This is a genomic window from Sphaerisporangium sp. NPDC088356 (assembly GCF_040685555.1).
Lineage (GTDB): Bacteria > Actinomycetota > Actinomycetes > Streptosporangiales > Streptosporangiaceae > Sphaerisporangium.
Genome location: NZ_JBFBIK010000020.1, coordinates 6,526 through 63,776 on the forward strand (window position 1 = coordinate 6,526; position 57,251 = coordinate 63,776).

Consider the following 57,251-nt stretch of genomic DNA (forward strand, 5'->3'; position numbering starts at 1 on the left):
GTCGGCTGCGCCGCCAGCTTCACGGCGTAGGTCGCCGTGCTACCCGCCGCGACGGACACCGAGGTCGGGCTGACCACCAGAGACTGCGTCGTGCCGCTACCGCCGTTGCAGGTCACGCCGTTGATCGCAAAGCTGGTGGGGTTGGTGTTGGTGCCACTGAAGGTGCCGTTGAACCCGATGGTCCACGAGGCTCCGGTCGCCTGGCTCCCGTTGTACGAGAGGCTCTTCGCGGTGACGTTCGCACCGGACTGCGTCCAGTCGGCGGTCCAGCCCTGGGTCACCTGCTGGCTGCCCGGGAAGGTGAAGGTCAGCGTCCAGTTGGTCAGCGGGTCGCCCAGGTTCTTGATCGTGATGTTCCCGCCGAACCCGTTGCCGCCTTCCCATGCCTTCGTATACGTGACATCGCAGGCCACCGCGGCGCTGGCCGAAGTCGGGCTGATGACGAGCCCGATGGCGGTGAGCAGCAATGCCGCCACCGCCGTCACGGCTCTGCGCCAGGAACTCTTGTGGGGTCCCATTGTCTGTTGTCTCCCTTATGAAACTTGATGGGTCCGCCGCCTTCTTGAGACGGCCAAGCAGCGCCCAGCTCGACATGCGGCGGTGGGAGCGCTCCCATGGTGTGGTTGTTTCGGGAGGATGTACAGCAGATTGCGTGCGACCATGGCCGCACGGCAAGCCCTCGCCCGCCGTGCGGCACCCGGCCCCCCGTTGGCCTTGGCAAACGCGCCGGGCCGACCTGTGGATCGCCGCGCAGTCCAATGAAACATTCATCTGGAGGCCCCGGGCGCGATCCGGCGGGCGTCGCGCCCGGGCCGGGCAGGGACGAGACTGGTCGTCCCGCGCATGGCGGCACCGACCACAGGCTGAGGCGGAGGCTGCATGACGACGGCCGGCGTTGAACCGCCGAGGACGGCCGGCCCGGCACGGCGGCCCAAGCAGGACGCGATCCGCGCCCTGGTGGTGAGTCGCGGTCGCGTACGGCGTCGTCGGATGGCACGCGCCGATCGGAATCAAGTACGCCGTGATCGTGCTCGGCACGCTCGTCCTGACGGTCGCCGCGTACGACCTGCTGGTGCGCCGCACGCGGGTGACCCGGTTCCTGTTCGGAATGCGCGCGTAAACCTCTCAGGAATGCGCGCGTAAACCTGTCCGGAACGCGCCCGTAAACCTCTCAGGAACGCGCGCGTAGACGTCTTTGGAATGCGCGCCCAGGTGCCGGACGTGCCCGCCCCCGCTTCGCCGCGCGGGCGGGCACGCCGGTGGCACGCGTGTTACGGGGTGAGGTTGTTCAGGCGTACACGGACGAGTGTGGTCACGGCCGGGCCGGCCTCCCAGCTGCCGTCGAGCGCGGTGATGGTGACGTTGCCCGCGTCGAGCAGGGTGCGGTCGGCGTCGGTCACGGGGTCCGGGGCGGTCGCCGGCAGGGGCAGGATCCGGTAGCACGTGGCGCAGGCGTCGGGCGCGGGCGCGTAGGCGGTCGAGACGGGCAGCGACGTGCCGAGCTTGGCGAACTTGACCTGGCCGTTCGGCGTGACCGGGTAGTTCACGTTCAGCGCGGTGTGGTCGGGGAGGATCTTGCCGTTGTACGCGGAGGTCGCGGCGAGCTTGTTCACGACCTTGACCGCGAAGTCGATGGACTGCGGGGCGCTCGGGAACGTGTTCGAGGGGCCCCTGGCGGTGCTGAAGGCGATGGCGGGGACGCCGCCGGCGAGGGCGGTGATGGCCGCGCCGACCGTGCCCGAGTGGTTGGCGAGCGCGGCGACGTTCTCACCCGCGTTGGGCCCGGAGACGACCAGGTCGGGCGGGTTGCTCGCGAACAGCACGCGCACCCCGAAGGCGACCGCGTCGCCCGGGCTGCCCGTGACGGACCAGACCCCGGGGGACCTCTCCACCGCTTCGAGGGTGGTGCCGAACTTGATGTTGAGCCCGGTGCCGAGCCCGCTGGAGTCGGTGAGCGGGGCGACGATCGTCACCTGGTGCCCCGCGGCGATCAGGGCCTGGCGGAGGCTAAGGGTGGACGAGGAGCTGTAGCCGTCGTCGTTGGTGAGCAGGATCCGCAGCGAGGGCTGGGACTTAGCCTGCGCGGGAGCGGCGGCCCCCACCAGGGAGGCGAGTAAGAGAAAGGGGATGAGGAAACGCTTGAACACGATGGGTCTCATTTGGTGGCTCGCACCTTTGCCTGGATACATCCATTACGTGACAGCTTGGAATGTATATGGACGTGAATGTCAAGGGAAGACCGCGTGACCCCCAGGTGAATGTTCGGGTATCGCGGGCGGTGCCTGAATTGTTGCGCGAGGTCGGTTACCAGCAGATGACCGTCGAGGCGATCGCGCGCAGGGCCGGGGTGAGCAGGCCCGCCATCTACCGCCGCTGGCGGTCCAAGGCCGACATCGTGCTCCATGTGCTCTTCGAACACGCCGAGTCCGGCGGCTTCCCCCCTCCCACCGGCGATCTCCGGGCGGACCTGCACGCCTGGGTGCGGGCGCTGCTGGCCCGGTTGCGACGTCCCGAGATGGCCGCCGCCTACGTCGGCCTGATGGCGGACCTGCGGGACAGAAGGGGGTTCTCCGTCGAGCTGGTGTGGCCGGGGCGCGAGCACCTCGCCGGAACGCTCGCCCGGGGCGGGGCCAGGCCCGAGGCCGACACCGAGGTGTTCTTCGAGCTGCTCGTCGGCTCCGTCTTCCTGCGGCTGGCGGGCGGTGGTCCGGTGGACGATCCGGCGTACCAAGAACGGCTCACCGATCTGCTCTTCCACGCGGTGGCGGAGACCACCTAGGAGCGTGTGAGTCACAGCGGCCCCACCTGCACCGATCGATCGCAAGCCATTCGACCCTCTGTCGCTTTGGCCTGTTCACATCTGGTTCAGCCGCTCTTGCCAACCTGCCTGCGTAGCCGGAGCCAAGATCTCTCCGGCGGGATGGAAAGGCAAGACATGGGCCACGGGCACGATCACCCTCACGATCACTCTCATGCTCACCCGCACGACCACTCTCACGGCGACGAGCACGCCCATGACCAGGGCGAGATGTCGCCGGTCGTGGACATGTCGGTACCCGATGCCGAGCTCTCCCCCGGGCAGCTCTCGCGGCGCACGATGTTCCGGCGCGCGGGCCTGCTGGGCGCCGGCCTGACCGCCGCGGGCGTCCTCGGCACGCAGGGCGAGGCCGCCGCCGCGACCCCGCAGCGTGTGCAGCACAACTCCGAGCCGCGCGACGGCTACCTGTGGCTCGCGGGCGACCACCACATCCACACCCAGTACAGCTCCGACGGCATGTACAAGGTGAGCAACCACGTCAGGCACGCCAACGCGTACGGGCTCGACTGGATGGTCATCACCGACCACGGCAGCGTCGCCCACGCCAAGATCGGCGTCGACAAGGTCAACCCCGACATCGTCGCCGCTCGCGAGATCGTCAAGGACACCCTGGTCTTCCAGGGGCTGGAGTGGAACATCCCGGCCGCCGAGCACGGCACGGTCTTCGTGGCCCCCGGCCGCAACGAGCTCGCCACCCTCAAGGAGTTCGAGAACTCCTTCGACGGCTCGGTCAAGAACGCGACGTCCAGCACCCCGCAGAACGAGGCCCTGGCCATCGCCGGGCTCAACTTCCTGGCCGACGCCGTGAAGAGGCGCCGTGTCGAGGCCGCGCTGTTCCTCGCCAACCACCCCGCCCGCAAGGGCCTGGACACCCCGCACGAGATCCGGGCGTGGCGGGACGCCGCCCCGGGCATCGCGGTGGGCATGGAAGGCGCGCCCGGCCACCAGGCCGCGGGCATCGCCAAGCCGAACGGCGGAGGCTCCGGGCGCGGGTTCTACGACAACAGCCCGGGCGCCGACTCGTGGGCCTCGTACCCGCCCGAGAGCTACAAGACCTTCGGCGGCTTCGACTGGATGACCGCGACCGTCGGCGGCCTGTGGGACAGCCTGCTCGCCGAGGGCAAGAGCTGGTGGATCACCGCCAACTCCGACTCGCACACGGTCTACGGTGACGCCAGCGCCTACGGTCCCGGTGACGCCTTCGACGCCAACGGCCAGCACAGCGACCCGATCTACAAGGGCACCCCGAGCCTGTCGAACGGCGACTTCTGGCCGGGCTTCTACAGCCGGACCCACGTCGGCGCCAAGGACTTCTCGTACACGGCCGTCATGGACGGCATCCGCGAGGGTCGCGTCTGGGTGGACCACGGCGGCCTGATCAGCGCCCTGGTCGTGCGTGCCCGGCAGACCGGCACGGGACAGCGCGGTGTGTCCCTCGGTGACACCCTGCACGTCCGCAAGGGCGCGAGGGTCGAGGTCTCCATCGAGATCACGCTCGCGAACCAGCCGAACTGGGCGCAGTTCATCCCGACGCTGGCCCGCGTGGACGTCATCCAGGGCGACGTCACCGGACCTGCCGCCAACAAGGACGTCTTCACGACCCCGGCCACCAAGGTCGTCAAGTCGTTCGAGGTCGGCAAGAACTCCGGCACGGTGAAGCTCACCTACCAGGTCGGCGCCGTGGACCGCCCTGTCTACGTACGCCTGCGCGGCACCGACGGCAACCGCGGCGCCGCCGGACTGCTCGGCGCGTCGGTCGACCCGGCGGGTCCCCGGATCGACGTCTTCGGCGACGCCGACCCCTGGAAGGACCTGTGGTTCTACAGCAACCCCATCTGGATCGTGCCGCGCGGATGATCCTTGGACTGGACGCGGGCTCGCGGACGGTCACAGAAGCCGAGCATCTTCTCCATGACATGGTGAAGGTGCTCGGCCTTCCGGCCGGCACCGTGGGCTGCACGCACTTCGTACGAACCGCGACGGGCGCCCCGCACGTCGCCTGCTCGCTGGCCCTTCAGGCACTTCCTTCGGGAATTCCCGAGAACGTGGGCTCCGCGCTGGGCGACAGCCGTACCGGACCAAAGGACCTCGCGGAGGGCGCCGCGCTCGCGGCGGCCGAGCACGTCGCCGGAGCCGGCGGGCGGCTGGTCCTGTTCCCCGGCCACACCGAGCTGACCGGCACGCTCAGCGTCGCCGAGTTGCTGGCCGGTTCCTCGATCGACCAGGTCGTCGTGCTGGCACAGGCCGAGGAGCCGTCGCGGGACACGCTCGTCGTGACCAACGACCACGTACGGCCGCAGTGGCGCGACGGGCGTGTCACGCTGCTCACCATGCCCTCCCTGGGTGGCCGCCTCATGCCGGCCGAGGTGCCGAACCCCACGCCGTGCTGCGGCGACCACGGCTGAAGGACCTGACCCCTCTCAGACCCGGCCTCCGGCGAGGTCCATGAGGCGGGACAGGACGCGGTCGCCCGAGGCGCGGACGCCGTCGTGCTCCCACTCGTTGGTGACCCAGTAGCGCAGGTTGCCCACCGAGCGGGCCGTGCGCAGGGACAGCTCCGCGTCGACGTACATGTCGTCGTGGTAGATGATCGCGGCCACCGGCACCTCGTTGGCCGCGAGGCGCTCGGGGTCGTAGAGCGGCGGCCAGTCGTCCATCTTCGCCAGGGCCTCGGCGGCCTCGCGGAAGGGACGCAGGCTGCCGATCTCGTCGAACATCCAGGGGTAGAACATCTCCCCGGTGAACAGCAGCGGGCCGGCGTCGGGCGCGAACTCGGGGAAGTCCCGCAGGGCGCGCTCGGCCGCCCACGCCGTCGCGACGTCCCCCTGGGCGTAGATGGCCTCCTGGAACACGCCGTACAGCGGGTTGTCCGCGAAGCAGGTGAGCGCCATCACCTCGCGCAGGAACGCGTCGGCGAGCGCGGGGCCGTCCCACGCCTCCTCGAACAGCCAGTGCAGCCGCTCGGCGCCGTCGCCCATGCCGAGCGGCATGCCGAGGGTCTGCAGCCGTCGCACGGTCAGCCGGTCACCGTCGGGCAGGCGCACGTCGTTCGCCGCCAGGTGGTCGGCGACCGCGCGCACCGCGGCGACGTCCTCGGGATACCGGGCGTAGTAGCGCGCGACCTTGTCCTTCACCCGGGGGTACGTGCGCGCGTACACCTCGTCGGCGGTCGCGGTGAGCCCGGCGAGGCCGCCGGTCACGTAGCAGGCGCGCAGGCCTTCGGGTGCCCGAGAGAGGTACGTCAGGGTCAGGAAGCCGCCGTAGCTCTGCCCGAGCGTGTCCCACGGGCGGTCCTTCGACAGCCGCCGGCGGATCAGCTCGGCGTCGGCCACGATGGAGTCGGCGCGGAAGTGCCGCAGGTACGGAGCCAGCCCCTCACCCAGACGCGCGGCCGTCGCGGCCGTGACGGGGGTGCTGCGGCCGGTTCCCCGCTGGTCGAGCAGCAGGACGCGATGCGTGCGCAGCGCGTGGGCCAGCCATCCGTCCGCCCGCACCGGACGGGGTGACTTGCCGCCGGGGCCGCCCTGCAGGAAGAGCAGCCAGGGCAGGTCGTCGCCGACCCGGCCAGGGTCCACGACCTCGCGGGCGAACACCGTGATCTCCGGACCGCCCTCCGGGGCGCCGTGGTCCAGCGGAACGCTGAAGTGGTGATCGGTGACCGCCATCCCCGGCAGGTGGATCATGCGCTTCCTTCCCTCGGCCGTCCAGAACTGCCCAGCTTGTCACAGCCCCGCCCGCGCGCCGTGGACAAGGTGTAGCGGCCGGCGCCCGGGAAGCACACGCTCGTACGCGAGTGACGGTCAGCGTGGCGCCAGGGTAACGCTGGTGAAGGCCGCGACGATGCCTTCGAGCTGGACGCGCGGTTCGGCGGGGGTGATCTCGGGGTCGAGCAGCGCGCTGACGCATCGACGGCGCAGGGCGCGGTCGAGCACTCTCAGGTGCGACGTGATCCCGGTAGATTGCCGCGCGATTGCGAAGCCAGACCGGTAGTCACGCCGGAATATGCGAAGGTATGGTGATTGCTTGTGACGACGTTTCGGATCAGCGAGGCGGCCGCTCTGCTCGGGGTCAGCCCCGACACGGTCCGGCGGTGGGTCGACGCCGGACGGCTCACAGCCCAGCGGGACGAGCACGGCCACCGCATGGTTGACGGCACCGATCTGGCCGCGTTCGCGCGCTCCCAGGTCGAGGTCGTGAACGGCTCCGGCCAGTCCTCGGCGCGCAACCGTTTCCGCGGGATCGTGACCGAGGTGATCAAGGACGCGGTGATGGCCCAGGTGGAGATCGCCGCCGGGCCGTACCGCGTGGTCTCGCTGATGAGCCGTCAGGCCGTGGACGAGCTGGGTCTGGAGCCGGGAGTGGTGGCGGTCGCCGTGATCAAGTCCACCAACGTCGTCGTGGAGATCCCCGACCACGCTCGCACAGCGAGTCAGTAAGGAGCACTTGTTGTTCAGGCGTGTTTCCCTGCGGGCCGCCGCGCTCCCCCTCGCCCTCGCACTCGCCGCCGGCCTCGCCGGATGCGGCTCCAGCGACCCGGCCACCCCCGCGACCGCTTCCTCCTCCGGCTCCAGTGGGGCCACGACGCTGACGGTGTTCGCCGCCGCCTCGCTGACCGGGACCTTCACCGAGCTGGGCAAGACGTTCGAGGCCGCCCACCCGGGCACGTCGGTGAAGTTCAACTTCGGATCCAGCGCCACCCTGGCCCAGCAGATCACCCAGGGCGCCCCGGCGGACGTGTTCGCCGCCGCCAGCCCCGCCACGATGAAGACCGTCACCGACGCGTCGGCGGCCACCGCTCCGACGACGTTCGTGCGCAACAAGCTCCAGATCGCCGTCCCGCCCGACAATCCGGCCAAGGTGGACGAGCTGAAGGACCTGTCCGACGCCAAGGTCAAGGTCGCCCTGTGCGCCGAGCAGGTGCCCTGCGGCGCCGCAGCGGTCAAGGCCCTGGACGCGGCGGGGCTGAAGGTCACCCCGGTCACCTACGAGCAGGACGTCAAGGCCACCCTGACCAAGGTCGAACTCGGCGAGGTCGACGCCGCGCTGGTCTACAAGACCGACGTGCTGGCGGCCGGGGGCAAGGTCACCGGCATCGCCTTCCCCGAGGCCGACAAGGCGATCAACGACTATCCGATCGCCGCCCTGTCCAAGGCCCCCGCGCCCGACCTGGCCAAGCAGTTCGTCGACCTGATCCTGTCGTCCCCGGGCAGGGACGTGCTGACCAAGGCCGGCTTCGAGGGCCCCTGACCGGCATGACACCGTCCGCGTCGTCGACCGGCCGGGGCGGCGCGCGGCGCGGCCCCGGCCCGGCGGGCGTCGTGGCGGGCCGCATCCCCTGGGCGCTGGTCGCGCCCGCCGCGCTCGGCATGGTCTTCCTGGTGCTCCCCCTGGCCGGGTTGCTCATCCGCGCTCCCTGGTCCACGCTGGCCGAGCGGCTGGCCGAGCCGCAGGTGCTGGAGGCGCTGCGCCTGTCACTGGTGACCGCGACCCTCGCCACCCTGATCTGCCTGCTCCTCGGTGTGCCGCTGGCCTGGCTGCTGGCGCGCGTCACCTTCCCCGCCCGGCGCCTGGTACGGGCGCTGATCACCGTCCCGCTCGTGCTGCCCCCGGTGGTCGGAGGCGTCGCGCTGCTGCTGGTGCTCGGGCGGCGCGGTCTGGTGGGTCAGTGGCTGGAGGCGGCCTTCGGCATCAGCCTGCCCTTCACCACCGCCGGGGTCGTGCTCGCCGAGGCGTTCGTCGCGATGCCGTTCCTGGTCATCAGCGTCGAGGGCGCGCTGCGCGCCGCCGACCTGCGCCTGGAGGAGGCCGCGGCCACCCTGGGCGCGTCGCGCTGGATCACCTTCCGCCGCGTCACCCTGCCGCTGGTCGCCCCGGGCATCGTGGCCGGCGCCGTGCTGTGCTGGGCCCGGGCGCTCGGCGAGTTCGGCGCCACCATCACCTTCGCCGGCAACTTCCCCGGCCGCACCCAGACGATGCCGCTGGCGGTCTACCTGGCCCTGGAGACCGAGCCGGAGGCCGCGATCGTCCTCAGCCTCCTGCTGCTCGCCGTATCTGTGATCATCCTGGCCAGCCTGCGCGACAGGTGGGCGACCAGCCCATGACCCTGCACGCGCGCCTGGTCGTCGACCGTCCCGGCTTCCGCCTGGACATCGGCTTCACCGTCGCCGCCGGGCAGGTCGTGGCCCTGCTCGGGCCCAACGGCGCCGGCAAGTCCACCGCCCTGCGCGCCCTCGCCGGGCTCGTCGGCCTGTCCGACGGGCACATCATCCTGGATGACGGGCCCCTGCACACCCTGGCGGCCGAGCGCCGTCCGATCGGCATGGTCTTCCAGGACTACCTGCTGTTCCCGCACCTGTCGGCCCTGGACAACGTGGCCTTCGGCCTGCGATGCCACGGCGCGTCCAAGCCCGACGCGCGCCGCCGGGCGGCCGAGTGGCTGGAGCGCGTGGGCCTCGCCGAACACGCGCGCGCCAGGCCCCGGCAGCTGTCCGGCGGGCAGGCGCAGCGGGTGGCGCTGGCCCGCGCCCTGGCCGTCGAGCCGCGCCTGCTGCTCCTGGACGAGCCGCTGGCCGCCCTTGACGCCCGCACCCGGCTCGACATCCGCGCCCAGCTCCGCCACCACCTGGCCGACTTCGACGGCGCGACCGTGCTGGTCACCCACGACCCGCTGGAGGCGATGGTGCTCGCCGACCGGCTGATCGTCATCGAGAACGGCGCCATCGTGCAGGAGGGCACCCCGAGCGAGGTCGCCCGCCGCCCGCGCACCGACTACGTCGCCCGCCTGGTGGGCCTCAACCTGCATCGCGGTTTCGCCGCCGACCGGCAGGTCAAGGTGGGCGAGGTGCTGTTCAGCGTCGCCGAGCAAGCGTCCGGCCCGGTGTTCGTCGCGTTCTCTCCCGCCGCGGTGGCCCTGTACAGGACCCGCCCGGACGGTTCGCCGCGCAACCTGTGGCAGGCCCGCATCCAGGGCATCGAACGGCACGGCGACAACGTCCGCGTCCACCTGGACGGGCCGATCACCGCCTCCGCCGACATCACGCCCGCCGCCGTCGCCGAGCTGGACCTCACCCCCGGCCAGCGGATATGGGCCGCGGTCAAGGCCACGGAAACCCACGCCTACCCGGCATAGGCACAGGTCAGGATAAATGCAGATGTGCTCCGGGAGCCGGATCTCTAGGTTGGCCGCATGACTATTTCTCATGATGTGGCCGGGAGCGGCCCGGCGGTGGTCCTGCTGCACTCCACGGTGTGCGACCGGCGGATGTGGGATCCGCAAATGGCGGCCCTGGTCGACGCCGGCCATCGCGTGGTCCGCTGCGACCTGCGGGGCTTCGGCGAGACCCCCATGCCGGACCGGCCGTACAACGATGCCCAGGACGTCACAGACCTCATGGATCTGCTCGGCATCGAGCACGCGGCGCTGATCGGGGCGTCAGGTGGTGGCCGGGTCGCGCTGGAGATCGCGGCCCGATGGCCGAAGCGGGTGACCTCGCTGGCGCTGCTGTGCACCGCGCTTCGGGGGCACGAGCCCAGCGCCGAGCTCAGGGCGTTCGGCGAGCGCGAGGACACGCTGCTCGAAGCCGGTGACATCGCCGGGGCGACCGAGCTCAACGTGGAAACCTGCATCGGCCCCCACGCCGACGAGGCGACCCGGGAGAAGGTACGCCAGATGCAGAGCCACGCCTTCGAGGTGCAACTGGCCGCCGCCGAGGAATTCGGGCCGATCAGGGCCGAGACCGATCTTTCCGCCATCACCGCCCATACCCTGCTCATCTCCAGCAGCCACGACATCGCGGACTTCCGGCAGATCGCCGTCCGGCTGTCGGACGAGCTCGCCGACGCCCGTCACCTCGAACTCCCCTGGGCAGGCCACCTGCCCAGCATGGAACGCCCCGACGAGCTGAACCCGGTGCTGATCGACTTCCTGCGCGAGACACCCGCCGCAGGCTGAGCCGTTGGAAGCCCACAGGGCCTGGAGATGACTGTGGGCACCCCCCGTCAAGTGGAGGATGCCCAGGTCATCGGCCGGAGCCGTGGTGCGCCGCCAGGGACTCGAACCCCGGACCCGCTGATTAAGAGTCAGCTGCTCTAACCAACTGAGCTAGCGGCGCGGCATGGTCAAGATTAGCGCACCCTGTGGACCACTTCGCACCGATCAGGCAGGCTAGACTAGAACAACATTCGGGTTAAACACGGGAGCGCCGATGACGTCGTGGTTCACCTCGCCCGCCGACGCCGGGGAACGGCTCGCCGCCGTGGACTATCTCGCCGATGACGGCATCGCCACGTCGGTCTTCCTGGCCGCCGCGCTCGGCAAGCCGCTGCTGGCCGAGGGGCCGGCGGGGGTGGGGAAGACCCAGCTCGCCAAGGCCGTCGCCGAGGCGACCGGCGCCGAGCTGATCAGGCTCCAGTGTTACGAAGGGCTCGACGAGGCTCGCGCGCTCTACGAGTGGAACTACAAGAAGCAGCTCCTGCGGATCCAGGCCGCCGGCGAGCAGGCGTGGGAGGAGACGCACGACGACATCTTCAGCGAGGAGTTCCTGCTGGAGCGCCCGCTGCTGAAGGCGATCAGGCGGACGACGCCCACGGTGCTGCTGATCGACGAGACCGACAAGGCCGACGTCGAGGTCGAGGGCCTGCTGCTGGAGATCCTCTCCGACTACCAGGTGACGATCCCCGAGCTGGGCACGATCGCTGCGACGCGCAAGCCGTACGTCGTGCTGACCTCGAACGCGACGCGCGAGCTGTCGGAGGCGCTGAAGCGGCGCTGCCTGTACCTCCACCTGGACTATCCCTCGCCCGAGCGCGAGCGCGACATCGTGCTCGCGCAGGTGCCTGGCATCGAGGCATCGCTGGCCGAGCAGCTGGCCCGTACGGTCGCCACGCTGCGCGCGCTGGAGCTGAAGAAGTCCCCCTCGATCGCCGAGACCATCGACTGGGCCCACACGCTCATCGCGCTCGGGCGTACCGACCTGGACGAGGCCACGACCGCGGGCACGCTGGGTGTGGTGCTGAAGCACGCGTCCGACCAGGCGCGGGCGGTCAAGGAGCTCGGGTTGCCATCGGCCCGGTGACAAGACCCGGCGACAAGGTCCGTGACAAGACCCGGTGACGGCGGGGGACCGTCGGCCGGGTGGCAAGAAGAACCGCGGGAGGAGGCAGGCGGGCGATGTCGCTGCTCGACAGGCATGTGGGGTTCGTGGAGGCGCTGCGCCGGGCCGGGCTGCCGGTGTCGCTGGCCGAGGGGCTGGACGCCGCCCGCGCGCTCGAAGTGATCGACCTGACCGAGCGGGAGACGCTCCGCGCGGCGTACGCCGCCACGCTCGTCAAGCGCCCCGCGCACCGGCCCGGCTTCGACACGCTCTTCGACCTGTGGTTCCCGCCCGTGACCAGCGCCCTGCGCGGCCTGCGCACGGTGGGCCCGGACGACCCGGACCTTGAGCACGCAGAGGTCTCAGAACTACGGGACAGGCTTGCTGAACTGCTGCTCAACGACGCGGGCCCCATGGGCGACCCCGCCTTCGGCGAGTTCGTGCGGGCGATGGTCGAACGGTTCGGCCGTCAGCCCGCCGCGGCCGGCCGCCAGAACTGGTTCTCTTACTCCGTGCTCCGCGCCCTGTCCCCCGGCACGCTGATGGCCAGGATGCTCAACGAGGTGCTCGGCCAGGAGCGCGGAGGGTTGCCGGAGACGGTCGCCCGCCGCCGGCTGACCGACAACATCGCCGGGTTCGAGACCGCCGTCGCCTCGGACGTGCGCAGGCGGATCGCCGAGGACTCCGGGGTGGAGAAGATCGCGCGGTCGGCCGTGAAGCCGCCCGTCGACCAGATCGACTTCCTGCGGATCACCAAGGCCGACCTGGCGACGCTGCGGCGCGAGGTCCACCCGCTGGCACGGCGCCTCGCCACCCGCCTGACGATCAGGCAGCGGCTCGGCCACCGGGGCCGGCTGGACTTCCGCCGCACGGTCAGGGCCTCGCTGAGCACGGGCGGCGTGCCGATGGTCACCCACATGAGGCCGCGCCGCCCGCACAAGCCCGAGCTGGTCGTGCTGTGCGACGCCAGCGACTCGGTGTCCACGTTCTCCCACTTCACCCTGCTGCTGACGTACGCGCTGCGCGAGCAGTTCGCCAAGGTGCGCGCGTTCGCCTTCGTGGACACGGTGGACGAGATCACGCGGTTCTTCGCGCCGGGCGTCGACGTCGTCGACGCGATCACCCGGATGACCGAGGAGGCCGACATCACCCGCTTCGGCCGCAGCGACTACGGGCACTCGTTCGAGACGTTCGCCGAGAAGTACGGCGAGGCCATCGGCCCGAAGACCTCGCTGCTGATCCTCGGGGACGCCCGCTCGAACTACCAGCCGCCCGCGCTGGCGACGTTGAGGCGCCTCGCGGGCGACGCCCGGCACGCGTACTGGCTCAACCCCGAGCCGCGTGCGCAGTGGGACACCGGAGACTCGGTCGCGACCTCGTACGGAGGCGTGGTCGCGATGCACGAGTGCCGCAACGTCGCCCAGCTCGCCGCCTTCATCGAGGAGCTGGCCTAGCGGCGTCAGTTCATGCGCCGCAGGATGCGCGCGGCCGTACGGGCGAGCACCTCCACCTGCTCCTCGGTCAGCTCGGCGTACGCGTCGCCCAGGATCCACTTGGCCGCCTTGCGGGGCAGGAACAGCGTCAGCCCTTCGGCGCTCACGACGGCGGTCTTCACATGCCCGCCGTGCACGACGAGCAGAGGCGCGATCTCCACCGGAATGCCGGACTCGCGCGACAGCAGCTCGCTCATGGCCGTGGCGGCGTCCACGAGGCCCTTCGCGACCGACGTGCCCGACCGCTCGCCGAAGAACAGCTTGCCGCCGTACGCCGCGATGTAGGTGTCGGGGGGCCAGGCCTCGTTGTCGACGATCCACACCCCGCCGGGGCCGATGACCAGGTGGTCGATGGAGGCCTTTCCGGGTACGGCCCGGCCGTCGAGCACGCGGTAGCCGTGCTTGCCGAGGCCTCGGCGTAACAGCCGCCCGGTCCTGGTCGCGCCGCTCCGCTTGCCGCGCCAGACGGCCGTGGACTCGAACATGCGCCAGGAGATGAACGCGTCCGCCACCCAGATGGCGCCGCCTCCGGCGAGCCCGATCAGGAACGGCAGCGGGAACGAGCGGTAGAACGCGAGGGCGGTGATGAGGACGAAGCCCACCCCTGCCATGATGTGGCGCCTGCGGCGGCGCTCGCTCCTGGTCTCGCGCCAGCGGAGCTCGTACATCACCGAGGGTGAGCCCCACTTGAACTTGTCGTCCTGCGGCACGTAGATGGACCCATTGGGCACCGGAAACCCCCACGATTTCGGGCTCAGTCGATTACCTTGTGGAATACCCAACTAGGGGCTCCAGCTTTCCTAAGGTTACGGAATTAACCCACCCGCGACACAGAGCGGGCGTGGTGAATCTTGGCGGGACGGCGTAACTGAGCACGCGGGAATACGGATGTCACAGCCCGTTAACCGACCAGTCGGTATGCTAGGGCATCGACATTCAGGGGAGGCGTGCGTGATGGCGCGCAGCAGGGTCCGGGAACCGGTCACCACGAGCGACGACAGGCCCGCCAAGGCGTCTGCGGCCAAGGACGAGCCGGTGCGGCAGAGGCTGATGGCCGAGGCCACCCGCCTGTTCGCGGACAAGGGCTTCGAGAGCACGTCGGTGCAGGAGATCGTCGCCGCGGCCGGGGTCACCAAGGGCGCGATGTACCACTACTTCGACTCCAAGGACGACCTGCTCCGCGAGATCTACGCCCGCGTGCTGCGCATGCAGATCGAGCGGCTCGACAGGTTCGCGGACGCGCCCGGCCCGGTCGCCGACCGCGTGCACGCCGCCGCCGTCGACGTGATCGCCACCACCGTGGAGAACCTCGACGACTCCAAGATCTTCTTCCGGTCGATGCACCAGCTCGCCCCGGAGACCCAGAAGGCCGTGCGGGCGGAACGCCGCCGCTACCACGAGCGCTTCCGCGACCTGCTGGTCGAGGGGCAGCGCTCCAAGGTGTTCCGCGACGACGTGCCGGCCGACCTGGTGGTCGACTTCTTCTTCGGCTCCGTCCACCACCTCGGCACGTGGTACCACACCGACGGCCGCCTTTCGGGGACCGCCGTCGGGCAGCACTTCGCCGACCTGCTCCTCGCCTCGCTACGGCCCTGACGACAGGGCCCGCGACCCGAGCCGCCCGTCAGAGCGGGCCGGGGAGGTCGGCGAGCCGCGCGAGCGCGTCGCGGTGGTCGCCCGGCGTGCCGAGCGCGATCTCGTCGGCCTTGGCGCGCTTGAGGTAGAGATGCACTGGGTGCTCCCAGGTCATCCCGATTCCACCGTGCAGCTGCAGGCATTCCTCCGCCGCGCGCACGGCGACCGTCCCGCACCACGCCTGCGCGACCGCCACGGCGGTGGCTGCGTCCGTACCCGACGCGAGCGCGTCGGCGGCGTTCCGCGCGGCGGCCCTGGCCTGGACGATCTCCATCCAGAGGTCGGCGAGCCGGTGCTTCAGCGCCTGGAACGAGCCCACGGGACGGGCGAACTGGTGACGTTCCTTCACGTAGGCCACCGTCGTGGTGAGGCACCACTCCGCCACGCCGAGCTGCTCGGACGCGAGGAGCCCGGCGCCGAGGGCCAGAGCCGCGCGCAGCGGCGCGAGGCCGGCGGAGATCTGACGGGCCGGCGCGCCGGTGAAGGTCACGGCCGAGATCGGCCGGGTGAGGTCGAGCGACACGATCGGCTCGATGGTCGCGCCGGCGGCGTCGACGGCGTAGAGCGCCCCGGAGGCCGGGACGATCAGCACGTCCGAGACATCCGCGCCGGCGACGGCGGCGACGCGCCCGTTCACCGTCCCGCCCTCGGCGGTGACCCCCACGGGAGCCGTCGGTGAGTACGGCGAGGCGGCGAACGACACCGCGAGCGCCGCCGTGGTCTCACCGCCGGCCAGCGCCGTGAGAAGCTCGCGGGCGGCATCCGTGCCCGCCTCAAGCAGAGCCTGCGTCGCGAGGACGGCACTGGTCAGGAAGGGTACGGGCGTGACCGCGCGGCCGAGCTCCTCCAGCACGACCGCCGCCTCCCGCGCCGACGCGCCCGCGCCGCCGAGGTCCTCGGGGATCAGCAGCCCGGCCGCCCCGATGTCCCGGGCCAGGGCCTTCCACAGGTCGGCGTCGTACGGCGAGGCGCTCTCGATCCTGGCGAGCACCGTGGCAGGAGGGCACCTGTCGGCCAGCAGGTCGCGGACCGCCGCGCGCAGCTCCTCCTCGATCTCGGAATACAGGAGGGTCATCGGGGGAGGTCCTTCCAGGGGACGTTCTTGTCGACGCGCGGTTCGGAGGGCAGGCCGAGCACGCGCTCGGCGATGATGTTGCGCAGGATCTCCGAGGTGCCGCCCTCGATGGAGTTGCCCTTGGCCCGCAGGTAGCGGTAGCCCGGCCCCCGGCCGAAGAAGTCGACGGAGTCCGACCGGCGGAAGGACCAGTCGTCGTACGCCAGCCCCTCCTCGCGGCGCATCTCCACGTCGAGCCCCGACAGCGCCTGGTTCAGGCGGGCGAAGGCCAGCTTCATCCCCGACCCCTCGGGCCCCGGCGCTCCGGCGGCGAGCTGCTCGCGCAGCCGTACCCCGGCGAGCCGGGTCACCTCGGTCTCCACCCACAGCCGCAGGAGGCGCTGGTGCAGGTCGTGGGTGCGCAGCTCGGGACGCTGCCGCCAGGTCTCGGCGACCAGGCCGATCACGCCACCGCCGCGCCGTACCGGCGAGCCGCCGATGGCGACCCGCTCGTTCATGAGCGTGGTCTGGGCCACTCTCCAGCCGTCGCCCACCTCGCCCAGCCGGAGCGAGTCGGGCAGCCGCACGCCGGTGAGGAAGACCTCGTTGAACTCGGCCTCGCCGGTGATCTGGCGCAGCGGCCGTACCTCGACGCCGGGCGCGTGCATGTCGCAGACGAAGTACGTCAGGCCGCTGTGCTTGGGCACGTCAGGATCGGTGCGGGCGACGAGGATGGCCCAGCGGGAGTGGTGTGCCCCGGAGGTCCACACCTTCTGCCCGTCCACGACCCACTCGTCCCCGTCCCTCACGGCCCTGGTGGCGAGGGTGGCGAGATCAGAGCCTGCGCCCGGCTCGCTGAAGAGCTGGCACCAGACCTCCTCGCCCGTCCACAGTGGCCGCAGGAACCGCTTCTTCTGCTCCTCGGTGCCGAAGACGAGGATCGTGGGGGCCGCCATGCCGAGGCCGATGGTCAGCTTGCCGATGTCGATCTGCGGGGTGTCGGAAAGCTCCTGCTCCACGATGCTCTGCAGGCCCCGGGGCGCGCCCAGCCCTCCCAGGCCCTCCGGGAAGTGCACCCAGGCCAGCCCGGCGTCGAACCGCGCCCGCAGGAAGTCGAGCGGTTCCATCGCCGCCGGATCGTGGTCCGCCAGGAACGCGCGAGCCCGCTCCTGGAGCGCCGCCTCATCCACTGTCACGAAATATCCCTTCAAGGTGGTCGGTGGCACGCCGGTCAGGTCGTGGGCATGTGCTTCTTGAGCTCGCGGTACGCGAGCGACCGCTTGTGCACCTCGTCGGGCCCGTCGGCGAGCCGCAGCGAACGGGCTCCCGCCCACAGGCCCGCCAGCGGGAAGTCCTGGCTGACGCCCCCGGCCCCGTGGACCTGGATGGCCTTGTCGAGGATCCACTCCACGGTGACGGGCGTGGAGATCTTGATGGCCTGGATCTCGGCGTGCGCTCCCCGGTTGCCGACGGTGTCCATCAGCCAGGCGGTCTTCAGCACCAGCAGCCTCAGCTGCTCGACCTTGACCCGCGACTCCGCGATCCAGTCCTGCACCACGCCCTGCTGGGCCACCGGCTTGCCGAACGTCGTACGGGCCAGGGCGCGCGTGCACATCAGCTCGATGGCCCGCTCGGCCATGCCGATCAGCCGCATGCAGTGGTGGATGCGGCCGGGACCGAGACGGGCCTGGGCGATGCCGAACCCGCCGCCCTCCTCGCCGATCAGGTTCTCCACCGGCACGCGGACGTCCTCGAAGAGCAGCTCGGCGTGGCCGCCGTGGTCGGCGTCGCTGTATCCGAAGACGTGCATGCCACGCTTGACGGTCAGCCCGGGGGTGTCGCGCGGCACGAGCACCATGCTCTGCTGCCGGTGGGAGGAGCCCTCCTGCGAGGTCTTGCCCATCACGATGAAGATCGCGCAGCGCGGGTTCATCGCGCCGGAGGCGAACCACTTGCGCCCGTTGATGACGTACTCGCCACCGTCGCGCACGATCGACGTGGCGATGTTGGTCGCGTCGGAGGAGGCGGCGTCCGGCTCGGTCATCGCGAACGCCGACCGGATCTCGCCGTTCAGCAACGGCTCCAGCCAGGCCTTCCGCTGCCACTCGTCGCCGAACATGGAGAGGACCTCCATGTTCCCGGTGTCGGGGGCGGCGCAGTTCGTGGCCGTGGGCGCGATGCGCGGGCTGCGGCCCATGATCTCGGCCAGCGGGGCGTACTGCAGGTTCGTCAGCCCGGCGCCGTGCTCACCAGGCAGGAAGAGGTTCCACAGGCCCCGCCTGCGCGCCTCGTCCTTGAGGTCCTCCATCATCGGCGGGGAGCTCCAGCCGCTCTCGGCCGCCTGCTGCTCGAAGGCCTCCTCCGCCGGGTACACACACTCGTCCATGAACTCGGTCAGCCGCTCGCGCAGCTCCTCGGTCGTGGTGTCGAACGCGAAGTCCATCAGTCCTCCAGTGCCTGCAGGCCATGGGCCACGAGCGGCGCGACGTGCTCGCCGATCTCGTCGAAGCCGTCTCCGACGGTCAGGCCCTGGGTGTAGCGGAAGTGGATGCCCTCGGAGATCACCGCGAGCTTGAAGCAGGCCAGGGCGACGTACCAGCCGAGGCGGGAGATGTCGAGGCCGGTGCCGGCCGCGTACCGCCGCGCCAGTTCGGCGCTCGGCATGTGCTCGCCCGCGTCCTGCGGCTCGGCGATGTCCAGGGCGGCGAAGTCGCCGTAGAGCAGGAAGAGCGCGAGGTCGGTGAGGGGGTCGCCGAGCGTGGACATCTCCCAGTCGAGCACGGCCCGCACCTGGCCGCCGGCGATCAGCGTGTTCCCCAGCTTGAAGTCGCCGTGCACGATGGCGTGGCGCCGCGTCTTCGGCACGGCTCCCGCCAGTCGGGCGAACAGGTGGTCGATGTCCGGCAGGTCCCGGCTGCGCGAGGCGTCGAGCTGCCGCTTCCAGCGCCTGACCTGGCGTTCCAGGAAACCTTCCGGCCGCCCGAAGTCGGCGAGCCCGACGGCGGCCGGGTCGACGTCGTGGAGCTTCGCGAGGACGTCGACCAGGTCGGCCTCGATGGCGGGCGTCGCCGGAGGCTGGCCCCCCTCGACGTACTCCATGACGTAGAAGGGCGCCCCGATGACCTCCGGGTCCTCGCAGAGGTGGAAGGTGCGGGGCACGGGCACGCCGGTGTCCCGCAGCGCCGTCATGACGCGGTACTCCCGGCCCATGTCGTGCGCCGTGGCCAGCACGTGCCCGAGCGGCGGCCTTCGCACGACGAACCGGTGCCCGCCGTCGCGTACGAGATAGGTCAGGTTCGACTTGCCTCCGTGGATCACCTCGGCCGCCAGCGGGCCCTCGGCGAGGTCGTGCCCCGCGAGGCGGTCTCTCAGGCGGTCGAGGTCAAGGCCCGGCGGGCTGGTCTCGGTGTGTGCGGGCATCGCGCTCCCCAGTCGTCCCAGTACCTGGAGCGTACCGACCGGACGGTATGCGTGTCGACCACGGCGGCGGCTCCGACGAGTGGTCACCGTGAACGGGCGCCGAGTGGCCCTGACATCCGGGCCACCGTGACCACGAGACTGTTCGGCATGACCGCGAAGATGCCGGATCCCGTTGTCCTCGAAGGCCGCACCGTACGGCTGGAGCCGCTCGGCCTCCATCATGTCCCCGGCCTGTTCGCGGCCGGGGGGAACGACGACGAGGTGTGGCGGTGGATGCCGGTGGCCACCCCTCGGACCGAGGACTGGCTGCGGGAGGTCACCGTCTCGGTGCTGGGCAACCCGATACTGGTGCCGCTCGCCGTCATCCTGCGGGAGACGGGACGGGCCGTCGGGTGGACCACCTTCCACGACGCGACCGGGTTCGACCAGAGCGTGGAGATCGGCTGGACCTGGTACGGCAGGGCCGTGTGGCGGACCGCCGTGAACACCGAGTGCAAGCTGCTCCTGCTCGGCCACGCGTTCGACAAGCTGGGCTACAACCGCGTGATGCTCAAGACCGACTGCCTCAACACCCGCTCGCAGGAGGCGATCAGGCGCATCGGGGGCGTGTACGAGGGCACGCTGCGCAGGCACCGGCAACGCCCGGACGGCACGTGGCGCGACACCGTCTACTTCGGGATCCTCGACGACGAGTGGCCCCCGCGAAAGGAGCGGTTGGAGCGGATGCTCGACCGCTGACGTCCTGGTGGTGGCGGCCATGGAGCCGCGAACCGGTAGACGTCCCCGTGGGCGTGCCCATCCCTGGTGGTGGAGGGACGTCTTCGGTATATCATCCGAATTAGCCAACGATGATCGGGCCGCGGCCCGGGTCACGTGGTATCGCCGTCTCCAGCAGGAGACCTACCGAGGAGGTGAGCCCCATTACCGCTGTACCAGGTCGGGTGCTCCCATCTCGCGACCGCGCGGTCCATCAGGCATAGGTGGACCCGGGGAGCGCCCATCGGCACCCCGAAAGGCTCCTATGTCGGTCTCACCGTCACCTCTGCCCGAATCCCTCATCGTCACCACGCTTCGCGCCGCCGGCTGTGTCTTCGCCGAGGACGAGGCGCGGCTGCTCGTCTCCACGGCACGCACGCCGGCCGACCTCGCCGCCATGGTCGAGCGGCGGGTGGGTGGCCTCCCCCTCGAACACGTCCTCGGCTGGGCGGAGTTCTGCGGCCTGCGGATAGCCGTCGACCCCGGAGTCTTCGTCCCCCGCCGCCGCACCGAGTTCCTCATCCGCCAGGCCGCGACCCTCGCCCGTCAGGCCGTCGGCTCAGCCGGGCAGCCCGCTGTCCCCGCCCGTCCGGCCGTCACCCCCGCGGACCACACGCTCACCCCGCCACGGGCCGTCGTCGTCGACCTGTGCTGCGGCTCAGGCGCGCTGGGCGCCGCGCTGGTCGCGGCCCTGGACCCGATCGAGCTGCACGCCGTCGACATCGACCCCGCCGCGGTGCGGTGCGCCCGCCGCAACCTCGCCGCCGCCGGTGGCCGGGTGTACGAGGGTGACCTGTACGAACCGCTTCCCGCCGCGCTGCGCGGCCGTGTGGACGTCCTGCTCGCCAGCGCGCCGTACGTGCCGACCGAGGCGATAGGGCTGTTGCCCCAGGAGGCCCGCATCCACGAGCCCAGGGTCGCGCTCGACGGCGGTGCGGACGGGCTCGACGTCGTGCGGCGGCTGATCGCCGCCGCGCCCCTGTGGCTGGCGCCCGGCGGCCACCTGCTGGTCGAGACGAGCGAGCGCCAGGCGCCCGAGACCGCCGAGACGATCGCCCGCGGCGGCCTGACCGCCCGCATCACCGGTTCGGACGAGCTGGACGCGACCGTCGTCATCGGAACCAGCCCCCGCTGAACCCGCCGCGCCGTTCAGCGTGATTTGGGGTGATTCTTGCGGATCGTCGCTAGGCGCTGAGCATTCCTCGGAGGAGCTCGCGCATGCCGTCCCGGAGCTCTTCCAGGGCAGGGACGGCGCCGGCGCCGGCCACCGCCTCGAACAGGACCCCTTCTCCGAAGGCGACGAGCCACCTGCCGTGCCGCACCGGCTCGGCGGAGCCCGCGGCGGCCAGCATCGCGATCGCCACCTCCCGGAAGCGGCGGCCCGCCTCGTCGTAGACCTTCCGAAGCTCGGGACGGCGGGTGGCTTCCAGGGCCAGCTCGTAGCGGGCGATCGTGGTGCGGCGGCCCTCCGTGAGCTGGCCGTGCAGCAGCCGGGCCATCAGCTCGGCGCCTAACTACAGGTGTAGTGAAGGGAGTGGATCATGTCGCGTGCGGTAGTGATCGGCGGGGGGATCGGCGGGCTGACCGCCGCGGCCGCCCTGTCGCTCAAAGGCTGGTCGGTGACGGTGTGCGAGCGCGCCACGTCCCTTTCGCCGGTCGGCTCCGGCATCGCCATCGCCCCCAACGCGCTCAAGGCCCTCGACACGATCGGCGTGGGCGACGACGTGCGCGAGTACTCGGCGATGCAGGGCGAGGCGGGGCTGCGCACGGCGGGCGGCCGGTGGCTGTTCCGCACGAGCGCCGAGGCCGCGCTGGCGCGGTTCGGCGACCCCACCGTCCTGCTGCTCCGCGCGACCCTGGTGGACGTGCTCGCGCGGCGGCTCCCCCCGGGAACGCTGCGCCTCGGCACGACCGTCGACGCGGTCGATCCGCACACCGGCAGGGTGTCCACCAGCGAGGGCGAGCTGCGAGCCGATCTGGTCGTCGCGGCCGACGGCATCAACTCGGCCGTACGCCGGTCGCTCTTCCCCGCCCATCCGGGGCCGGCGCACTCAGGCGTGACGAGCTGGAGGGCCGTCGTCGCGCGGCCCGAAGGGGACATCCGGAGCAGCGAAACGTGGGGGCCCGGCCAGGTCTTCGGGATCATGCCCCTCGTCGACGGCCTGGTGTACTGCTACGCCACCGCGCCGACCGGCCGTGGGGACCAGAGCGGCGGCGGCAGGGCCGAGCTGATGCGCCTGTTCGGAGACTGGCACGACCCGATCCCCCGGCTGATCGCCGCCTCGGAGGAGGACGAGATCCTCAGGCACGACATCTTCTCGCTGGCCTCTCCCCTGCCCGCCTTCCACGCGGGCCGGGTTGCCCTGCTCGGCGACGCCGCCCACGCGATGACCCCCAACCTGGGCCAGGGCGCCTGCCAGGCGATCGAGGACGCGGTGGTCCTCGCGCACGTCAGCCCTGCGGGCCGTGCGGACCTCGGCGCCTACACCGCGGCGCGGCTGGCCCGCACGACGAAGATCATGCGCAGGTCGGGGACCATCTGCCGGCTGACCCGGTGGTCGAATCCGCCGGCCGTACGCGCCAGGGAGACCCTCATGGCGCTCGCCGGGCGTCTCGGCGACGACATCACCCTGCGTCAGTTCGACGACGTGTTCACCTGGCGGCCACCCGTGTCGTGACCGGCACGGGGATCTCCGGGTGAGGGGTCGAGACCGGGTGCGGGCTTTCCGGGGCGAGGCGCCCCAGCGTGATCGTGCCCGCGATCAGCACCGCGGCCGAGATCACCGCCGGGATCACGCTCCCCACGCCGCTCGGCAGCGGCTCGCCGAGCAGGATCGTTCCCGCGAGCACCGAGGTGATGGGGTCCACCACCTGCACGCCCGCGTACGCGATCCCGAAGTAGCCGACGGCGTAGGACTTCTGCAGCAGAACGATGGCGCAGACCAGCAGCACGGGGATGGCGAGCGTGAACCAGTGGACCAGCCGCGACAGGTCGCCGCCGAGCCCTCCCCCGACGACCCGTACGAACGTCGACACCGACGCGGTCACCGAGCCCGCGCCGACGGACAGCACCAACGCCTTCCCCGAGCCGCGGGCGCGCCGAGCCGCGAGCTGGCAGACCAGGACCACCACGCCCACGCAGGCCAGGAATCCCAGCGCCGCCGGGGTCGACAGCTCCGGCCGCGTGTTGCTCCGCGGTATCAGCAGCATCAGCCCGAGCAGCCCGGCCGCCACCGCCATCGAGCCGAGCACCTCGGCCTTGTGGGGACGCCTGCCGTGCAGGAGCGCCGCCAGCGGCACGGCGAAGACCAGCGTGGCCACGCTGACCGGCTGGATCAGCACCAGCGGGGCGAAGCTCAGCGCGACCGCGTGCAGGGAGGCGCCGATGAACCCGATGACGCCACCGATCCACCATCTCGGTCGTTTGACCAGATTGAGCGTCGCGCCCCCGCGGATCGCCTCGTACTGCTGGAGGGCCGCGCCACCGGCATAGCCGAACGCACCGACGAGGGCGATCGACACGCCCATCCAGATCATGACCGGCCGCCCGGCGTATGCGTCAGGGCAGCGGGGGGCAGAGGTGAGGTCATCAGTGGGAGCACCCCGTCAGCTTAGGGACAAACCTGAGTGGCCAGTTCGTCAATCCCACCACTTCGTATAGTCCCGGGGCTGACGCGCTGATAGCACCATACGCGGACAAATAGAACATGGGGGCTTGCTTCGAGGTACTGGCCGGCGCGTACACGGTAGGGCCCCTTAGCTGTGAGAGGCATGGCATCTTCCACTTCCCGGGGAATGACAAACCAATCGGAGGCGTTTCCAGAGACACCCCCAGGGGGTATCGGTCAAAGGAGCAGCCATGGAACACGATCACACCGGCCCCGCCGTCGACCACGCGGACCATCCGGGGCACGGCGGCCACGCCGGTCCGGCCGTACATCACGGGAACGGGCACGGCGACCATGCCGCGCGGTTCAGGGACCGTCTATGGATCAGCGTGGTCCTCTCCGTGCCGGTCATCGTCTACAGCCACATGGTGCAGAAGTGGCTGGGGTTCACGCCGCCGCACTTCCCCGGTTCCGGCTGGGTGGCGCCCGCGCTCGGCACGATCGTCTTCTTCTACGGCGGATGGCCCTTCCTGAAGGGCGGCGCCGAGGAGATCAGGAGCCGGGCGCCGGGGATGATGCTGCTGATCTCCCTCGCGATCACCGTGGCCTTCGGAGCCAGCGCCGCCACCGCGCTGGGGTTCTTCCAGCTCGACTTCTGGTGGGAGCTGGCCCTGCTGATCGACATCATGCTGCTCGGCCACTGGCTGGAGATGCGTGCGCTCGGCCAGGCGTCCAGCGCCCTGGACGCGCTCGCCGCCCTGCTCCCCGACGAGGCCGAGCGGGTGACCGACGGCGGCACGGAGACCGTGCCCACCGGCGAGCTGCGCCCCGGTGACGTCGTGCTGGTCCGTCCGGGCTCGCGCGTACCGGCCGACGGCGTGGTCGTCGAGGGCGAGGCGGAGTTCGACGAGTCGATGCTGACCGGCGAGTCCCGTCCGGTGCCGAAGAAGGCCGGCGACCGGGTCGTCGCCGGAACGGTCGCCCTCGACTCCGCGGTCCGGGTGAAGGTCGACGCCGTGGGCGAGGACACGGCGCTGGCGGGCATCCGCCGCCTCGTCGAGCAGGCCCAGTCGTCCCGCTCGAAGGCCCAGGCGCTCGCCGACCGTGCCGCCGCCCTGCTCTTCTACATCGCGACGGCCGCGGGCGCGCTCACCTTCGCCGTCTGGCTCGCCCTCGGCGACCCGCGCGAGGCGGTGGAACGCACGGTCACGGTGCTGGTGATCGCCTGCCCCCACGCCCTCGGGCTCGCCATCCCGCTCGTCATCGCGATCTCCACGGCGATCAGCGCCAGGAACGGCATCCTGATCAAGGACCGGATCGCCCTCGAACGGATGCGGACCGTGCGGGCCGTCCTGTTCGACAAGACGGGCACGCTCACCAAGGGAGAGCCCGAGGTCACCGGGCTGCTCGCCGCCGACGGCGACGAGGACACGCTTCTCAGGATGGCCGGCGCGGTCGAGAGCGACAGCGAGCACCCGCTCGCCCGCGCGATCGTGGCCGCCGCCCGCGCCCGGGGAGAGCTTCCCAAGGCCACCGGCTTCCGTTCCATGACGGGCCGCGGCGTCCAGGCGACCGTCGAGGGGCACACCGTGGCCGTGGGCGGACCCGCGCTGCTTCGCGAACTGGGACTGCCCGAGCTGGACACCGACGAGTGGAAGAAGCGCGGCGCCGCCGTGCTCCACGTCGTGGTGGACGGCCGGGTCGCCGGCGCCATCGCCCTTGAGGACGCCATCCGGCCCGAGTCCCGCGAGGCCGTACAGGAGCTGCACCGGCTCGGCCGGCGTGTCGTCATGATCACCGGTGACGCGGAGCAGGTCGCGCGGGCGGTGGCGGAGGAGCTCGGCGTGGACGAGTACTTCGCCGAGGTCCTGCCCGAGGAGAAGGACGCCAAGGTGGCCGAGCTCCAGGAGCGCGGCCTGAGCGTCGCCATGGTCGGCGACGGGGTGAACGACGCTCCCGCGCTAGCGCGGGCCGACGTCGGCATCGCGATCGGCGCCGGCACGGACGTGGCCATCGAGTCGGCGGGCGTCGTCCTCGTCAGCGACGACCCGCGCTCGGTAGTGAGCGTCATCCGGCTGTCCCAGGCGACATACCGCAAGATGCTGCAGAACCTCGCCTGGGCCACCGGCTACAACCTCGTGGCGATCCCCCTGGCGGCCGGGGTGCTCGCCCCGGTGGGGATCACGCTCTCCCCCGCGGTGGGCGCGATCCTCATGAGCCTGTCCACGATCGTCGTGGCCCTCAACGCCCAGCTCCTGCGCCGCGTCGACCTGAGCGTCGAGCCGTCCTCGGGTCAGGACCGTTCGGGGCACACGCAGAAGAGGTGACCCTCGGGGTCGGCGAGCACGGTCCAGGTGTCCCCGGGCTGGAAGTCGGGCTTCGTCGCGCCGAGCTCGATGTACTCCAGCACGGCCTTGTCCACGTCCGGCACCCGGAAGTCGAGGTGGAACTGCTTGTCGGGCCCCGGCCACACCGCCGGCTTGCGCTCGGGGACCCTGCCGAAGTAGATGCTCGTCGTCCCGTCGCCGATGCCGGCGTACTCCTCCTCGGCGTACTGGACCTCGAACCCGGTGATCCGCGAATAGAACTCGGCGAGCTTCTTGGGCTCGGCACAGTCGATGGTCACCGCTATAAGCTTTGCTTTTGTGGTCATGAGTCCATCCTGGAGTGCGTACCTGTCATCCCCTGTCAGGTACGCGCACAGAACTCTCGCCGGTCCCGCACCGCGCACTCGCGGCGCGTCCTCCGCGTTCGGCTCACTCGCGGCGGGCTCACTCGCGGCGGGCGCCCTCGGGCCAGATGACGTGAACCCTGATGCCGCGCCTCCGCGCCTCGGCCACGACGTCGGCCGTGCCTCCGTAGCCCCGGGCCGGCTTCCCGTCCCACACGGCGTACAGCTCCTCGGCCAGGTCGAGCATGAGCAGGCTGCCCTGCATGTGCGACTCGCAGGTCGACTCGGCGTACCGGAGCCGGTGGACCTTCTCGGCGAGGCCCATGAGCTGGTCGTACTCGGCGTGGGTGTCGGCGGGAAGCTCCTCGCGGTAGCTCTCGGAGCAGACCACCGCCTCCAGCGTGCCGCCCAGGTCGACCACCGCCCGCGCGAAGATCTGGTCGGCTCCGTCCGCCAGGCAGGAGACCCCCCTCACCTCGGGGGCGTGCTCGGCCAGCGTCCGCCTGATGGCGGCCTCGACCAGCGCGGCCGTACGCGACGGCAGCCCGCGATGACCCGAGATGGCGACGCGGAAGGGCCGGACCCTCTCGCGCACGGACGGATGCGGCGCCTCACGCGAGGCCGGCCGGCCGCCCAGAAGTGCCCCCTCAGAGGACGAACGCCCGCGAGGAGGAGCCTCGTCAGCTGCGCGAACCTCGCCACAACATGGTTTCACGCGAGATGGCCTCCTCCGACTCGTCGACGAAATGGGCCCACTCGGGCTCCGTGCGAGGCCATTCCGCACGCGACACGATATCCCCCAGCTCAAGCGCCGCTATGGAGTACGAGGTCGCGAGTTGCTGGTGCTGCCGCGTCTGCAGCCAGGCGATGCCCGCCGCGCCGAGGGCGCCGACGATGCCGGGCAGGTCAAGGTTCACCAGCTGGGTGGCGTTCAGCACGGCGGCTATCAGGCCCACGGCCTCCATCGCCGCGAAGGCGACCGACCACTGGGCGGCCCGGCGCTCGTGGTAGCGCGCCTTGACGATGTACCAGACGCGCTGCTCGTTGATCCGGCCGTGCATGTAGCGCTGCTTGCGCTCGTCGAGCGACAGCGCCCGTATGCTCCGCATCGTGGCGGTGACCTGGCACTCCTCTTCGAGCGTGGGGATCGGGGCGAAGGAGTGGATGGCCCCTGTGATCTCGGAGAACCTCCGGAGCAGCAGCAGATCCACGCTCTGGTCGTCCCTCGCGTCGCAGCCGAACGGCTCGCCGCCGACCAGGTAACGCCACGCCAGGGTCTTCGCCGACTCGGCCGCCGCCCTGGCCTCGTACCACTGGCGATCAGGACGGACGGTGAGCAGGTACACCTCGGTGACCAGCGCCGAGGCCAGCGCCCCGGCGGCGACGATCGCGGCCGCGTCCACGCGCCCGGCGTCCAGGCTGAACGAGCCGAAGACCGCCGCGATCACCAGTGACGAGAGCCGCACACAGGTAGCGGTGAGCAACCTGCGCTGCCCGACGATGGCCCCCTGATCGGCAGCACGATAGAGCGCCGGAAATCCAGCCTCCGGAATGCCCTCCATGCGTCAACTGGAACCGGTAATCGAAACCGTGTCAAGGGTCTTCATGGCAAGTGATCCAAGGTCACCATATGCGACCTCGGCATCCAGCATTGATCGCCGATTAAAAAGTCAAACTCAAGCCACATCTCTCGCACCCCCTTCCCCTCTGGACACGGGACACGAGAATGCCACAAGCCCGAAATACACGGTATGAATGTCTGCGGCGGCCTCCGCTCGCAGCCGGACAGGCCGGGCGTCCACGCCACTCACCGTACGTCTGCCCGGGACTCATCTCTGAACATTCCGGACATAGAGTACATACACTCTTACTTACCTACTCTACGGATTTATCGGGCAATGATCGCAAGACTTGATCTTTATCGGAAGCGGACGCGGAGAGCCCTTCACAAGGAAGCGGGAAAGCGCCAGATCACCGCCACCTGCGGCGCATCCGTCCCGGCTCCATCACCCCATACCCGGACATAGAGCACATAAGATGCCCGAACGCACGATTGGCACCAGACGGGATTTAGGATGCCGAAAAGAATACAATATTTTAGGTTGATCAACCCCCATACCTACCCCCAGCTCGGCTACAATTCACCCGGATTCCGTGGCGATCGGCCGCGCCAACCGCGACGCCAACGGCGTATCGTTGTTTCCTATGTCGTGGGCGAGCCTGTCAGTGATTTTTTACGTTCCGTGACGCGGCAATCACAGCTTGTTAGTATCCTGAAGCTAATCAATACTCCGGACTAAATAGGTGAGACCATGAAGAACGACATCGCCGAGGACTCAAAGCCCGGAGCCGTGAAACCTCTTACGGATGTGAGAGACCTGCCGCTGGCGAGGGTCCGCTCCCTGGCCGACGCCGGATTGATCGGCCTCAATCAACCTCCGATGTCGAATGCCGGAGTCAGCGTCGCCGCCTTCAACTCATCGATCTAAGCGTCTTCCGTGAACGACCCGGGCCTCCCGTTTCGGCAATTCGTGCTAAAGGTGGCAAGCCGGTGCGATCTGGCTTGTGACCACTGTTATGTGTACGAGCATGCCGATCAGAGTTGGCGGGGCCGTCCCACGGTCATGTCAGACGAGACGATCGCGTGGTCGGCGGCCAGGATCGCCGGCCACGCGAGAGATCATGAGCTGTCGGGCGTCGACGTGGTGCTGCACGGCGGTGAGCCGTTGCTGGCGGGCCGCGAACGGCTCGGCCGCGTCGCCGACGCGCTGAGACAGGCGCTCGACGGCATATGCCATCTCGACCTCAAGATCCACACCAATGGCGTCCTTCTTGACGAGGATTTCTGCGACCTGTTCGCCGAGCACGAGATCAAGGTCGGCATATCCCTCGACGGCGACCGCGTCGCCAACGACCGGCATCGTCTGTACGCGAACGGGCGAAGCAGTTACGACAAGGTGATCCGCGCGGTCGACCTCTTGAGAGGGCGCTACCGCCGGCTGTACTCCGGGCTGCTGTGCACGGTCGATGTCGCGAACGACCCCATCGCCGTCTATGGCGCGCTGGCCGACCTGGAGCCCCCTCGGGTCGACTTCCTCCTGCCCCATGCCACCTGGGACGATCCGCCATCCGGCAGGCCAGGCGAGCACGGCGAGTGGCTCGCACAGATCTTCGACCGGTGGCTGGCCGACGGCAGGCCGATGAGCGTGCGCATCTTCGACTCGGCGCTGCGCACCCTCGGCACCAGGAGCAGCCTGACCGAGTCGCTCGGGCTGGAGCCCAGCGATCTCGTCGTGATCGAGACCGACGGGTCCTACGAACAGGCCGACTCCCTCAAAACCGCTTATGACGGCGCCCCTGCCACCGGATTCACCGTCGAGCACCACTCCCTGGACGTCGTGGCCCGTCATCCCGGCATCACCGGCCGCCAGACGGGGCTGACCGGTCTCAGCGACGAGTGCCGGTCATGCCCTGTGGTGTCCTCGTGCGGTGGCGGCCTCTACGCCCATCGCTTCAAGACCGGATCCGGTTTCCTCAACCCCAGCGTCTACTGCGCCGACCTGCTGCGTCTGATCACCCACATCCAGGGCGCGGTGACCGCCGTGGACAGCGCCACGCACACCCTTCCTGAGGCGGACCTGGCGGCGCTCGCCGCGGGCTACGGCGGGGCCGAGGCCGTCAGGCGTCTCGACGAGGGTCAGCAGAGCCTGCGCCGCACCCTTGTCGCCAGCGTCGGCGGCGCCTCGACGTCCGTCGAGGCCTGGCGCCTCCTTACGTTGATCGACGGCGAAGCGCGTCCCGTGCTCCACGCCGTGCTCGCGCATCCGTACGTGCGCGTCTGGGCGGTCCGGTGTCTTACGGGCGGCACCGACGACGGCCACCTGGCGGCGATCGCGGCGGTCGCCGCCATCCGCGCCGGTGTCCAGGCGTCACTCCGGGTGCCGATTCGCGGTGGGGCGCTCCACCTGCCGTCTCTGGGCCGTCTGGAGGTCGGCGAGGCCGCCGAGGCGACGGTGGAGACCTCGGAGGGTCGCTTCACCGTCCACGCCGAGGGACGCGGCCTGCTCGTCGATCTGGCGGATCCCCGCCGCACCCCCGAGTGGTTCCCGGTGCGCCGCCTCGTGGCGGGCGACTGGACCGTGTCGCTCGACGACGTCGACCTCTACCGTGACTGCCATCAGTGGCCCGCCGCCGCACGGCTGAGCGACGAGGAGTTCGACCGCTGGGCGACGATGTTCGCGGAGGCGGGCGAGCTCATCGTTCGTGACCATCCGAGGTACGCGCCCGGCCTCGCCGCCGGGCTCGGTGTGATCATGCCTCTCGAGCCCTCCGCCGACGGTTCTGAGGTCAGCTCGACCGCACGCAACGCGTTCGGCGCCGTCGCCGCCGCGCTCCCCTCGGACGCGGCCTCCCTGGCATTGCTGCTGATCCACGAATTCCAGCACGTCAAACTGGGCGCCATTCTGGATATTCATGGTCTGTACGATCCGAAGGACACCAAGCTCTACTACGCTCCCTGGCGTAAGGACCCGCGCCCATTCGAAGGGCTGCTCCAGGGCACCTACGCCCACCTGGCGGTCACCGATTTCTGGCGGGTCAGGCGCCTGATCGACGAGGGCGCCGCCGCCCATCGCGCGGCCGTCCAGTTCGCCCGCTGGCGCGCGCAGACGGCCGAGGCGGTCGACACCCTGGCCGCATCCGGAGTCCTTACCGACTCTGGACGACGGTTCGTCGACATCATGCGCCAGACGGTCTCTCCATGGCTTGACGAGCCGGTCGACGCCGCGGCCGAGAACGAGGCCGGCCAGGCCGCCGCCGCTCACAAAAGGGCGTGGTCCGAGCAGCGCACGGGCGCCACCGACCGCTCATAAGCCTCCCGGCCGGGCTTCTCCCCGGTCGAGGGATCCGCCGTGACCAGGCCTCTCAGGGACGCGTCACCCCTCACGACCGCCCGATTACCCGTTTTCGTACCGAACATTAATCGGCGATGATTTTCTCGTTCTGATTGCCTGGCGTCATTTCCCGGCCTACTGTGCGAATCTACAGTAATGAATCTCGCAGGATTTGGGCTGGAGGTGACATCTGCGAGTGTCAGATGATACACAGGGCGGCCCGTACTTCTTTCTCAGCTACGCGCACACTCCCAAGCATGATCCAAACGACCCCTACGATCCTGATCAATGGGTAGAGAAGCTCTTCACCGATCTCTGCCGGCATGTCATGGTCATGAGCGGCCTCGGCCACGGCGCCAAGCCCGGGTTCATGGACCGGGAGATGCACTCGGGTAGTTACTGGCCAGAACGGCTCGCCGAGAGCCTCGCCACCTGCAGGGTCTTCGTCCCGCTCTACTCAAGGCGCTACTTCGACAGCGACCAGTGCGGCAAGGAATGGACCGCGTTCTCGCAGCGCATACTGCACGAGCGGGCGCGCGGCGGGGAAAACGCCGAGGTCATCGTCCCGGCCATTTGGGTGCCGGTCCCCACCGACGCGCTTCCGGAAGTGGCGCAGGATATTCACTACAGCCAGCCCGGCCTCGGACCTCAGTATGTCGAGCACGGCTTTTACGGGATCATGAAGCTGCGCCAGTTCCGCAATGCGTATGAAACCGCCGTCTATACCCTGGCGAGACGCATCGTGGAAGTCGGGCAGGCGGTAAACCTGCCCTCGGTGGGTCCGGCGGACTACAAGTCCCTGGAGAGCGCCTTCGGACCTCACGACGCACGGCGGCCCAACGGTCACCGCCTGAAAGTCACCATCGTGGCTCCCGATATCGACACCCTGCCGCAAGGCCGCGGCCCCTATCACTATGGGCACAGCGCGCACGAGTGGAATCCCTACCGGCCCACGCTGAACAGGCCGCTGGCCTCCCACACGGCGGACCTGGTGCGAAACCTCGGCTTCCGGCCCGAGATCGGATCTCTGGACGACCACTACGACCACGTTCTCAGCGACAAGCCCCCGACGAGCGCGGGACTACTCCTGCTGGACGCCTGGGCCACCACCTACACCAGGCTCGCCGAGCCGCTGCGCCGCTTCGACGAGGCCGGCAAGCCATGGATCACCGTGATGGTGCCGTGGAACAGGGAAGACGCACAGACCGCGGAGGCGGAGCCTCGCCTGCGAGGTCAGCTGGAAGCGACCCTTCCGCACAAACTCACCGAGGGACGCCCCATGCAGAGATCCCTCACCGATGGCATGGCCACATTCGACCAGTTCTGCAAAGCGGTTCCCGAGATGGCCCGGTCGGCGATGAACCAATATCTCCGGCATGCTCCGGCGCACCCCCCGAAGGGGCATGCGTCCATCGAGCGACCGAGGCTGCAAGGTCCCCTGTCCGGCGGCAACGACGCGGAGGCTCCACCATGAGTGACGCTCCCGAAGGCCACATCATCACGTTCTACTCCTACAAAGGGGGTACCGGGCGCACGATGGCCCTCGCCAACACGGCGTGGATTCTGGCGAGCAACGGGAAGAAAGTACTGGTCCTGGACTGGGACCTGGAGTCTCCTGGCCTGCACAAGTTCTTTCATCCCTTCCTTGACGACAACACGGTGGGGGGCACCGCGGGCGTCATCGATATGATCAACGAGTACTCCCTCGCGACACTGAGCCCCGACCCGCGGCCGGGTGACTGGCACCTGGACTACGCGAAGGTCCAGCGGCACGCGGTCTCGCTGAACTGGGACTTCTTTCCGGAGAGCGGCACGCTCGACTTCATCTCCGCCGGCCGCCAGGACCGCGCCTACGCCTCCCTGGTCTCCGCCTTCGATTGGGACAACTTCTACACACGACTCGGCGGCGGCCAGTTCTTCGACGCTCTCAAGGCCGACATGAAACGGCACTATGACTACATCCTGATCGACAGTCGCACCGGTCTGAGCGACATCGCCGACATCTGCACGGTGCACTTTCCCCGCACCGTCGTCATGTGCTTCACGCTGAGCGACCAGAGCATCGAAGGGGCGGCAGCCGTCGCCCACCACATCAACAACCGCTACAGCGGCCAGAACATCAGGATCCTGCCGGTGCCCATGCGCATCGACGACGGCGAGAAGCAGAAGCTCGACGCGGGACGCGATCTCGCGCGACGGCGCTTCGACGGGTTCCCCCCCAGCATGAACGCGGAGCGCGCACGCGATTACTGGGGTGCGGTGGAGATTCCCTACAAGTGCTTCTACGCGTACGAGGAGACCCTCGCCGCGTTCGGTGACGCTCCCGGGTCCCCGACCTCGCTTCTCGCGGCCTTCGAACGACTCGTCGGGATGATCACTGAAGGCGAGATCACGTCCATGCCGACGATGGAGAAGGAGCGTCGCCTTCTCTTCCGCGACAAGTTCGTCCGCAGGCCGGCGGCGGTCACGGCGGATGTCCTCCTCAGCTACGTTCCCGAGGATCGCATGTGGGCCGACTGGATAGCCTTCATCCTCCAGCGGGCCGGCTTCCGGGTGATGCAGCGCAACGAGAACTCCTTGACCGCGGCACAAGGTGAGGGCTCGCAGAAGGTCCCGCCCTACAGCCGGACCGTCGCGGTGCTCTCCGCCGCCTATATGCGCTCGGCGCGGGGTCAGGACATGTGGAGCACGGAGGAGGCCGAGACCGGCCGCGTTCCCCCGTTACCGGTCCGGGTCGCCGACGTACGGCCGGCGCAGCTGCTGAGCGACACCCCGGCGATCGACCTGACACGCCTGAACGAGGCTCAGGCCATCGAGGCGTTGTTGCGGGAGATGAACCGGCTGGAACAGCTCGCCGATTTCCCCACCGGTCCGAGCACCACCGGCCCGCGCTTCCCCGGCATCCGGCCCCCCATCTGGAACGTCCCCAACCGCAACGCCGGTTTCACCGGGCGGAACAGTGTTCTCGAGAAGCTCCGGGACCAGATCATCAGCGGCCCCCAGGCGCTTCACGGCATGGGCGGTGTCGGCAAAACCCAGGTGGCCCTGGAATACGCCCACCGGTTCATGGCGGACTACGACGTGATCTGGTGGATCGCGGCGGAACACGTGGAACCCATCAACAGGAAGATGGCGGAGCTGGCGGAAAAGCTCGGCGTGCGAATAGCCGAAACCGTGGCCGAGACCGCCAAGGCGGCGGGAGAGGCGCTGCGCATCGGCAGACCGTATTCCCGGTGGCTGCTGATCTTCGACAACGCGGACAACCCCAACGAGCTCGAGACCTACCTTCCCAGTGGTACCGGACACATCCTCATCACTTCGCGCAACCCCGCGTGGTCGCGCATCGCCAATCCGCTCGAGGTCGGCGTGTTCGATCGCCCGGAGAGCGTCGAGCACCTGCTCCGCCGGGTCTCCGGGCTCACTTCCCCGGATGCCGACAATGTCGCCTCGGCGCTCGGCGACCTGCCCCTCGCGATCGAGCAGGCGAGCGCCTGGCTCGGAGAGACGGCGATGCCACCCGAGCAGTATGTCGGGCTGCTCGGCGAGCAGCTGACCCAGGTGCTGTCCCTCGGCGAGCAGCCGACGGACTATCCCACACCGGTGGCGGCGACCTGGAACCTGTCGTTCGAACGGCTCAAGAAGCGTTCTCCCGCGTCGGCGAGGCTGCTGGAGCTGCTGGCCTTCTTCGGACCCGAACCGGTCTCCATGGACATGCTCTACCTCGACGCGATGTCGACCTGCCTGGTGCCCTATGACGAGGCGATGCGCGAGAAGCTGATGATCGGCCCGGCCATCCGGGAACTGGGCAGGTATGCCCTGGCCCGGGTGGATCAGGCCGACAAGTCGATACAGGTGCACCGGCTGATCCAGGCGGTGGTCCAGGACCGGATGAACGCCGCCGAGAAGGAGTCGACCGTTCATGACGTGCACCGCATCCTGGTGGCGGCCCGCCCCAGTATCGGTGACACCGACGACCCGGAGAACTGGCCCCGGTACGAGGAGATCTGGCCCCATCTGGTGCCGTCGAACGCCGCCGAGTGCGACGAGGAGGCGACACGCAAGCTCCTCATCGACCGGGTGCGCTATCTGTGGAAGCGCGGCGACTTCGAGGCGAGCCTGGACCTCGGGAACAGCCTGGAGAAGACCTGGAACGTCAAGCTGGGCAAGGACGACCGGCAGACCGTCCACCTGCGCTTCCACGTGGCCAACACGTTGCGCTCCATGGGAAGGTACACGGAGGCGCACGACGTGGACACCCAGGTGCTGACCCACCAGGTCCGCGAGCTGGGCGAGTTCCATCCGTACACGCTCATGACCGCGGGCGGTCTGGCGGCCGACCTGAGGGCTCTCGGTGAGTTCCAGGAAGCGCTACGGGTCGACGGCGAGACGTACGAGCGGGTCAAGGAGCTGTTCGGCGAGGACCATCCGCGCACGCTGGTCGCCGCGCACAACCTCGGCGTCAGCCTGCGTCTCGCGGGGCGTTTCTCGCGGGCCAGGGAGCTGGACATGGAGACGGTGGAACGCCGCCGCCGGGTCATCGGTGAGATGCATCCCTACACCCTGTACACGACGGCCAACCTCGCACACGATCTGAGGGAGCTCGGGCAGCTCAGCCAGTCGGTCGAGATACTGCGCACGAACCTGGAGCACTACCGTCAGGTCCTCGGAGACGACCTGATCGACACGCTTCGCACCGCCACGAGCCTCGCCACCTCCCTCCGCAGGACCGGCGCCGAGACCGAGGCCCTCGAACTGGCGACGGACACGCACGACCGCTACATCCGCCGCTACGGCCACACCGCTCCAGAGACCCTCTCGTGCCGCTTGGAGTTCGCCACCTGCCTGGCCACGGTCGGGCAGACCGCTCATGCCCACGAACTGGCGACCGACGTCATGCTCCACTTCTCGGAGAGTCTCGGCGAGAGCCACCCGTACACGCTGGCCGCGGCGAACAACATCGCCACCTACCTTCGCGAGCTCACCCATGTGGGGGAGGCCAAGGATCTGGCCGAGAGGACGTTGCTCACCCTGTCCGAGAGGGTGGGCACGTCTCATCCCCTGAAGCTCACCTGCGCGATCAACGTGGCGAACTGCCTGGCCGAGCTGGGAGATCTGGAGGCCGCCGAGGCGCTCGACCGGGAGACAGAAGTGCTCCTGAAGAAGATCCTCGGTTCAGATCACCCCGACACGCTCGTCTGCCAGGCCAATTTCGCCATGACCCTGAACGCTCTGGGGAAGACCGCGGAGGCTCGCGGGCTCCGCGAGCAGGTGATCAGGGGGATGCACCATGCCCTGGGTGAGAACCATCCCCACATCGCGGACCTGGCGGCGTGGCGCAGGATCGACCGCGACCTTGAGCCACAACCATGGTGATCACGCGGCCCGCTGGTCCCTGGTCGTCCACGGCAGGCCGGTGACCAGCCAGGGCAGCACGTCAGGCAGCACGGTAAGCGCCCCGAAGTGTGCCGCGTCCCGCTCGACCCTCATGACGGCCGTCGGGATGCGCTCGGCCAGCCAGCGCGAGTGGTCGATGGGTGAGAACTTGTCCTGCTCGCCGTGCCAGAGCAGGGTGGGCGCGGTGATGGCCGCCAGATCGAAGCCCCATGGGGAGCAGAAGGCGATCGCGTCGTCGATCCAGCCGTCCTCCGACAGGCGCAGCGCCTCGGCGTAGTTCTGCAGCAACATGTCCCGGACCCCGGGGTTGGCGACCATGCGGCGGTCGGCCTCCGGCAGCTCTGTGTACAGCCTGGCGATCAGGCTCGCCGGGTCGGTCCTGATCTGCTGCGCGGCCGGGGCCAGCCAGTCGGCGAAGCTCTGACGGCCGGCGAGGGCCTTGGTGTACTCCGTGATGTTCGACTGGGTCATGCCACCGAACCAGTCGAGGCCTTCCGCCTCGTGCGGTGCCAGGCCGACCAGTACCGCCGCCCTGACGACACGTCCCGGGAGCAGAGCGGCGCAGGCGAGCGCGTGCGGGCCGCCTCCTGACCGTCCCACCACGGAGAACCGGTCGATCTCCAGCTCGTCCGCGATGGCGGCGACGTCCAGCGCGATGTCGGCGACGGAACGTCCGATCAGGCCGTCGGATTCGCCGTATCCCGGCCGGTCGAAGGTGATCAGCCGCACACCGAGGCGGTACAGGACCGATCCGCGGGGGCATGGGCCCACCCTGCTTCCCGGTGTGCCGTGCAGGAGGAACACGGGACGGCCCCGTGGGTGACCCCTTTCCTCGAATGCCAGTCGTCGTTTCCGATCAGCCGTGTACACGACCTCTGTCAAGCCCGCCTCCCGTGGCCGAGGTGCCCCCCATCAAACATCCTCTTGTTCCGGCCCCCGGAAAAGAGGAAATTCATATCTTTCACCTACAGCGATTCCGGGCGGACGGCAAGATGTGCGGCCGCGGATTCATTAGGCGTCGCGGGAAAGGCCGGCGGGGATTGCCGTGGCGGCGTTTTTGCCGTTGAGGGCTATTACGCTGCCGCCGGGGGGGCTCTCGGCCGTACGGGCGACGACGGCCTCGGTGGTGACGCTCCTGGAGCCGGCGGGCGCCACGGCCATCGGCGTCCCGCTGCTCGGCGCGCGGGTAGCCGTCGGCGGCACCGCGCCAAGGTCGTGCTAGACCTTGGTGGCGGCCGAGGCGACCGGTGGCCGAATAGGGCACGAAGGTTTTTTCGCTGGAAACGCGGATAGAACCACTCGGCCGCATAAGAGAGGTGGCGTGGATGAACGTCGAAGGACCACGGTTGAGTGGCCGTCAGGTCAACCTGGTGTTCGCCGGGCTGATGGTGGCCCTTCTGCTCGCGGCCCTCGACCAGACGATCGTCTCCACCGCCCTGCCGACGATCGTCGGCGATCTCAAGGGCCTGGAGCACATCGGCTGGATCGTCACCGCCTACATCCTCGCCTCCACCATCGGCCTGCCGATCTACGGCAAGCTGGGTGACCTGTTCGGCAGGAAGATCGTCTTCCAGGCCGCCATCGTGATCTTCCTGATCGGCTCGGTGCTCTGCGGGGCCGCGCGGAACATGCCCGAGCTGATCGGGTTCCGCGCCCTCCAGGGGCTGGGCGGCGGCGGCCTCATGATCGGCGTGCAGGCGATCGTGGCCGACCTCGTCTCCCCACGCGAGCGGGGCAGGTACACCGGCATCATCGGCGCCGTCTGGGGCCTGTCGTCGGTCATCGGGCCGCTCGTCGGCGGCTTCTTCACCGACCACGCGAGCTGGCGCTGGTGCTTCTATGTGAACCTGCCGCTCGGCCTGCTCGCTCTCGGCATCACCGTGTTCGCGCTGAAGCTGCCGAAGCCGTCCATCAGGCCGAAGCTCGACATCCTCGGCACGGCGACGCTGGCCGGCACGTCCACGTGCGTGGTGCTGGTCACCAGCTGGGGCGGCACGGAGTACGCCTGGGGCTCCCCCGTCATCATCGGCCTGGCGGCGGGGGCGGTCGTCCTCGCCGTCGGGTTCGTGCTGGCCGAGCGCGCGGCGGAGGAGCCGATCATCCCGCTCCACCTGTTCCGCGACAACCTGTTCGTGTTCCCGACGGCGATCTCGGTGTTCGTCGGCATCGGCATGTTCGCCGCGATCGCGTACCTGCCGACCTTCCTGCAGATGGTCAACGGGGCGAGCGCCACGGGGTCGGGCCTGCTGATGCTGCCCATGGTCGCCGGGATGACGATCACCTCGATCGGCTCGGGAAGGATCATCTCGGCGACCGGGCGCTACCGGATCTACCCGATCCTCGGCATGGGCCTGCTCGCGATCGGGCTCGTGCTGCTGTCCCGGATGAGCGCCGAATCGTCGATGGTGCTGAACGGGTTCTACATGTTCGTGACCGGGTGCGGGCTCGGCATGGTCCTTCAGACGCTGGTGCTCATCGTGCAGAACTCCGTCGGCCACCGGGACGTGGGCGCGGCCACCTCGGCCGTGAACTACTTCCGGCAGACCGGCGCCTCCCTCGGCACCTCGCTGGTGGGCTCCGTCTTCATCCACCGACTGTCGGACGCCCTGAGCGCGACCGGGGCGAGGCTGCCGGTGCGGAGCGTCAACGCGATCACGCCGCGGATGGTCCACCAGCTTCCCGCGCCCGTGCGCGAGACGATCGCCAGGGCGTACGCGCAGGCACTCCCGCCGATCTTCCTGTACGTGGCGCCCATCGTCGCGATCGGATTCGTCCTCGCCTTCTTCGTCAAGGAGATCCCCCTGTCGACCCGCCCGGCCTCGGCCAGGCATGATGTCCCCGCGCACAGCGCCTGAGACGATCAGGCGTGGGAACGCCGTTACAGTAGGAGGCGTTGGAGGGGACGTGGCCTCGATATCGCAATTGATCAGAAATCTCCTGGATCGTCCGGGAAGCGCCAACCTTGGCCCTTTTCAACGCGTGGCCACGCAGGCGGGCGCCCATGAAGACCGCATAAGGGCGCTGGACGAGCTTCCGCGACCTCGCATGGACGACCTCGCCGAATTCTGCGCGATCGCCCGCGAGGCCGCCCGCCGCACCCTGGACATGCGGCCCTTCGACGTGCAGCTCGTCGGCGCCCTCGCCCTGCTGTCCGGGCACGTGACCGAGATGGCCACCGGAGAGGGCAAGACCCTCTCCGGAGCGATCGCCGCGGCCGGGCACGCCCTGCGGGGCAAGCGCGTGCACGTCATCTCGGTCAACGACTACCTCGCCCGGCGCGACGCCGAGTGGATGGGGCCGCTCTACGAGGCCCTCGGCGTGTCCGTCGGCTGGATCGGCCAGTCCTCGACGCCCGGCGAGCGGCAGGAGGCGTACGCCAAGGACGTGACCTACGCCTCGGTCAGCGAGATCGGCTTCGACGTGCTGCGCGACCGCATCGCGACGGCCGCCGCCGAGGTCATCGTGCCCGAGCCGTCCGTGGCGCTGATCGACGAGGCCGACTCGGTGCTGGTGGACGAGGCCCGCGTCCCGCTCGTGCTCGCCGGCGCCGCCGACCCCGGAGCCGACGTCCCGGAGACGGCGGAGCTCGTACGGCGGCTCTCGCGCGGCTACCACTACGAGCTTGACGACCAGGGGCGCAACGTCTTCCTCACCGCCAAGGGCACCGACGCGGTCGAGAAGGCCCTGGGCGGCATCAACCTGTACGAGACCCCTGACATGCTGACGCGGATCAACCTCGCCCTGCACGCCCACGCGCTGCTGACCCGCGACGTCGACTACCTCGTCCGTGACGGGCGCATCCACCTGGTCAGCCAGTCGCGCGGCCGGGTGGCGACGCTGCAGCGCTGGCCCGACGGCCTCCAGGCGGCGGTCGAGGCCAAGGAGGCTCTCCCGGCCAGCGAGACCGGCGAGATCCTCGACTCCATCACCATCCAAGGACTCATCCGCAGGTACCCCGAAATATGTGGCATGACGGGCACGGCGGTGGCGGTCGAGGAGCACCTCAGGGAGTTCTACGGCCTGAAGGTCGCGGTCGTGCCCTCGAACAAGCCGTGCGTCCGCGTCGACGAGCCCGACCGCGTGTTCGGCACGGTCGCCGACAAGGAGCGGGCACTGGCCGACGAGATCGCGAGCGTCCACGCGACGGGCCGCCCGATCCTGATCGGCACCCTCGACGTGTCCGAGTCAGAGCGCCTGGCCGACGACCTGCGTGCCAAGGGGCTCGACTGCGTCGTCCTCAACGCCAAGAACGACGCGGAGGAAGCCGCGATCATCGCCCGCGCGGGCGCCCGGTCGGCGATCACCGTGTCCACTCAGATGGCCGGGCGTGGCACCGACATCCGGCTCGGCGAGGGGGTCGCCGAGCTGGGCGGCCTGTACGTCATCGGCTCCGGCAGGCACGCGAGCAGCCGCCTGGACGACCAGCTCAGAGGCCGCGCCGGGCGCCAGGGCGACCCCGGCGGCTCGATGTTCATGGTGAGCCTCGAAGACGACCTGATCACGCAGTACGCCCCCGACGAGGCGATCCCGCGCGCCGACGACGACGGCGTCGTGCGCCACAAGCGGGCCGGGTACGTCGTCGGCCACGCCCAGCGGGTCGCCGAGGGCACCCACATGGAGATCCACCGCAACACCTGGCGCTACACCCGGCTGCTGGAGCGGCAGCGCGACCTGGTGCTGGAGCAGCGCGACAAGGTCCTGCGGGGCGACGCCGCCGCGGACGCCCTGGCCACCGCCGCGCCCGAGCGCTGGAGCGACCTCGGCGAGCGGGTGGGCGAGTCCACGCTCCGCCAGGCGGCCCGCGAGATAGTCCTGTTCCACCTCGACCGGTGCTGGACCGAGCACCTGGGCTTCATGTCCGACGTGCGCGAGGGCATCCACCTGCGGGCCCTCGGGCACCGGCTCAAGCCCATCGACGAGTTCCACCGCGAGGGCGTCGCCGCGTACCGGCGGCTGCTCGACGAGGTCGAGAGCCGGTCTGTCGAGACGTTCGAGACGGCCGTGATCACCGCCGACGGGCTCGACCCGCTGGACAGCGGCCTCAAGCGGCCCACCGCCACCTGGACCTACCTCGTGCAGGACAACCCCTTCGGCGACGCGTTCGACCGGGTCCTGAAGCGCCTCAGCCCGAGGGCGAAGCGCCGCCAGGGCCTCGAAGAGGCCTGACATGCCCCGCCCCGGGTGCGTTGAGGGCTCGCCGGGCGCCTGTGATTGGGTGCTGGGTAACAGGAGCGGCATCAACGAGCACCTCCACGACTCTCTTAGGTGACTGCGCATGAACCCTCATGACTTCCTGGAAGTAGATCGTGACCTGTCCGGCGAGGAGCGGGCCATCCGGGACGCGGTGCGCGACTACTCCACCGCCGAGCTCCTGCCCAACGTGTCCGACTGGTTCGACGCCGGCACCATTCCCGACCCGCGCGGGCTGGCCAAGGGTCTCGGCGAGCTCGGGCTCTTCGGCATGCACCTGTCCGGGTACGGCTGCGCGGACACCAACGCCGTGAGCTACGGTCTGGCCTGCCGGGAGCTTGAGGCCGTGGACAGCGGGTTGCGCAGCTTCGTCTCGGTCCAGGGGTCGCTCGCGATGACCGCCATCCACAGGTTCGGGTCGGAGGACCAGAAGGACGAGTGGCTGCCGCGCATGGTGACCGGCGAGGCGCTCGGCTGCTTCGGCCTCACCGAGCCCGACTCGGGAAGCGACCCCGGCTCGATGCGCACCCGCGCCCGCCGCGACGGCGACGACTGGGTGCTCGACGGCACCAAGATGTGGATCACCAATGGCTCCGTGGCCGACGTCGCGATCGTCTGGGCCGCGACCGACGAGGGGATCCGGGGCTTCCTCGTCCCCACGTCGACCCCGGGCTTCTCCGCCAACGTGATCCACAAGAAGCTCTCGCTGCGCGCCTCCATCACCTCCGAACTGGTCCTCAACGGCGTGCGGCTGCCGAACAACGCGGTCCTGCCGGGGGCCGAGGGGCTCAAGGCGCCGCTCTCGTGCCTGTCGGAGGCGCGCTTCGGCATCGTCTGGGGAGTTGCGGGAGCGGCCAGGACCTGCCTGCTGGCCTCGATCGACTACTCCAAGACCCGCGTCCAGTTCGACCGGCCGATCGGCGCGTTCCAGCTCACCCAGCGCAAGCTCGCCGACATGCTCGTCGACGTCAACCACGCCATGATGACCGCCTTGCAGATCGGGCGGCTCAAGGACGCCGGGCTCGCCCACCACGCGCACGTCAGCTTCGGCAAGCTCGCCAACGTGCGCGTGGCACAGCGCGTCGCGGCCACGGCGCGGAGCATCCACGGGGCCAACGGCATCACCCTCGAATACCCGGTCATGCGGCACATGGTGAACCTCGAGACGGTCGCCACGTACGAGGGCACGGAGGAGGTCCACGCCCTCACCCTCGGCCGCGCCGTCACCGGCCTGGACGCCTTCCGCTGATCCGTGAACCTTCGGGGCCGCGGGAGAAGTTCCCGGTGGTCGGATTTTTTCTCCGCAATACTCGCGAGGATGTAGAGAACGTGCCGGCGTGCTTCTACCTATAGGTGAGCTAGGTAAGCGCCGAAGGGCGCGGAAACGAAGGAGCCAGGACATGAAGTACATGCTGCTGATGCAGTTCGGCCAGCAGGCCGACTTCCCGCCGATCAGCACATGGGCCCCGGATGAGGTCATGGCCCACATCGAGTTCATGCACACCGCGAACGAGAAGCTCACCGCCGCAGGGGAGTTCGTGGAGGCGCAGGGACTGGCGATGCCCGATCAGGCCAGGATCGTGCGGTCCGGTGACGGCGGTGCCCCCGTCGTCACGGACGGCCCCTACCCTGAGACGAAGGAATTCCTGGTCGGCTACTGGATCGTCGACTGCGAGACCCAGGAGCGGGCGTTCGAGATCGCCGCGTCCGTCTCGGCCGCGCCCGGGCCAGGTGGTAGGCCGTTGAACATGCCGATCGAGGTACGCCAGGTGATGTCGGGCCCGCCCGAGGAGCTGTGAGCGCTGACTGATCCCGCCATCGACGACCTGTTGCGCGAACTGGCGCCGCAGGTCGTCGGCGTGCTCACCCGGCGCACCGGGGACTTCTACACCGCCGAGGACGCGGTCCAGGAGTCGCTGCTGGACGCCGCGGCCCAATGGCCGCAGGAGGGCGTGCTAGGCAATCCGCGTGGCTGGCTCATCCAGGTCGCGTTCCGCCGGATGACCGAGCAGGTGCGCAACGAGCAGGCCCGCCGGCGCCGAGAAGAACTGGTGGCCACGCAAGCGCCCCCGGAGCGGCGAGCCGCGCCCCCGGCGGACGACGCGTACGAGGCGGACCGGGACGACACTCTGATCACGCTGTTCCTGTGCTGTCACCCCGCACTGACGCCGGCCTCCGCGATCGCCCTCACTCTGCGGTCGGTGGGCGGCCTGACCACGGCCGAGATCGCAAAGGCGTTCCTGGTGCCCGAGGCGACCATGGCGCAGCGGATCAGCCGGGCGAAGCAGCGCATCAAGGCATCGGGTGTGCCGTTCCGGATGCCCGCCCCCGAAGAACGGGCACGGCGGGTCGGTTCGGTGCTGCACGTCCTCTACCTCATCTTCAACGAGGGTTACGCCAGCAGCGCCGGCCCCGACCTGCACCGCGTGGAGCTGTCCCGCGAAGCGATCAGGCTGGCCAAGATGATGCACGCCCTCCTCCCGGACGACCGCGAGGTGGCCGGGCTGCTCGCGCTGATGCTGCTCACCGACGCCCGGCGCGCCGCGCGGACCGGCTCGCGCGGCATCCCCATCCCGCTGGCCGCACAGGACCGGAGCCGGTGGGATGGCAAGGCCATCGCCGAAGGGGTCGCGCTCATCACCGCCACCCTGGCCAAGGGGGCGGTCGGCCCCTACCAGCTCCAAGCGGCGATCGCGGCGCTGCACGACGAGGCGCCGACTGCCGAGGAGACCGACTGGCCGCAGATCCTGGCACTGTACGGGCTGCTGGAACGCCTGTCCGACAATCCCATGGTCACGCTCAACCGCGCCGTCGCCGCCGCCATGGTGCACGGCGCCGCGACCGGCCTCGACATGCTCAAGGCGATCGACACCGACGGACGCCTGGCGGGGCACCACCGGTTCCACACCGCCCGGGCCCATCTGCTGGAGATGGCCGGCGACCTTCGGGCGGCCGTCGAGGACTTTCGGGTGGCGGCCGGCCGTACGACGAGCATCCCCGAGCGCGACTACCTCACCGCCCGCGCCGCGCGGCTCGCCGCGGTGTGCTTCGAAGCGGAGAAATGACCACGGCTCCTCGGCTCCCGATCTCCCGGCGGCGTCGGCTCTCCTATTCGTCTTTGGTGCCGGTACGGCTTGCGCCTCCCGCCCTGCCCTGTCGGGCGGCGGGCTCCGCTTTCGGGCGCAAGCCGTACCGGTGTCGCCGAGGCACACACCGCCCGGTGATCACCGTGCCTCGTCGAGACCTCACAGACCCCTGAACCGCGAGGTCAGCTCAAGGGTTCGCCACCGAGCCCGGTGACGAACCAGACCGTCTTGCCGCCGCCGTCCGCCTCGACGACGCCCCAGTCGTCGGCGAGCGTGCCGACGATCAGAAGCCCCCTGCCGTCGGTGGCGTCGAGGCTTCCGGGAGCCTGGCGAGGCAGGCCGTCCCCGGCGTCGAAGACTTCGCCGTAGACCCGGGACCCGTCGCTGCCGAGCCGGAGCGAGAAGGCGGTGCCGCCGTGCCTGATGGCGTTCGTCACCAGCTCGCTCACGATCAGGGAGCAGTCGTCGGCGAGCCCTCCGGTGCCCCAGCGCCGCAGTTCCTGGCAGACGAGCACGCGTGCCGCGTGGACGCTCCGGGCATCGGCGGACAGGATCCACTCGGCCGTGCGGAGCGGGAGACAGCCGAGAAAGTCTGAGGGGGACGGGTGATTGGCGCGGAAGGTGACAGACACCTGCTCCTCCTTTGTGGGAGCGCTCCCACCCAGGTTACGACAATAATTCGGTGCTGTGAATCACTCGAAACATGATTGTTTCTCTAGATCGGCCGTCAAAGCGCCGCAACTCGCTCCGTTCGCACCTCATGACCCCCTCTGGCCTCAGGAGACACGGTGACCCTGGATAGTTACTGGGAGCGCTCCCAAGTGCCTGACGACATGGTGGTCCTCCCGCTTCGAGCGGGCGGCGGGCGGAAATCCTCTGGGCCGGCCCGGCTGTGCTGGGTAACCTGGGAATCGTGCATCTCACCAACATCCGCATATATCCCGTTAAGTCGATGGGCGGGGTGGGGCTGAACGCCGCGACCGTGGACCTGTGGGGGCTGGACGGCGACCGGCGGTGGGCCGTCGTCGCGGCGGACGGCGAGGTCTACACCGCACGCGACCTGCCGAGGATGCTTTCGGTGACCGCCGCACCGGCCCCGGGTGGCGCGGTGACGCTCACGGCCCCCGGCCTGCCGCCGATCGAGCTGTCACCGCCCGTGGACGGGACGCCGACGCCGGTACGCCTCAGCCGCCTGGACACGGCCATGGCGGCGAGCGAGGAGGCCCACCGGTGGATGTCGCGGGCGCTCGGCCTGCCCGCCCGGCTGCTGTGGCTGGAGGATCCCCTGCGCCGCACGGTCGGGCGGTCACACGGCGGCCGGCCAGGAGACACCATGGTGTTTCAGGACGACGGGCCGCTGCTGCTCGCCTCGCGGTCGTCGCTGCGGCGGCTCGACGACTGGATCGCCGAGGGGGCCGTGGAGCGCGGCGAGGAGATCCCCGAGCCCCTTTCGGTGCTCCGGTTCCGGCCCAACGTCGTGATCGAGGGAGCCGAGCCGTTCGCCGAGGACACCTGGACGCGGGTGCGCATAGGAGAGGTCGAGTTCCGCGTCGGGGAGCATTGCGACCGCTGCGTGCTCACCACCGTCGACCCGGTCACCGCCGTCAAGGGCAAGGAGCCGACCCGCACCCTCTCCCAGCACCGGAACTGGGACGGGAAGACCTGGTTCGGGATCCGCCTGATCCCCGACGGGCGCGGCGAGATCCGCGTCGGGGACGCCGTCACAGCCGCCCTGTGATGAGCCTTCACACGTGGCGGAGGCCCGGCCTCGGCGCATGAGGACGGCCCGGAGCGCCGGACCGGCAGGACGTCCAAGGCGTCACCGCCACCGTCTCCGGTGCCGGGTGCCTCTCACGCCCTGCCGGCGCTCTCACAGGCGGGCACGGCGTCGGGTGCCGCTCAGCCGCCGCTCTTACGGCGGAAGGAACGCTTGCCTCCGACGGGGCCGTGCGCGCCGTGGATCTTGGAGGCGTCCTTCCCGCGGCCGTTTCCGTTCGTCTCGGCCTGGCCCTGGCGCTTGCGTTCCAGGGCCTCACGGAACTTGCGCTTCAGCTCGTCGTCCGGGGATTCGGTTTCCGGCTCCTGTGCGTCGGCAGTCATGCGGACCTCCTGCTCTTGGACGGGGCAACCACTCAGCCTCGCACGTGCGCGTGCGTGACCGCCCGCCTGGCGTCGGTGTCCTGCACCCCGCCCCCGATTCCGTCACGCCCAGATCCGGCGAAGCACCAGCACATCATCTCACGGGTCACCGTCCCCCTTCGTACGCGCGTCCTGACTTGGGCTGACTTCGTGCCACAATCACCTCGGCGCGCTGGGAGATCAGTCCCACCAGAAGGACCAGATGTGCTTCCCCCGGATCTGCTCCGCGTAGTCGATCAACGTGCCCGCGCCCTGGACGATGGCGTCGGGACAGAAGGTCCAGTGCTCGGCGGCGACGTGCAGCGCATGCTGCGAGGTGACCGGAGGCGCGGCCACGCTCAGGTCGAGCGTGTTGAATCCGAGGCCGACCAGGCGGGCCCCGAACCTGTCCTCCCAGCTCCGCACCACGGCCGCGAGGGGGACGTTCCATTCGTTGTGGTGCAGCGCGCCCTGCCATCCCATGACGGCCAGGGCGTCCGCCCCGCGCTGGACCGCCGCCAGGCCGACCGGCGTCCCCTGCTCGGCCAGCATGGCGGCGTACCGGTCGGCCAGGGCCTCGGGGTCGGTGCGCGGTTCACCCGGCTCCGCCGGTCCGGGACAGTGGGGTCCGAACGGGTCGAGGATCTCGACCTGGTCCTCGGCGGCCCGCTCGATCCAGTCGGCCCACACCTCGGCCATGAACGCGTCCACGTTGTAGTTGTCGATCTCGGCCGCCGCGTCCGGGGCGATCTGCCCGACGGTCCACGGCTGGACGGAGTCCTCCATGAGAACCGGCCACAGGCCCGAGCGCGGATGGTCGGCCCGGAGCCGGGCCCACAGGGACCCGGTGACGGGCGCCTGGCTCAGCCAGAACGCCGGACGCCGCTGCGAGGGGAACCGGGCATAGGTGGGGTCGGGCCACACCACCGCCCCCGCCGGGAGCTCCACAGAGAGGGTGCGCCCGTTTCCGCCGTCGTCGAACAACCGGCGTACGGCCGGCGGCAACTGCCGTCGCTCACTATGGTCCATCTCCACCGTTCCGGTGCCGATCACACCAATAGGATCCCGGTCTGCCGAGATGCCGGGGGGAGGATCCGCCACGTCTCCCGTCGTACCGCACAATCGCCCATCCTGTCGCGTGCCCCCGGCCATGATCTCAACCGTACGGAGACTCGGACAGATCGGCATCCTCAGCTACCGTGGTGACATGACGGATCTGACCGGTAATCTGCGTGCTTCGGATGCCGATCGAGAGGCGGTCTCCGAAAGGCTGCGGGTCGCCGCCGGCGACGGCCGGCTCTCCCTCGAGGAGCTGGACGAGCGGCTCGACAGGGCCTACGGGGCGAAGACCTACGCCGAGCTGGACGTGCTCATCGCCGACCTGCCGGTCGTGACGCACCTGGCCGTCGCCGAGGAGCCGCTGGTGCTGCAGACGCGCTCGGGGAACGTGCAGCAGGTCGGCCCGTGGATCGTGCCGCGGCACATCACCGCCGACTGCGCCTGGGGCAACATCAAGATCGACTTCACCCAGGCGTCGTGCCCCCACCGGGAAGTGGTGCTCGACGCCAAGTGCGGGGCCGGCAACATCGTCGTCATCGTGCCCCGGGGCTGGACCGTCCGGCTGGAGAAGGTGACGAGCGGCATGGGGAACGTCGTCAACAAGGCCAACGATGCCCCCGTCCCCGGCCTGCCGGTGCTCCGCGTGATCGGCCAGGTCAGCATGGGCACCATCAAGTTCAAGCACCCCCGCCGCTGAGACGCCGGGCGCCCCGCCGCTCAGGGCCGGGGCACCCCTGCCACCGGGGACCGGGCATCTCGCCGCCGAGGGCTGCACATCTCCGCTGAAACAGCGAGCACCCCGCCACGTGGCTCACACATGGACATATACATAATGCACTGATATAAGTTGCTTATGGATCTGCCGGTCTCCGTCACCACGCGTGACTTCCCCGCCGCCGAGGTCACGGCCGCACTGGAGGGGCTCACGCGCCTCGTCCTGCGGCTGAGCACCCGCGGCGACCTGTCCCTCACCTCGGTGGCGGCGCTGTCCACGCTCGAACGCACCGGGCCGTGCCGGCTGACCGACCTTGCCACGAGCGAAGGCGTGACGCAGCCCGCGATGACCCAGCTCGTCTCCCGCCTCCAGGAGGCCGGGCTGGCCGTACGGGCCGGTGATCCTGAGGACAGGCGCGTCGTGCAGGTGCACATCACCGACGCCGGGCGTGCCGCGCTGGCCGAGCGCCGCGAAGCGCGCGCCGCCCTGCTCACCGAGCTGCTCGCCCAGCTCAGCGAGGCCGAGCGGTCCTCCCTCGTCGCGGCCCTCCCGGCCGTCCACAGCCTGACGCGCCTGGTGCCCGACGACCGTTCTGGCACTCGCCGGGCGATCTGAACACCGAGATCCGAGACGGAGCGTATTGATGAGTGGTCATCCCGGCGGCGCGAGCGTGAGCCCGTTCAAGCAGCCCAAGGCGGTGTTCGCGGTCGCCTTCGCCTGCGTGGTCTCGTTCATGGGCATCGGGCTGGTCGACCCGATCCTGCCCGCCATCTCCCATGAGCTGAACGCGACGCCGAGCCAGGTGACGCTGCTGTTCACGAGCTACCTGGTCGTGACCGCCGTCGCCATGCTGATCACCGGCTTTGTCTCCAGCCGCATCGGCGCCAAGTACACCCTGCTGGCCGGGCTGGCGCTCATCGTCGTCTTCAGCGCGCTCGCCGGCGCCTCACCCGGCATCGGGGCGATCGTCGGCTTCCGCGCCGGATGGGGGGTCGGCAACGCGCTCTTCATCGCCACCTCCCTGGCGGTGATCATCGCCTCGGCCAGCGGCGGCTTCGTCGGCGCGATCATCCTGTACGAGGCGGCGCTCGGGCTGGGCATCGCGGTGGGCCCGCTGCTCGGCGGGCTGCTCGGCGACATCAGCTGGCGCGGGCCGTTCTTCGGCGTCGCGGCGCTGATGGCCATCGCCATGATCGCGACGGCCGTGCTGGTGCGTCCGATGCCGCTTCCGGCACGCAAGACCGGCATCCTCGAGCCCCTGCGCGCCCTCAGGCACCGCGGCCTGCTGACGATGTCGCTGACCGCGCTCTGCTACAACTGGGCCTTCTTCACCGTCCTCGGGTACGCGCCCTTCCCGATGGGCCTCGGCGCGATCCAGCTCGGCTTCGTCTTCACCGCCTGGGGCCTCCTGGTGGCGGTCTTCGCCGTCTTCGGGGCTCCCTGGCTGCAGCGCCGCTTCGGCATCGCCCGCACGCTGTACGCCAACCTCGCGCTGTTCGCAGTGACCGTGCTGGTCATCGCCATCTGGACGACGCACCCGCCCGTGCTGATCACCGCCGTCATCGTGGCCGGGATCTTCATCGGGGTGAACAACACCGTGACCACGCAGGCCGTGATGACCGTCTCCCCCGTCGAGCGCCCGATCGCCTCGGCGGCCTACGGGTTCGTCCGGTTCATCGGCGGCGGCCTCGCTCCCTTCGCCGCCGGCAAGCTCGTCGAGCACACCAACATCCACGTCCCCTTCTACATCGGCGCGGGGACGCTCATCCTCGGCATCGTGATCCTGTCCACGGCCCACGGCCACCTGGCCCACTCGGAGCGGGTCCAGGCCGCGGGCGCGGAGGAGACGGTGGAGGCCGGGGAGCCGGCCCCGCGGGTCACGCTCGTCCACGTCGGCGGCGACGGGGCGCCCGCCAACGGGCACACCTCCCCCACCACCGGGGGCGGCGCCGCCCTGGCGCCGATCGTGGCCGCCATCGACGACTCCCCGGCCGCCGCGCGGGTGACCGCCGCGGCCGCCCGGCTGGCCGCGCTGAGCGGGCGGCCCGTCCACGTGCTGCACGCGTGGGAGAGCGCGGTGACCGGCGAGGCGGTGGCCGAGGGCGAGAGCCTGGACGTCGCCCGCGCGACCGTGCGGGAGCACCTGAAGCGGCTCGCCGGCAGCGATGTGACCGCCGTCGGGCACGTGCTGCTCGGCGGCGCCGACCACGGGGCCGCCGACCACGGGGCGGTCGGTCGCATGGTGGCCGAGCATGCCAACCAGATCGGGGCGCGGGTCATCGTGATCGGCGCTCCCACCCACGGCGGCATCGCGGCCCTGATGGACGCCAGCGCCAGCCGCGAGCTGGGACGGCACGCGCGCTGCCACATCCTCATCGTCAACCCGGCGATGGCGCCCTCCGACCGGGTGGGAGCGCTCAGAGAACGCCGGTGAGGTCGGTGGAGAGACCGGAGGGCAGGCCGGACAGGGTGACAGCGCCGTCCTTGTCCACGGCGGCGCCGACCTCGGCACCCGCGATCCGCAGCCCGCCGACGGCGACCGCGCCGAGCGGCGCCCCCGCCATCGGGCGGAGCGACACGCGGCCGGAGGGGACGTCGGGGTAGACGCCGAGAGCCGCGTGGAGGACGGTGACCGCGGCCGCCGCCGACCAGGCCTGCGGGCGGCAGGCGGCGGGGTAGGGCACGGGCTGGACGACGGCCTCGCGCGCGTCGCCCGCGTACAGCTCCGGCAGCCGGTAGCCGAACGTCTCCCCCGCGGCGAGCAGGCCCTCGGCGAGCAGCGCGGCCTCGGCCCCGAACCCGGCGCGGGCGAGGCCCGCCACCACGATCGCGGTGTCGTGCGCCCAGATGGACCCGCAGTGGTACGACAGGGGGCTGAAGCCGCCGTCCCGCGCGGACATCGTGCGCAGGCCGAAGCCTCCGGCCATGGCGGGCGAGGCGAGCAGCGCCGCGACGGCCGCCGACTCCTCCGCGGACAGCAGGCCGGTGCCGAGCAGGTGCCCGATGTTGCTGGTGAGCGCGTCCACCGGCCGCTTGTCCCGGTCGAGGGCGAGGGCCGGGTACCTACCGTGCGGGCCGTCGACCCAGAACGTCGCGCGGAACCGCTCTGCCAGCGCGTCCGCGTACGCGTTCCAGCGGTCGGCGCCGGGTCGCCCGAAGGCCGCGAGCAGCGCCGCCCCGTGCCTGGCCGCCTCGTAGGCGTACCCCTGCACCTCCACCAGGGCGATCGGCGCCACGGCCTGGCGGCCGTCGCGGAACCGCACGGAGTCGCCGGAGTCCTTCCATCCCTGGTTGGCCAGGCCGTGCCCGCTGGTGTCGATGTATTCGACGAAGCCGTCGCGGTCGGGGTCGGCGTCGCCACCGAGCCATTCGAGCGCGGCCTCCAGCGCCGGAAGCAGCTCGGCCACCTCCTGCTCGGGCATGCCCCAGCGCCAGGCGTCGTGCAGCAGGCTCACCCAGAGCGGGGTGGCGTCGATCGTGCCGTAGTACGCGGCGGGCAGGTGCAGGCGGTTCCCCGTGACGGTGAACTCGTGCCGCCGCAGCTCGTGCATGATCTTGCCGGGGGCCTCGCCGGATTCGGGGTCGATCTTCGCGCCCTGACGGCGCGCGAGGACGCGCAGCGTGCCCGCCGCCAGGCCGGTGCCGAGCGGCAGGAGCATACGGGCGGCCCAGATGCTGTCGCGCCCGAACAGCGTCAGGAACCACGGGACGCCCGCGCCGAGGAAGGTGTCTCCGGGGGCGCCCGTTTCGGCCAGCCGCAGCGAGCGCAGGTCGTCGAGCGACTGGTCGAGCAGGCGGACCAGGCGGTGGTCGGCGGCGGTGACGCGCGGCCGTCCCCACTCGACGGGACCGGCGGGCGCCGTCACGACGGCCTTCGGGTCATGGACGCCTGTCTTCCAGCGCAGTGTGGCCCGCCCGCGAGGCGACAGCGTGACCTCCCACCGCAGCCGCGCGCCCCGGCCGGCCGTGCCGGTCTCCGCGTGGGCGCCGTCGCCCGTCACGGTGACGCGGATGCCGTGGGAGCCCCACGAGAGGCTGCCCGGCGCGCCGCTCGCACTCGCCGCGGGGCTCGTGTCGCCGCCGGACTTCACCACCTCTATCGGGGCGAAGTCGCACTCCAGGTCGATCGTGACCGTCGCCGTCACGGTCGCCGAGGAGGCGGACACGATGTCGATGGTCTCCTCCATGCCGCCCGGCGTGACCTGGCGGGCGCGGTCGAGGCGCACCGTCGGGTCGGGGCCGGGGTCGCCGAGCCACCGGAGCAGGGAGACGAACCGCGCCCCGCCCGGCCCGGTGAGGGCGTGGCCGATGTGCTCCGGCTCGCGGCCGTCGACCAGCAGCCCGACCTCGGACAGGGCTCGCGAGTCCGCGTGGAAGAAGCCCTGCGCGCCGTCCGGGCGTATCTGCCCGTCGGCGCCGCTCAGCGCGCTCGTCGGCGCGAGGACGACGCTGACGAGGTCGTGCAGCAGCGGCTGGAGCCGCGGTGAGACGTCAGGAGTCGCGTCGGGGGGTGCCCCGAAGGCCGTTTCGAGGTCTGCCACGCTGGTGGAGACGTCTTCGGCTTCGGGTGTCGCTCCGTGGTCGAACACCGATGGGCCCCCTGGGTCACGTCGAGCCGGCACCGCAAGGCGGGATGACCTCCGCTTGCAGCTTACGAAACATTGTCTTTACTTGAACGATCCAATCGTGCCATAGTCCGTCTTGAACGATCAAATGCCGAAAGGTGCCCATGGCTAACAAGGTGACGATCGCCGATGTGGCGCGGTACGCGAGCGTGTCGCGGCAGACGGTGTCGAACGTGCTGAACTCCCCGGAAGTGGTCCGCGAGGAGACGCGCCTCCGCGTGCTGGAGGCCGTGAAGGCGCTCGGCTACCGGGCGAGCCAGGCCGCGCGCCAGATGCGCACCGGCCGGTCGCAGCTGATCGCCGCACGCATCGAGCCGGCCCAGGACGACGGCATCAACGGTTTCGTCTTCGACCGTTTCCTGCACGGGCTCACCGAGTCGGCGGCACGGGCCGGCTACCGCGTCCTGCTGTACACGACGGACGACCACGAGGCGGAGCTGGCCACCTTCGACGACCTGCTCGGCTCGTACGAGCCGGACGCCTTCGTGCTCACCAGCACCCACTACGGCGACCCCCGCACCGCCTGGCTGCTCGACCAGCGGATCCCGTTCGTCACCTTCGGACGGCCGTGGGGCGTGCCGCCCGACCGGCAGTACCCCTGGGTCGACGTGGACGGCGCGGCGGGGACCGCCATGGCGACCCGCTACCTGCTCGGCCTCGGCCACCGGCGCATCGGCTTCCTCGGATGGCCGGCCGGATCCGGCGTCGGCGACGACCGCAGGGACGGCTGGGCCCGTACCCTCGCCGCCGGGGGCACCGGCCCTGCGGAGATCGCGGAGCTCGACTGCCGCACCCAGGACGGCGTCCCCCACGGGGAGGCCGCCGCCCATGCCCTGCTCGACACCGACCGCCCGGTGACCGCGCTGGTCTGCGCGAGCGACTCGCTCGCCCTCGGCGCGCTCCAGGCGGGGCGGGACATCCCCGTCATCGGCTTCGACGACACGCCGTCGGCCAGGGCGGTCGGGCTGACCAGCGTCAGCCAGCCGCTCGCGGAGGTCGCCGCCCGCTGCGTGTCCCTGCTCCTCCAGACGCTCGACGGGGACGGCGCGCGGGCACGGCAGGCGGGGGCCCACGACGTCGGGGGACGCACGGACGAAGGTGACGTGGAACGGGGATCCACGGTCACCGCCACCCCGGAAGCCCAGCCGACATACGCGCTGCTCCAGCCATCGCTGGTCCGCAGACGGTCGGCCTGAGCGTTCCGGGAACTCACCACCCATCACGAAGATCAGGACAGCGCGATGAAACGCAGACACCTCCGGACGGCGGCCCTCGCAACGGCCGCCTGCGGCACGCTCCTTGCCTCGGCGGCCTGTGGCAGCGGCTTCGACGACAACGCCGGCCAGAGCACCACCCCGCAGAGCAGCGGGCCGGCCTCCCTGCAGATCCTCATCGGCTCCTCGGGCGACGCCGAGACGGCCGCCGTGAAGGACGCGGCGGCCGCGTGGGCCAAGACCAGCGGCAATGGCGCGACCGTGACGCCCGCGCAGGACCTCACGCAGCAACTCGGCCAGGCCTTCGCCGGCGACAACCCGCCCGACGTGTTCTACGTCGACGCCGCCCGCTTCGCCGACTACGCGAGCGTCGGCGCGCTGGAGCCGTACGGGGACAAGATCTCCAACCCTGACGACTTCTACGAGAGCCTGCGCACCACCTTCACCCGGGACGGCAAGTTCTACTGCGTGCCCAAGGACTTCTCCACGCTGGCGCTGATCGTCAACAACGACATGTGGAAGAAGGCGGGGCTCGGCGACTCCGACGTCCCGACCACGTGGGAGCAGCTCACCTCCGTCTCCGAGAAGATCAAGGCGAAGGGCGTCGTCCCGCTCGCCCTCGGCGACACGCGCGACCGCATCGGGGCCTTCATGGTCCAGGCGGGCGGCTGGCTCACCAGCCCCGACGGCAAGCGGGCCACCGCGGACAGCCCCGAGAACCTCAAGGCCCTGGACTACGTCCGGTCGATGCTCAAGGGCGGGCTGGCCAAGTACCCGAAGAAGCTCGACTCCGGCTGGGGCGGCGAGGCGTTCGGCAAGGCCAAGGCCGCGATGACCATCGAGGGCAACTGGATCAAGGGCGCCATGAAGGCGGACTACCCCGACCTGAAGTACACCGCCTACGAGCTGCCCGCCGGCCCGAAGGGCAAGGGCACTCTGTCCTTCACCAACTGCTGGGGCATCGCGGCCAAGAGCAAGCACAAGGAGCAGGCGGTCGGCTTCGTCGAGGCGATGACGAAGGTGGACCAGCAGATGGCGTTCGCCCGCGCGTTCGGCGTGATGCCCTCCCGCCAGTCGGCCAAGGACCAGTTCACCAAGGAGTTCCCGGACGACACCGCGTTCGCGAACGGCGCCGACTACGCCCAGGGGCCGGTCAACGCCCCCAAGATGGACAGCGTGCTGGCGGACTTCGACGCCGGGCTCCAGCAGCTCGACACCACCGCGCCGAAGACGATCCTCGCGCGCATGCAGAAGAACACCGAAGACGCTCTCACCGGCTGAGTCACTCCCGGGTACGGCCCCGCCGCCTCGCGTTTCGTGTTCCACTCCACGCGGGGCGGGGCGGCGGGCGGGGCCCTTCGGGAAATCTCTACCGGAAGGAGGTAGACAAGGTGGACATCACGTCCGGGAGCGCCCACCGCCGCATCGGTCGCAGTTCCGCCACCAGGGAGAACCTCGCGGGATGGCTGTTCCTGGCCCCCGTCGTGGTCATCCTCGGCCTGTTCATGCTGCTGCCCATCGTGATGGCGCTGTGGGTGAGCCTGACCTCCTGGAACGGCCAGGGCAGCCCCTTCACCGGCCGTACGCCGTTCGTGGGCCTCGACAACTACACCCGGCTGTTCACCCATGACGACCTGGCCCGCCAGGACTTCATGACGAGCATCCGCAACAACGTGTACTACGTGGCGATCGTCGTGCCGGTGCAGACCGTGCTGGCGCTCGGCCTCGCGCTCGTGGTGAACAGCCGCATGCTCAAGGGCAAGACGTTCTTCCGCAGCGCGTTCTTCTTCCCGTCGGTCACCAGCTCGGTGGCCGTCAGCGTCGTCTTCCTGTTCATCTTCGCCAACTCCGGCGCGGTCAGCAGCCTGCTCGGCACGTTCGGGATCAGCAGCCCGGAGTGGTTCTCCGACTCGCGCGGCCTGCTGCACCTGCTGCTCAGCGGCATCGGCCTGGTCGACGGCGACAATCCCCCGGCCGCGCTGACCGATGGCGGGCCGTTCGGGCTGTCGTGGTGGGACTGGCTGTCCGGCCCGAGCGTCGCCATGTGCACCATCATCATCCTGGTCGTCTGGACGACCTCCGGCACGTTCATGCTGATCTTCCTGGCGGCGCTCCAGGACATCCCGGTCACGCTGGAGGAGGCGAGCCTTCTCGACGGGGCCAACCGCTGGCAGCGCCTTCGCTACGTGACGCTGCCGATGCTCAAGCCCAGCCTCTTCCTGGTGCTGACGCTCGGGCTGATCGGCACCTGGCAGGTCTTCGACCAGGTGTACGTGATGAGCCAGGGCAACCCCGCCAAGACCACCCTGACGCCCGCATACCTCTCGTACCGGACGGCGTTCCGCAACTTCGACTACGGGTCAGGAACGGCGATCTCGTTCATCCTCTTCCTGATCATCGTGGTGCTGACA

The 57,251-nt window shown here is 70.1% G+C and carries 51 protein-coding genes and 1 tRNA gene (1 of these 52 running past the window's edge); 32 read left to right on the forward strand and 20 right to left on the reverse strand.

Translation table 11 applies throughout. The features are described from left to right. A partial coding sequence (locus AB0O34_RS10465; RefSeq protein WP_363914838.1) for a cellulose binding domain-containing protein occupies positions 1-518 on the reverse strand: 518 nt, incomplete at its 3' end. A gap of 753 nt (positions 519-1,271) precedes the next feature. Then, entirely contained in the window at positions 1,272-2,159 is an 888-nt protein-coding gene (locus AB0O34_RS10470) for a 5'/3'-nucleotidase SurE (RefSeq protein ID WP_363914840.1), read from the reverse strand. A gap of 119 nt (positions 2,160-2,278) precedes the next feature. Here AB0O34_RS10470 and AB0O34_RS10475 point away from each other — a divergent pair, with 119 nt between their 5' ends. From AB0O34_RS10475 to AB0O34_RS10485, 3 genes are all read left to right on the forward strand, one after another. Continuing rightward, positions 2,279-2,779: a TetR/AcrR family transcriptional regulator gene (locus AB0O34_RS10475; RefSeq protein WP_363914842.1), complete on the forward strand. Its 501-nt coding sequence runs from the start codon at positions 2,279-2,281 to the stop codon at positions 2,777-2,779. A 267-nt stretch (positions 2,780-3,046) separates the two neighbouring features. Next, positions 3,047-4,675 carry a PHP domain-containing protein gene (locus tag AB0O34_RS10480; protein ID WP_363914844.1) on the forward strand — a complete coding sequence of 543 codons (1,629 nt, stop codon included), beginning with the start codon at positions 3,047-3,049 and terminating at the stop codon, positions 4,673-4,675. Beyond that, on the forward strand, positions 4,672-5,223 hold the full coding sequence (locus AB0O34_RS10485) for a hypothetical protein (RefSeq protein WP_363914846.1): 552 nt from the start codon (positions 4,672-4,674) through the stop codon (positions 5,221-5,223). The genes AB0O34_RS10480 and AB0O34_RS10485 overlap by 4 nt, the downstream gene beginning before the upstream one ends. Before the next feature lie 15 nt (positions 5,224-5,238). On the opposite strand, the gene AB0O34_RS10490 is transcribed toward AB0O34_RS10485, so the two are convergent. Together AB0O34_RS10490 and AB0O34_RS10495 are read right to left on the reverse strand one after the other, a co-directional pair. After that, positions 5,239-6,501 (reverse strand): alpha/beta fold hydrolase, encoded by a 1,263-nt coding sequence (locus AB0O34_RS10490; RefSeq protein ID WP_363914848.1) that lies wholly within the window; start codon positions 6,499-6,501, stop codon positions 5,239-5,241. Positions 6,502-6,618: 117 nt separating this feature from the next. Next, complete coding sequence (locus tag AB0O34_RS10495; protein ID WP_363914850.1) at positions 6,619-6,750, reverse strand: hypothetical protein; 132 nt, start codon at positions 6,748-6,750, stop codon at positions 6,619-6,621. A gap of 93 nt (positions 6,751-6,843) precedes the next feature. Here AB0O34_RS10495 and AB0O34_RS10500 point away from each other — a divergent pair, with 93 nt between their 5' ends. The 5 genes from AB0O34_RS10500 to AB0O34_RS10520 are packed head-to-tail and all read left to right on the forward strand — an operon-like array spanning position 6,844 to position 10,769. Then, positions 6,844-7,254, forward strand: a complete 411-nt coding sequence (locus AB0O34_RS10500; protein ID WP_363914852.1) for a helix-turn-helix transcriptional regulator — start codon at positions 6,844-6,846, stop codon at positions 7,252-7,254. Positions 7,255-7,261: 7 nt separating this feature from the next. Continuing rightward, complete coding sequence (gene modA / locus AB0O34_RS10505; protein WP_363914854.1) at positions 7,262-8,065, forward strand: molybdate ABC transporter substrate-binding protein; 804 nt, start codon at positions 7,262-7,264, stop codon at positions 8,063-8,065. Positions 8,066-8,070: 5 nt separating this feature from the next. Beyond that, positions 8,071-8,919 carry an ABC transporter permease gene (locus tag AB0O34_RS10510; RefSeq protein ID WP_363914856.1) on the forward strand — a complete coding sequence of 283 codons (849 nt, stop codon included), beginning with the start codon at positions 8,071-8,073 and terminating at the stop codon, positions 8,917-8,919. Then, on the forward strand, positions 8,916-9,947 hold the full coding sequence (locus AB0O34_RS10515) for an ABC transporter ATP-binding protein (RefSeq protein WP_363914858.1): 1,032 nt from the start codon (positions 8,916-8,918) through the stop codon (positions 9,945-9,947). Before AB0O34_RS10510 ends, AB0O34_RS10515 begins: the two co-directional genes overlap by 4 nt. 57 nt (positions 9,948-10,004) lie before the next feature. Continuing rightward, on the forward strand, positions 10,005-10,769 hold the full coding sequence (locus tag AB0O34_RS10520) for an alpha/beta hydrolase (RefSeq protein ID WP_363914860.1): 765 nt from the start codon (positions 10,005-10,007) through the stop codon (positions 10,767-10,769). 83 nt (positions 10,770-10,852) lie between these two features. On the opposite strand, the gene AB0O34_RS10525 is transcribed toward AB0O34_RS10520, so the two are convergent. Then, positions 10,853-10,929 (reverse strand) — tRNA-Lys (locus tag AB0O34_RS10525). A 93-nt stretch (positions 10,930-11,022) separates the two neighbouring features. Here AB0O34_RS10525 and AB0O34_RS10530 point away from each other — a divergent pair. Together AB0O34_RS10530 and AB0O34_RS10535 are read left to right on the forward strand one after the other, a co-directional pair. Beyond that, positions 11,023-11,892 (forward strand): MoxR family ATPase, encoded by an 870-nt coding sequence (locus AB0O34_RS10530; protein ID WP_363914862.1) that lies wholly within the window; start codon positions 11,023-11,025, stop codon positions 11,890-11,892. A gap of 95 nt (positions 11,893-11,987) precedes the next feature. Then, positions 11,988-13,364, forward strand: coding sequence for a VWA domain-containing protein (locus AB0O34_RS10535; RefSeq protein ID WP_363914864.1), 1,377 nt, complete (start codon positions 11,988-11,990; stop codon positions 13,362-13,364). Between the two features lie 5 nt (positions 13,365-13,369). On the opposite strand, the gene AB0O34_RS10540 is transcribed toward AB0O34_RS10535, so the two are convergent. Then, entirely contained in the window at positions 13,370-14,134 is a 765-nt protein-coding gene (locus AB0O34_RS10540; protein ID WP_363914866.1) for a nuclease-related domain-containing protein, read from the reverse strand. 319 nt (positions 14,135-14,453) lie between these two features. On the opposite strand from AB0O34_RS10540, the gene AB0O34_RS10545 reads away from it, so the two are divergent. Next, positions 14,454-14,999, forward strand: coding sequence for a TetR/AcrR family transcriptional regulator (locus AB0O34_RS10545; RefSeq protein ID WP_363914966.1), 546 nt, complete (start codon positions 14,454-14,456; stop codon positions 14,997-14,999). Between the two features lie 28 nt (positions 15,000-15,027). Here AB0O34_RS10545 and AB0O34_RS10550 read toward each other — a convergent pair whose 3' ends face one another. Genes AB0O34_RS10550 through AB0O34_RS10565 form a run of 4 tightly spaced genes read right to left on the reverse strand, consistent with a single transcriptional unit; the run spans position 15,028 to position 19,512 of the window. After that, the gene (locus AB0O34_RS10550; RefSeq protein WP_363914868.1) at positions 15,028-16,113 is read right to left on the reverse strand and encodes an acyl-CoA dehydrogenase family protein; all 1,086 of its coding nucleotides are present in this window, start codon (positions 16,111-16,113) and stop codon (positions 15,028-15,030) included. Beyond that, on the reverse strand, positions 16,110-17,288 hold the full coding sequence (locus tag AB0O34_RS10555; RefSeq protein WP_363914870.1) for an acyl-CoA dehydrogenase family protein: 1,179 nt from the start codon (positions 17,286-17,288) through the stop codon (positions 16,110-16,112). The genes AB0O34_RS10550 and AB0O34_RS10555 overlap by 4 nt, the downstream gene beginning before the upstream one ends. Positions 17,289-17,323: 35 nt before the next feature. After that, positions 17,324-18,535, reverse strand: a complete 1,212-nt coding sequence (locus AB0O34_RS10560; RefSeq protein ID WP_363914872.1) for an acyl-CoA dehydrogenase family protein — start codon at positions 18,533-18,535, stop codon at positions 17,324-17,326. Further along, positions 18,535-19,512, reverse strand: coding sequence for a phosphotransferase family protein (locus AB0O34_RS10565; protein WP_363914874.1), 978 nt, complete (start codon positions 19,510-19,512; stop codon positions 18,535-18,537). The genes AB0O34_RS10560 and AB0O34_RS10565 overlap by 1 nt, the downstream gene beginning before the upstream one ends. A 126-nt stretch (positions 19,513-19,638) precedes the next feature. On the opposite strand from AB0O34_RS10565, the gene AB0O34_RS10570 reads away from it, so the two are divergent. Next, positions 19,639-20,250: a GNAT family protein gene (locus AB0O34_RS10570; protein WP_363914876.1), complete on the forward strand. Its 612-nt coding sequence runs from the start codon at positions 19,639-19,641 to the stop codon at positions 20,248-20,250. A gap of 283 nt (positions 20,251-20,533) precedes the next feature. Then, entirely contained in the window at positions 20,534-21,403 is an 870-nt protein-coding gene (locus AB0O34_RS10575; RefSeq protein WP_363914878.1) for a putative protein N(5)-glutamine methyltransferase, read from the forward strand. A 49-nt stretch (positions 21,404-21,452) separates the two neighbouring features. Here the strand turns inward: AB0O34_RS10575 and AB0O34_RS10580 are convergent, their stop codons facing one another. Continuing rightward, the gene (locus tag AB0O34_RS10580; protein ID WP_363914880.1) at positions 21,453-21,767 is read right to left on the reverse strand and encodes a hypothetical protein; all 315 of its coding nucleotides are present in this window, start codon (positions 21,765-21,767) and stop codon (positions 21,453-21,455) included. 42 nt (positions 21,768-21,809) lie between these two features. Between AB0O34_RS10580 and AB0O34_RS10585 the strand changes: the two genes are divergently transcribed. After that, positions 21,810-22,946 (forward strand): FAD-dependent monooxygenase, encoded by a 1,137-nt coding sequence (locus AB0O34_RS10585; protein WP_363914882.1) that lies wholly within the window; start codon positions 21,810-21,812, stop codon positions 22,944-22,946. On the opposite strand, the gene AB0O34_RS10590 is transcribed toward AB0O34_RS10585, so the two are convergent. After that, complete coding sequence (locus tag AB0O34_RS10590) at positions 22,921-23,805, reverse strand: DMT family transporter (protein ID WP_363914884.1); 885 nt, start codon at positions 23,803-23,805, stop codon at positions 22,921-22,923. The genes AB0O34_RS10585 and AB0O34_RS10590 overlap by 26 nt on opposite strands. 322 nt (positions 23,806-24,127) lie before the next feature. Between AB0O34_RS10590 and AB0O34_RS10595 the strand changes: the two genes are divergently transcribed. Next, a complete protein-coding gene (locus AB0O34_RS10595; RefSeq protein ID WP_363914886.1) occupies positions 24,128-26,203 on the forward strand; it encodes a copper-translocating P-type ATPase in 2,076 nt (691 codons plus the stop codon). Here the strand turns inward: AB0O34_RS10595 and AB0O34_RS10600 are convergent. The 3 genes from AB0O34_RS10600 to AB0O34_RS10610 all read right to left on the reverse strand — a co-directional run bounded on the left by AB0O34_RS10600 (position 26,170) and on the right by AB0O34_RS10610 (position 28,109). Next, a complete protein-coding gene (locus AB0O34_RS10600; RefSeq protein ID WP_363914888.1) occupies positions 26,170-26,529 on the reverse strand; it encodes a VOC family protein in 360 nt (119 codons plus the stop codon). The two genes, AB0O34_RS10595 and AB0O34_RS10600, sit on opposite strands and share 34 nt — an antisense overlap. 118 nt (positions 26,530-26,647) lie before the next feature. Then, positions 26,648-27,142: a hypothetical protein gene (locus AB0O34_RS10605; protein ID WP_363914890.1), complete on the reverse strand. Its 495-nt coding sequence runs from the start codon at positions 27,140-27,142 to the stop codon at positions 26,648-26,650. Between the two features lie 85 nt (positions 27,143-27,227). Beyond that, on the reverse strand, positions 27,228-28,109 hold the full coding sequence (locus tag AB0O34_RS10610; RefSeq protein WP_363914892.1) for a DUF4231 domain-containing protein: 882 nt from the start codon (positions 28,107-28,109) through the stop codon (positions 27,228-27,230). 750 nt (positions 28,110-28,859) lie between these two features. Here AB0O34_RS10610 and AB0O34_RS10615 point away from each other — a divergent pair. The 4 genes from AB0O34_RS10615 to fxsT all read left to right on the forward strand — a co-directional run bounded on the left by AB0O34_RS10615 (position 28,860) and on the right by fxsT (position 36,812). Then, positions 28,860-29,036: a hypothetical protein gene (locus tag AB0O34_RS10615; RefSeq protein ID WP_363914894.1), complete on the forward strand. Its 177-nt coding sequence runs from the start codon at positions 28,860-28,862 to the stop codon at positions 29,034-29,036. 42 nt (positions 29,037-29,078) lie between these two features. After that, positions 29,079-31,418 (forward strand): FxsB family cyclophane-forming radical SAM/SPASM peptide maturase, encoded by a 2,340-nt coding sequence (locus AB0O34_RS10620; protein WP_363914896.1) that lies wholly within the window; start codon positions 29,079-29,081, stop codon positions 31,416-31,418. A 217-nt stretch (positions 31,419-31,635) separates the two neighbouring features. After that, entirely contained in the window at positions 31,636-32,913 is a 1,278-nt protein-coding gene (locus tag AB0O34_RS10625; protein ID WP_363914898.1) for a TIR-like protein FxsC, read from the forward strand. Further along, complete coding sequence (gene fxsT / locus AB0O34_RS10630) at positions 32,910-36,812, forward strand: FxSxx-COOH system tetratricopeptide repeat protein (protein WP_363914900.1); 3,903 nt, start codon at positions 32,910-32,912, stop codon at positions 36,810-36,812. The genes AB0O34_RS10625 and fxsT overlap by 4 nt, the downstream gene beginning before the upstream one ends. Here the strand turns inward: fxsT and AB0O34_RS10635 are convergent, their stop codons facing one another. After that, entirely contained in the window at positions 36,813-37,703 is an 891-nt protein-coding gene (locus AB0O34_RS10635) for an alpha/beta hydrolase (protein ID WP_363914968.1), read from the reverse strand. A gap of 193 nt (positions 37,704-37,896) precedes the next feature. Here AB0O34_RS10635 and AB0O34_RS10640 point away from each other — a divergent pair, with 193 nt between their 5' ends. The 6 genes from AB0O34_RS10640 to AB0O34_RS10665 all read left to right on the forward strand — a co-directional run bounded on the left by AB0O34_RS10640 (position 37,897) and on the right by AB0O34_RS10665 (position 45,088). After that, on the forward strand, positions 37,897-38,055 hold the full coding sequence (locus tag AB0O34_RS10640) for a hypothetical protein (RefSeq protein ID WP_363914902.1): 159 nt from the start codon (positions 37,897-37,899) through the stop codon (positions 38,053-38,055). 103 nt (positions 38,056-38,158) lie between these two features. Continuing rightward, positions 38,159-39,688 (forward strand): MDR family MFS transporter, encoded by a 1,530-nt coding sequence (locus AB0O34_RS10645; RefSeq protein WP_363914904.1) that lies wholly within the window; start codon positions 38,159-38,161, stop codon positions 39,686-39,688. 190 nt (positions 39,689-39,878) lie between these two features. Next, positions 39,879-41,999: an accessory Sec system translocase SecA2 gene (gene secA2, locus AB0O34_RS10650; protein ID WP_363914906.1), complete on the forward strand. Its 2,121-nt coding sequence runs from the start codon at positions 39,879-39,881 to the stop codon at positions 41,997-41,999. A gap of 109 nt (positions 42,000-42,108) precedes the next feature. Continuing rightward, positions 42,109-43,272 carry an acyl-CoA dehydrogenase family protein gene (locus AB0O34_RS10655; RefSeq protein ID WP_363914908.1) on the forward strand — a complete coding sequence of 388 codons (1,164 nt, stop codon included), beginning with the start codon at positions 42,109-42,111 and terminating at the stop codon, positions 43,270-43,272. A gap of 151 nt (positions 43,273-43,423) precedes the next feature. Then, complete coding sequence (locus tag AB0O34_RS10660) at positions 43,424-43,822, forward strand: YciI family protein (protein WP_363914910.1); 399 nt, start codon at positions 43,424-43,426, stop codon at positions 43,820-43,822. A gap of 3 nt (positions 43,823-43,825) precedes the next feature. Next, positions 43,826-45,088: a sigma-70 family RNA polymerase sigma factor gene (locus AB0O34_RS10665; protein ID WP_363914970.1), complete on the forward strand. Its 1,263-nt coding sequence runs from the start codon at positions 43,826-43,828 to the stop codon at positions 45,086-45,088. A 203-nt stretch (positions 45,089-45,291) separates the two neighbouring features. Here AB0O34_RS10665 and AB0O34_RS10670 read toward each other — a convergent pair whose 3' ends face one another. Next, positions 45,292-45,741, reverse strand: coding sequence for an ATP-binding protein (locus AB0O34_RS10670; RefSeq protein WP_363914912.1), 450 nt, complete (start codon positions 45,739-45,741; stop codon positions 45,292-45,294). Between the two features lie 281 nt (positions 45,742-46,022). Here AB0O34_RS10670 and AB0O34_RS10675 point away from each other — a divergent pair, with 281 nt between their 5' ends. Continuing rightward, complete coding sequence (locus tag AB0O34_RS10675; RefSeq protein ID WP_363914914.1) at positions 46,023-46,847, forward strand: MOSC N-terminal beta barrel domain-containing protein; 825 nt, start codon at positions 46,023-46,025, stop codon at positions 46,845-46,847. A 161-nt stretch (positions 46,848-47,008) separates the two neighbouring features. On the opposite strand, the gene AB0O34_RS10680 is transcribed toward AB0O34_RS10675, so the two are convergent. Then, the gene (locus AB0O34_RS10680) at positions 47,009-47,209 is read right to left on the reverse strand and encodes a DUF5302 domain-containing protein (RefSeq protein ID WP_363914916.1); all 201 of its coding nucleotides are present in this window, start codon (positions 47,207-47,209) and stop codon (positions 47,009-47,011) included. Positions 47,210-47,428: 219 nt separating this feature from the next. Then, complete coding sequence (locus AB0O34_RS10685; RefSeq protein WP_363914918.1) at positions 47,429-48,280, reverse strand: DUF4253 domain-containing protein; 852 nt, start codon at positions 48,278-48,280, stop codon at positions 47,429-47,431. A gap of 154 nt (positions 48,281-48,434) precedes the next feature. Between AB0O34_RS10685 and AB0O34_RS10690 the strand changes: the two genes are divergently transcribed. The 3 genes from AB0O34_RS10690 (at position 48,435) to AB0O34_RS10700 (ending at position 51,435) form a co-directional block, all read left to right on the forward strand. Further along, positions 48,435-48,983, forward strand: a complete 549-nt coding sequence (locus AB0O34_RS10690) for a DUF1707 domain-containing protein (protein ID WP_363914920.1) — start codon at positions 48,435-48,437, stop codon at positions 48,981-48,983. Positions 48,984-49,139: 156 nt separating this feature from the next. After that, positions 49,140-49,616: a MarR family transcriptional regulator gene (locus AB0O34_RS10695; RefSeq protein WP_363914922.1), complete on the forward strand. Its 477-nt coding sequence runs from the start codon at positions 49,140-49,142 to the stop codon at positions 49,614-49,616. 28 nt (positions 49,617-49,644) lie between these two features. After that, entirely contained in the window at positions 49,645-51,435 is a 1,791-nt protein-coding gene (locus tag AB0O34_RS10700) for an MFS transporter (RefSeq protein ID WP_363914924.1), read from the forward strand. Here AB0O34_RS10700 and AB0O34_RS10705 read toward each other — a convergent pair. Next, positions 51,419-53,590 carry a glycogen debranching N-terminal domain-containing protein gene (locus tag AB0O34_RS10705; protein ID WP_363914926.1) on the reverse strand — a complete coding sequence of 724 codons (2,172 nt, stop codon included), beginning with the start codon at positions 53,588-53,590 and terminating at the stop codon, positions 51,419-51,421. The genes AB0O34_RS10700 and AB0O34_RS10705 overlap by 17 nt on opposite strands. Before the next feature lie 140 nt (positions 53,591-53,730). On the opposite strand from AB0O34_RS10705, the gene AB0O34_RS10710 reads away from it, so the two are divergent. From AB0O34_RS10710 to AB0O34_RS10720, 3 genes are all read left to right on the forward strand, one after another. Further along, positions 53,731-54,822, forward strand: coding sequence for a LacI family DNA-binding transcriptional regulator (locus AB0O34_RS10710; protein WP_363914928.1), 1,092 nt, complete (start codon positions 53,731-53,733; stop codon positions 54,820-54,822). A 45-nt stretch (positions 54,823-54,867) separates the two neighbouring features. Further along, positions 54,868-56,121 (forward strand): extracellular solute-binding protein, encoded by a 1,254-nt coding sequence (locus tag AB0O34_RS10715; protein WP_363914930.1) that lies wholly within the window; start codon positions 54,868-54,870, stop codon positions 56,119-56,121. A 110-nt stretch (positions 56,122-56,231) separates the two neighbouring features. Further along, positions 56,232-57,251: the 5' portion of a sugar ABC transporter permease gene (locus tag AB0O34_RS10720; protein ID WP_363914932.1), read on the forward strand. 69 nt of this gene lie beyond the right edge of the window; 1,020 of the gene's 1,089 nt are visible here — the first part of the coding sequence; it begins with the start codon at positions 56,232-56,234; its stop codon lies off the right edge, out of view.

Excerpts from the sequence above, each read along its gene's own strand:
- AB0O34_RS10695 (WP_363914922.1), top strand. The coding sequence starts at position 49,140 with ATGGATCTGCCGGTCTCCGTCACCACGCGTGACTTCCCCGCCGCCGAG.
- AB0O34_RS10520 (WP_363914860.1), top strand. The coding sequence starts at position 10,005 with ATGACTATTTCTCATGATGTGGCCGGGAGCGGCCCGGCGGTGGTCCTG.
- AB0O34_RS10510 (WP_363914856.1), top strand. The coding sequence starts at position 8,071 with ATGACACCGTCCGCGTCGTCGACCGGCCGGGGCGGCGCGCGGCGCGGC.
- AB0O34_RS10515 (WP_363914858.1), top strand. The coding sequence starts at position 8,916 with ATGACCCTGCACGCGCGCCTGGTCGTCGACCGTCCCGGCTTCCGCCTG.
- AB0O34_RS10575 (WP_363914878.1), top strand. The coding sequence starts at position 20,534 with ATGTCGGTCTCACCGTCACCTCTGCCCGAATCCCTCATCGTCACCACG.
- AB0O34_RS10580 (WP_363914880.1), bottom strand. The coding sequence starts at position 21,767 with ATGGCCCGGCTGCTGCACGGCCAGCTCACGGAGGGCCGCCGCACCACG.
- AB0O34_RS10655 (WP_363914908.1), top strand. The coding sequence starts at position 42,109 with ATGAACCCTCATGACTTCCTGGAAGTAGATCGTGACCTGTCCGGCGAG.
- AB0O34_RS10645 (WP_363914904.1), top strand. The coding sequence starts at position 38,159 with ATGAACGTCGAAGGACCACGGTTGAGTGGCCGTCAGGTCAACCTGGTG.
- AB0O34_RS10550 (WP_363914868.1), bottom strand. The coding sequence starts at position 16,113 with ATGACCCTCCTGTATTCCGAGATCGAGGAGGAGCTGCGCGCGGCGGTC.
- AB0O34_RS10680 (WP_363914916.1), bottom strand. The coding sequence starts at position 47,209 with ATGACTGCCGACGCACAGGAGCCGGAAACCGAATCCCCGGACGACGAG.
- AB0O34_RS10660 (WP_363914910.1), top strand. The coding sequence starts at position 43,424 with ATGAAGTACATGCTGCTGATGCAGTTCGGCCAGCAGGCCGACTTCCCG.
- AB0O34_RS10560 (WP_363914872.1), bottom strand. The coding sequence starts at position 18,535 with ATGGACTTCGCGTTCGACACCACGACCGAGGAGCTGCGCGAGCGGCTG.
- AB0O34_RS10485 (WP_363914846.1), top strand. The coding sequence starts at position 4,672 with ATGATCCTTGGACTGGACGCGGGCTCGCGGACGGTCACAGAAGCCGAG.
- AB0O34_RS10610 (WP_363914892.1), bottom strand. The coding sequence starts at position 28,109 with ATGGAGGGCATTCCGGAGGCTGGATTTCCGGCGCTCTATCGTGCTGCC.
- AB0O34_RS10545 (WP_363914966.1), top strand. The coding sequence starts at position 14,454 with ATGGCCGAGGCCACCCGCCTGTTCGCGGACAAGGGCTTCGAGAGCACG.
- AB0O34_RS10585 (WP_363914882.1), top strand. The coding sequence starts at position 21,810 with ATGTCGCGTGCGGTAGTGATCGGCGGGGGGATCGGCGGGCTGACCGCC.
- AB0O34_RS10710 (WP_363914928.1), top strand. The coding sequence starts at position 53,731 with ATGGCTAACAAGGTGACGATCGCCGATGTGGCGCGGTACGCGAGCGTG.
- AB0O34_RS10590 (WP_363914884.1), bottom strand. The coding sequence starts at position 23,805 with ATGATCTGGATGGGCGTGTCGATCGCCCTCGTCGGTGCGTTCGGCTAT.
- AB0O34_RS10490 (WP_363914848.1), bottom strand. The coding sequence starts at position 6,501 with ATGATCCACCTGCCGGGGATGGCGGTCACCGATCACCACTTCAGCGTT.
- AB0O34_RS10470 (WP_363914840.1), bottom strand. The coding sequence starts at position 2,159 with ATGAGACCCATCGTGTTCAAGCGTTTCCTCATCCCCTTTCTCTTACTC.
- AB0O34_RS10690 (WP_363914920.1), top strand. The coding sequence starts at position 48,435 with ATGACGGATCTGACCGGTAATCTGCGTGCTTCGGATGCCGATCGAGAG.
- AB0O34_RS10595 (WP_363914886.1), top strand. The coding sequence starts at position 24,128 with ATGGAACACGATCACACCGGCCCCGCCGTCGACCACGCGGACCATCCG.
- AB0O34_RS10480 (WP_363914844.1), top strand. The coding sequence starts at position 3,047 with ATGTCGGTACCCGATGCCGAGCTCTCCCCCGGGCAGCTCTCGCGGCGC.
- AB0O34_RS10700 (WP_363914924.1), top strand. The coding sequence starts at position 49,645 with ATGAGTGGTCATCCCGGCGGCGCGAGCGTGAGCCCGTTCAAGCAGCCC.
- AB0O34_RS10715 (WP_363914930.1), top strand. The coding sequence starts at position 54,868 with ATGAAACGCAGACACCTCCGGACGGCGGCCCTCGCAACGGCCGCCTGC.
- AB0O34_RS10600 (WP_363914888.1), bottom strand. The coding sequence starts at position 26,529 with ATGACCACAAAAGCAAAGCTTATAGCGGTGACCATCGACTGTGCCGAG.
- AB0O34_RS10615 (WP_363914894.1), top strand. The coding sequence starts at position 28,860 with ATGAAGAACGACATCGCCGAGGACTCAAAGCCCGGAGCCGTGAAACCT.
- AB0O34_RS10535 (WP_363914864.1), top strand. The coding sequence starts at position 11,988 with ATGTCGCTGCTCGACAGGCATGTGGGGTTCGTGGAGGCGCTGCGCCGG.
- AB0O34_RS10565 (WP_363914874.1), bottom strand. The coding sequence starts at position 19,512 with ATGCCCGCACACACCGAGACCAGCCCGCCGGGCCTTGACCTCGACCGC.
- fxsT (WP_363914900.1), top strand. The coding sequence starts at position 32,910 with ATGAGTGACGCTCCCGAAGGCCACATCATCACGTTCTACTCCTACAAA.
- secA2 (WP_363914906.1), top strand. The coding sequence starts at position 39,879 with ATGGACGACCTCGCCGAATTCTGCGCGATCGCCCGCGAGGCCGCCCGC.
- AB0O34_RS10530 (WP_363914862.1), top strand. The coding sequence starts at position 11,023 with ATGACGTCGTGGTTCACCTCGCCCGCCGACGCCGGGGAACGGCTCGCC.